This window comes from Epilithonimonas bovis DSM 19482, from assembly GCF_900108115.1.
Classification (GTDB): domain Bacteria; phylum Bacteroidota; class Bacteroidia; order Flavobacteriales; family Weeksellaceae; genus Epilithonimonas; species Epilithonimonas bovis.
Map to the genome: position 1 here is coordinate 1 of NZ_FTPU01000012.1, position 57671 is coordinate 57671.

Annotated in this window: 48 protein-coding genes and 1 pseudogene (1 of these 49 running past the window's edge); 19 read left to right on the plus strand and 30 right to left on the minus strand. The window is 38.1% G+C overall.

All coding sequences use genetic code 11. The annotated features are described in order from the left end of the window. Positions 1-245: pseudogene (locus B0B05_RS06620) on the minus strand (IS5/IS1182 family transposase); the annotation flags it as partial. Between the two features lie 131 nt (positions 246-376). On the opposite strand from B0B05_RS06620, the gene B0B05_RS06625 reads away from it, so the two are divergent. Beyond that, a complete protein-coding gene (locus B0B05_RS06625; RefSeq protein WP_076782879.1) occupies positions 377-1840 on the plus strand; it encodes a DUF5687 family protein in 1464 nt (487 codons plus the stop codon). A 149-nt stretch (positions 1841-1989) separates the two neighbouring features. After that, positions 1990-2700 carry an ABC transporter ATP-binding protein gene (locus B0B05_RS06630; RefSeq protein ID WP_076782880.1) on the plus strand — a complete coding sequence of 237 codons (711 nt, stop codon included), beginning with the start codon at positions 1990-1992 and terminating at the stop codon, positions 2698-2700. 80 nt (positions 2701-2780) lie between these two features. Here B0B05_RS06630 and B0B05_RS06635 read toward each other — a convergent pair whose 3' ends face one another. Together B0B05_RS06635 and B0B05_RS06640 are read right to left on the minus strand one after the other, a co-directional pair. Next, a complete protein-coding gene (locus B0B05_RS06635; protein WP_076782881.1) occupies positions 2781-4217 on the minus strand; it encodes a DUF5689 domain-containing protein in 1437 nt (478 codons plus the stop codon). Positions 4218-4234: 17 nt separating this feature from the next. Then, positions 4235-7117 carry a carboxypeptidase-like regulatory domain-containing protein gene (locus B0B05_RS06640; protein WP_076782882.1) on the minus strand — a complete coding sequence of 961 codons (2883 nt, stop codon included), beginning with the start codon at positions 7115-7117 and terminating at the stop codon, positions 4235-4237. Between the two features lie 223 nt (positions 7118-7340). Between B0B05_RS06640 and B0B05_RS06645 the strand changes: the two genes are divergently transcribed. Next, positions 7341-8540, plus strand: a complete 1200-nt coding sequence (locus tag B0B05_RS06645; protein WP_076782883.1) for an endonuclease/exonuclease/phosphatase family protein — start codon at positions 7341-7343, stop codon at positions 8538-8540. A 75-nt stretch (positions 8541-8615) separates the two neighbouring features. On the opposite strand, the gene htpG is transcribed toward B0B05_RS06645, so the two are convergent. The 3 genes from htpG to B0B05_RS06660 form a co-directional block, all read right to left on the minus strand. Next, positions 8616-10505, minus strand: coding sequence for a molecular chaperone HtpG (htpG, locus tag B0B05_RS06650; protein WP_076782884.1), 1890 nt, complete (start codon positions 10503-10505; stop codon positions 8616-8618). 403 nt (positions 10506-10908) lie between these two features. Beyond that, positions 10909-11433 carry a DsbA family protein gene (locus B0B05_RS06655; protein WP_076782885.1) on the minus strand — a complete coding sequence of 175 codons (525 nt, stop codon included), beginning with the start codon at positions 11431-11433 and terminating at the stop codon, positions 10909-10911. Next, positions 11430-11897: a redoxin domain-containing protein gene (locus B0B05_RS06660; protein ID WP_076782886.1), complete on the minus strand. Its 468-nt coding sequence runs from the start codon at positions 11895-11897 to the stop codon at positions 11430-11432. The genes B0B05_RS06655 and B0B05_RS06660 overlap by 4 nt, the downstream gene beginning before the upstream one ends. A gap of 110 nt (positions 11898-12007) precedes the next feature. On the opposite strand from B0B05_RS06660, the gene scpA reads away from it, so the two are divergent. After that, entirely contained in the window at positions 12008-14131 is a 2124-nt protein-coding gene (scpA, locus tag B0B05_RS06665) for a methylmalonyl-CoA mutase (protein ID WP_076782887.1), read from the plus strand. A gap of 3 nt (positions 14132-14134) precedes the next feature. Here the strand turns inward: scpA and B0B05_RS06670 are convergent, their stop codons facing one another. Beyond that, positions 14135-14440, minus strand: a complete 306-nt coding sequence (locus B0B05_RS06670; RefSeq protein ID WP_076782888.1) for a c-type cytochrome — start codon at positions 14438-14440, stop codon at positions 14135-14137. Positions 14441-14528: 88 nt separating this feature from the next. Between B0B05_RS06670 and meaB the strand changes: the two genes are divergently transcribed. Continuing rightward, a complete protein-coding gene (gene meaB / locus B0B05_RS06675; protein ID WP_076782889.1) occupies positions 14529-15515 on the plus strand; it encodes a methylmalonyl Co-A mutase-associated GTPase MeaB in 987 nt (328 codons plus the stop codon). Here the strand turns inward: meaB and B0B05_RS06680 are convergent, their stop codons facing one another. Beyond that, positions 15516-16028 carry a DUF4251 domain-containing protein gene (locus tag B0B05_RS06680; protein WP_076782890.1) on the minus strand — a complete coding sequence of 171 codons (513 nt, stop codon included), beginning with the start codon at positions 16026-16028 and terminating at the stop codon, positions 15516-15518. Between the two features lie 278 nt (positions 16029-16306). Here B0B05_RS06680 and B0B05_RS06685 point away from each other — a divergent pair, with 278 nt between their 5' ends. From B0B05_RS06685 to B0B05_RS06700, 4 genes are all read left to right on the plus strand, one after another. Next, positions 16307-17317, plus strand: coding sequence for a GNAT family N-acetyltransferase (locus B0B05_RS06685; RefSeq protein ID WP_084173897.1), 1011 nt, complete (start codon positions 16307-16309; stop codon positions 17315-17317). Then, the gene (locus B0B05_RS06690) at positions 17314-18414 is read left to right on the plus strand and encodes a DegT/DnrJ/EryC1/StrS family aminotransferase (RefSeq protein WP_076782891.1); all 1101 of its coding nucleotides are present in this window, start codon (positions 17314-17316) and stop codon (positions 18412-18414) included. Before B0B05_RS06685 ends, B0B05_RS06690 begins: the two co-directional genes overlap by 4 nt. Further along, entirely contained in the window at positions 18415-19851 is a 1437-nt protein-coding gene (locus tag B0B05_RS06695; RefSeq protein ID WP_076782892.1) for an oligosaccharide flippase family protein, read from the plus strand. It abuts the gene before it with no gap. Between the two features lie 153 nt (positions 19852-20004). Next, positions 20005-20388 (plus strand): sugar 3,4-ketoisomerase, encoded by a 384-nt coding sequence (locus B0B05_RS06700; protein WP_076782893.1) that lies wholly within the window; start codon positions 20005-20007, stop codon positions 20386-20388. On the opposite strand, the gene B0B05_RS06705 is transcribed toward B0B05_RS06700, so the two are convergent. Then, a complete protein-coding gene (locus B0B05_RS06705) occupies positions 20376-21272 on the minus strand; it encodes a glycosyltransferase (protein WP_076782894.1) in 897 nt (298 codons plus the stop codon). The two genes, B0B05_RS06700 and B0B05_RS06705, sit on opposite strands and share 13 nt — an antisense overlap. Before the next feature lies 1 nt (position 21273). Here B0B05_RS06705 and B0B05_RS06710 point away from each other — a divergent pair, with 1 nt between their 5' ends. After that, complete coding sequence (locus B0B05_RS06710; RefSeq protein WP_076782895.1) at positions 21274-22371, plus strand: glycosyltransferase; 1098 nt, start codon at positions 21274-21276, stop codon at positions 22369-22371. Here the strand turns inward: B0B05_RS06710 and B0B05_RS06715 are convergent. Next, entirely contained in the window at positions 22368-23306 is a 939-nt protein-coding gene (locus tag B0B05_RS06715) for a glycosyltransferase family 2 protein (protein ID WP_076782896.1), read from the minus strand. The genes B0B05_RS06710 and B0B05_RS06715 overlap by 4 nt on opposite strands. 90 nt (positions 23307-23396) lie before the next feature. Continuing rightward, on the minus strand, positions 23397-24362 hold the full coding sequence (locus B0B05_RS06720) for an EamA family transporter (RefSeq protein ID WP_076782958.1): 966 nt from the start codon (positions 24360-24362) through the stop codon (positions 23397-23399). Between the two features lie 252 nt (positions 24363-24614). Between B0B05_RS06720 and B0B05_RS06725 the strand changes: the two genes are divergently transcribed. Then, positions 24615-27140, plus strand: a complete 2526-nt coding sequence (locus B0B05_RS06725) for an ATP-dependent Clp protease ATP-binding subunit (RefSeq protein ID WP_076782897.1) — start codon at positions 24615-24617, stop codon at positions 27138-27140. 213 nt (positions 27141-27353) lie between these two features. On the opposite strand, the gene B0B05_RS06730 is transcribed toward B0B05_RS06725, so the two are convergent. Next, positions 27354-27881: a hypothetical protein gene (locus B0B05_RS06730; protein ID WP_245799233.1), complete on the minus strand. Its 528-nt coding sequence runs from the start codon at positions 27879-27881 to the stop codon at positions 27354-27356. Between the two features lie 110 nt (positions 27882-27991). On the opposite strand from B0B05_RS06730, the gene mnmA reads away from it, so the two are divergent. Both mnmA and B0B05_RS06740 read left to right on the plus strand, forming a co-directional pair. Beyond that, a complete protein-coding gene (gene mnmA, locus B0B05_RS06735) occupies positions 27992-29179 on the plus strand; it encodes a tRNA 2-thiouridine(34) synthase MnmA (RefSeq protein ID WP_076782899.1) in 1188 nt (395 codons plus the stop codon). Between the two features lie 393 nt (positions 29180-29572). Next, positions 29573-29881, plus strand: a complete 309-nt coding sequence (locus B0B05_RS06740) for a hypothetical protein (RefSeq protein WP_076782900.1) — start codon at positions 29573-29575, stop codon at positions 29879-29881. 44 nt (positions 29882-29925) lie between these two features. Here the strand turns inward: B0B05_RS06740 and B0B05_RS06745 are convergent, their stop codons facing one another. The 4 genes from B0B05_RS06745 to B0B05_RS06760 form a co-directional block, all read right to left on the minus strand. Beyond that, the gene (locus B0B05_RS06745) at positions 29926-30672 is read right to left on the minus strand and encodes a LytR/AlgR family response regulator transcription factor (RefSeq protein ID WP_084173899.1); all 747 of its coding nucleotides are present in this window, start codon (positions 30670-30672) and stop codon (positions 29926-29928) included. A gap of 71 nt (positions 30673-30743) precedes the next feature. Continuing rightward, positions 30744-31043, minus strand: coding sequence for a 2TM domain-containing protein (locus tag B0B05_RS06750; protein ID WP_076782901.1), 300 nt, complete (start codon positions 31041-31043; stop codon positions 30744-30746). Continuing rightward, the gene (locus B0B05_RS06755; RefSeq protein WP_143745963.1) at positions 31030-31329 is read right to left on the minus strand and encodes a 2TM domain-containing protein; all 300 of its coding nucleotides are present in this window, start codon (positions 31327-31329) and stop codon (positions 31030-31032) included. Before B0B05_RS06755 ends, B0B05_RS06750 begins: the two co-directional genes overlap by 14 nt. 17 nt (positions 31330-31346) lie before the next feature. Further along, positions 31347-32666: a 2TM domain-containing protein gene (locus B0B05_RS06760; RefSeq protein ID WP_076782903.1), complete on the minus strand. Its 1320-nt coding sequence runs from the start codon at positions 32664-32666 to the stop codon at positions 31347-31349. A gap of 160 nt (positions 32667-32826) precedes the next feature. Here B0B05_RS06760 and B0B05_RS06765 point away from each other — a divergent pair, with 160 nt between their 5' ends. From B0B05_RS06765 to menD, 3 genes are all read left to right on the plus strand, one after another. Continuing rightward, complete coding sequence (locus B0B05_RS06765) at positions 32827-33021, plus strand: hypothetical protein (protein ID WP_076782904.1); 195 nt, start codon at positions 32827-32829, stop codon at positions 33019-33021. Between the two features lie 281 nt (positions 33022-33302). Continuing rightward, entirely contained in the window at positions 33303-34343 is a 1041-nt protein-coding gene (locus tag B0B05_RS06770) for a PA0069 family radical SAM protein (RefSeq protein WP_076782905.1), read from the plus strand. 234 nt (positions 34344-34577) lie between these two features. Continuing rightward, positions 34578-36242 carry a 2-succinyl-5-enolpyruvyl-6-hydroxy-3-cyclohexene-1-carboxylic-acid synthase gene (menD, locus tag B0B05_RS06775; RefSeq protein ID WP_076782906.1) on the plus strand — a complete coding sequence of 555 codons (1665 nt, stop codon included), beginning with the start codon at positions 34578-34580 and terminating at the stop codon, positions 36240-36242. An 81-nt stretch (positions 36243-36323) separates the two neighbouring features. Here the strand turns inward: menD and B0B05_RS06780 are convergent, their stop codons facing one another. From B0B05_RS06780 to B0B05_RS06790, 3 genes are all read right to left on the minus strand, one after another. Further along, entirely contained in the window at positions 36324-36950 is a 627-nt protein-coding gene (locus B0B05_RS06780; RefSeq protein ID WP_076782907.1) for an aminotransferase class IV, read from the minus strand. Continuing rightward, the gene (locus tag B0B05_RS06785) at positions 36934-37878 is read right to left on the minus strand and encodes an aminodeoxychorismate synthase component I (protein ID WP_084173901.1); all 945 of its coding nucleotides are present in this window, start codon (positions 37876-37878) and stop codon (positions 36934-36936) included. Before B0B05_RS06785 ends, B0B05_RS06780 begins: the two co-directional genes overlap by 17 nt. Positions 37879-38050: 172 nt before the next feature. Further along, on the minus strand, positions 38051-40282 hold the full coding sequence (locus B0B05_RS06790; RefSeq protein WP_084173900.1) for a TonB-dependent receptor: 2232 nt from the start codon (positions 40280-40282) through the stop codon (positions 38051-38053). 165 nt (positions 40283-40447) lie between these two features. Between B0B05_RS06790 and B0B05_RS06795 the strand changes: the two genes are divergently transcribed. Further along, the gene (locus B0B05_RS06795) at positions 40448-40948 is read left to right on the plus strand and encodes a superoxide dismutase family protein (RefSeq protein WP_076782909.1); all 501 of its coding nucleotides are present in this window, start codon (positions 40448-40450) and stop codon (positions 40946-40948) included. A 67-nt stretch (positions 40949-41015) separates the two neighbouring features. On the opposite strand, the gene B0B05_RS06800 is transcribed toward B0B05_RS06795, so the two are convergent. From B0B05_RS06800 to rpiB, 5 genes are all read right to left on the minus strand, one after another. Then, the gene (locus tag B0B05_RS06800; RefSeq protein WP_076782910.1) at positions 41016-41384 is read right to left on the minus strand and encodes a YraN family protein; all 369 of its coding nucleotides are present in this window, start codon (positions 41382-41384) and stop codon (positions 41016-41018) included. Positions 41385-41403: 19 nt separating this feature from the next. Beyond that, the gene (locus tag B0B05_RS06805; RefSeq protein ID WP_076782911.1) at positions 41404-42333 is read right to left on the minus strand and encodes a S66 peptidase family protein; all 930 of its coding nucleotides are present in this window, start codon (positions 42331-42333) and stop codon (positions 41404-41406) included. 229 nt (positions 42334-42562) lie between these two features. Continuing rightward, positions 42563-43240 (minus strand): LysE family translocator, encoded by a 678-nt coding sequence (locus tag B0B05_RS06810; protein ID WP_076782912.1) that lies wholly within the window; start codon positions 43238-43240, stop codon positions 42563-42565. Positions 43241-43314: 74 nt separating this feature from the next. After that, entirely contained in the window at positions 43315-45465 is a 2151-nt protein-coding gene (gene rnr / locus B0B05_RS06815) for a ribonuclease R (protein ID WP_076782913.1), read from the minus strand. A gap of 230 nt (positions 45466-45695) precedes the next feature. Beyond that, positions 45696-46127: a ribose 5-phosphate isomerase B gene (gene rpiB, locus B0B05_RS06820; protein WP_076782914.1), complete on the minus strand. Its 432-nt coding sequence runs from the start codon at positions 46125-46127 to the stop codon at positions 45696-45698. Positions 46128-46796: 669 nt separating this feature from the next. Here rpiB and B0B05_RS06825 point away from each other — a divergent pair. Then, positions 46797-47987 (plus strand): phosphoglycerate kinase, encoded by a 1191-nt coding sequence (locus B0B05_RS06825; RefSeq protein ID WP_076782915.1) that lies wholly within the window; start codon positions 46797-46799, stop codon positions 47985-47987. A 219-nt stretch (positions 47988-48206) separates the two neighbouring features. Here the strand turns inward: B0B05_RS06825 and B0B05_RS06830 are convergent, their stop codons facing one another. From B0B05_RS06830 to B0B05_RS06855, 6 genes are all read right to left on the minus strand, one after another. After that, positions 48207-49028 (minus strand): class I SAM-dependent methyltransferase, encoded by an 822-nt coding sequence (locus B0B05_RS06830; RefSeq protein WP_076782916.1) that lies wholly within the window; start codon positions 49026-49028, stop codon positions 48207-48209. 83 nt (positions 49029-49111) lie between these two features. Further along, positions 49112-50974, minus strand: coding sequence for a tRNA uridine-5-carboxymethylaminomethyl(34) synthesis enzyme MnmG (gene mnmG, locus B0B05_RS06835; RefSeq protein WP_076782917.1), 1863 nt, complete (start codon positions 50972-50974; stop codon positions 49112-49114). Between the two features lie 53 nt (positions 50975-51027). Further along, entirely contained in the window at positions 51028-51450 is a 423-nt protein-coding gene (gene ybeY, locus B0B05_RS06840; RefSeq protein WP_076782918.1) for an rRNA maturation RNase YbeY, read from the minus strand. 4 nt (positions 51451-51454) lie between these two features. Beyond that, positions 51455-53611, minus strand: coding sequence for a patatin-like phospholipase family protein (locus B0B05_RS06845; RefSeq protein ID WP_076782919.1), 2157 nt, complete (start codon positions 53609-53611; stop codon positions 51455-51457). Between the two features lies 1 nt (position 53612). Continuing rightward, positions 53613-56057, minus strand: coding sequence for a bifunctional UDP-N-acetylmuramoyl-tripeptide:D-alanyl-D-alanine ligase/alanine racemase (locus B0B05_RS06850; protein ID WP_076782920.1), 2445 nt, complete (start codon positions 56055-56057; stop codon positions 53613-53615). A 14-nt stretch (positions 56058-56071) separates the two neighbouring features. Then, positions 56072-56671 (minus strand): thymidine kinase, encoded by a 600-nt coding sequence (locus B0B05_RS06855; RefSeq protein ID WP_076782921.1) that lies wholly within the window; start codon positions 56669-56671, stop codon positions 56072-56074. 236 nt (positions 56672-56907) lie between these two features. Between B0B05_RS06855 and B0B05_RS06860 the strand changes: the two genes are divergently transcribed. Further along, on the plus strand, positions 56908-57671 hold the 5' portion of the coding sequence (locus B0B05_RS06860; RefSeq protein WP_076782922.1) for a hypothetical protein. 355 nt of this gene lie beyond the right edge of the window; only the first 764 of its 1119 coding nucleotides appear in the window; its start codon is at positions 56908-56910; the stop codon falls past the right edge of the window.

Genomic DNA, 57671 nt, shown 5'->3' on the forward strand with positions numbered 1-57671 from the left:
ATCCAGGCTTTTTCCAACGTCTCATCGCCCAAATTATACAAATGTTTCAGTAGCAAACAACCCACCATAAACCGAATCGGATGGCTCGGATTGCCCACTTTGGAATACAAGGGCGAAAATTCTTTCTCAAAATAATTCCAATCTATTTTTTCTGAAAGTAGAACAAGTTCATGCTCGTGGTCAATAAAATCCACCAACATTGGGCGGAATAATTCTGGCTTCTTTTCTGGATTTTTCCCCAACATATTTGCAAAGTTTTAAAGCTCTAAGATACAAATTCTTGCAATAAAAAACAAGCTATTTTAAACCCAAAATACTAATAATCAGTAAATTATAGGTGGTTTAAGGAGGGACTATTTAAAATTAAACTTGACCCATGTTGCAACAATTTATAAAGTTAGAATTTAAAAGTTTTTTCCGGTCCAGCGCTTTGGCTGCTAATATGGTGGTAAAGATTTTCCAGATAATCGGCATACTTTATATGCTGGCGATGTTTGTATTTCTGGCTTTTGGCGCGTTTTATATCCCTAAAAAAGAATTGCATGCAGATCCCCTGCCTTTCATTAGCCAATACCTTGTCTACTGGTTAACTTTGGATCTCCTGGTAAGATACTTTTTCCAGCAGATGCCAACACAGAATATCAAACCTTTTCTCACGATGAATATCAGGAAAAGCACATTGGTCAATTATCTGATTGCCAAGACTCTCAGTTCCTTTTTTACTTGGGGCAATCTCTTTATTTATATCCCTTTTTTAGGTATTTTGTTATATAACGGCTATTCGGTACCCGGCAGTTTGTCCTGGGTTTTCGCACTCATTTTATTCAGCCTCTGCAACAATTTTATCAACATCCTTCTTAATGGTAAAGACTGGGTCGTATGGCTGATCGCCGGCCTTGTTGCCGCTGCTGCTGTGTTGGATTATTATAAGTTTATTTCTCTTTCGGCATTATCCGGTAAGGTTATGATGCTTTTTTATCATCATTGGTGGCTGATTGTTGTGCCTATGGGATTTGTAGTTACAGGTTTTGCCATTACCAAGAAATTCATCAAAAATAATTTCTACCTGGATCGTGGCCTGGAGATGAAAAAAGAAGTAGCAAAGACCGAAAATATCCGCTTCCTCAATAAGTACGGCGTGCTGGGAACCTTTATCAACAATGACGTCCGGATGATCAAACGGAGCAAAGCTGTACAATCGGTTGCCCTGGGAAGTTTTCTGTTTCTGTTCTATGGTTTATTAATGTTTAGTTCTCCCACTTACAGGACCTCTTATATGCAGTTTTTTATGGGTTTGTTTGTTACAGGTGGTTTTCTCTTTCTGTTTGGCCAGCGCGTGCCTTCGTTTGACAGCTCCTATTATCCACTGATGATGACCCGCAATGTACCATATAAAGAATACCTTAAGGCTAAATGGTGGCTTATTGTAAGTGCAGTGGGCCTCAGTATGATTTTGGCTTCAGTCTATGCTTTTGTGAGCTGGGAACTGTATCTTACATTTTTAGCAGCCGGGATCTATAATATTGGTGTCAATTCTCAGATCGTACTGCTGTCCGGGGCTTATAACAAAAACCCTGTTGATCTTAACTCCAGAAGCAAGGCGATGGGCAAGAAAAATAATTTCAGTTTTAGGAATATCCTGCTTATCCTGCCACAAATGGTTTTACCAATGGCAGTTTTTGGTATTTCCAAACAATTCTTAGGTACCACAGCAGCTGTTGCATCCCTCGCTGTATTGGGGATGGTTGGATTTCTTTTCCGAGAAAAATTCTTTGACTATATTGTTAAATTATACAAAAAAGAAAAATACTCTACTATAAAAGCTTTTAAAGGCAATTAAAAGAATGTAAGCTTATCAACTTTTGGTAAGTACAGAAAACAAAGAAATAAGCTTTGGTCATCACTTATCTGATGAACAATTTTCTTACGGCATACATCTAAAAATTCAGACACACTTTATTTAATATCTCACTCCTAATATCTTAATCAATGATCACAATCGATAATCTTTCTAAAGTCTACGAAAACAAAAAAGTGCTAGGAATTGAACATCTCGAATTCCAAAAAGGTCAAACTATTGGTTTGGTAGGTAACAATGGTGCCGGGAAAACTACATTATTCAGCTTGACTCTGGATCTGATAGAACCTACTACTGGCAATGTATCCATCGATAACGAAAAAGTGAATGTATCAGAAGGATGGAAAAACAAGGTGGGCGCATTCATCGATGAAAGTTTTTTGATCGGATACCTTACTCCGGAAGAATATTTCTATTTTCTTGGTGAATTACGTGGACTCACAAAAGCACAGGTGGATGAATTTGTGAAAAATTTTACCGACTTTTTTAATGGTGAAATCCTGAATGCTAAAAAATACATCCGAGATCTGTCTAAAGGAAACATGAAGAAAGTAGGGATTGTAGGTGCGTTGATAGGAACGCCTCCCATCATCATCCTTGACGAGCCTTTTGCCAATCTGGATCCATCGACGCAAATAAAACTGAAAAATCTAGTAAGGGAGTGGTCGCAAAAATCAGAATCTACATTTTTGATTTCGAGCCATGATCTTGCCCATACCACCGAGGTCTGTGACAGAATTGTGGTGATCAACAAAGGTACATTGGTAAAAGATATCCAGACATCGCCGGAAACACTTCGTGATCTTGAAGCCTTTTTTGCGGATCAGGTGTTTACGCAGTAAGTAAAAAAACTTGACTCAGGTACAAATAAAAAAACTCCCGCCGACGGCGGGAGTTTTTGTGATATATTATAAATTACTGCTTACTCAATTGTGATATTATCAATCTGAAGATCATATACCGCAGAACTACCCACTTTGAGTGCAAAAACAGTTTTACCTTCTGCCACATTGATGTCAGGTAAATCAGATAGTGTGAGTTCTACCAACTTCCAATTCCCACCTGTATCAATAGAGCCAGTATATTGGTTAAGTTGCCCATCAAAAGAGCCTAAAATTGCACCATTAGTAAACGTACCCAAGTTAAATGAATAGTATTTAGAATTGTCTGAGGCCTTGTAAACATTAAAAGAGAGTGATTTTCCAGTAGCTTTACCCTTGATATAAAAAGTAATTCTTTTTGGTGTTGCAGGCAATCCACCTGTAGCAAAACTTGTGAAAACATAGTCATTACCAGTAGGCGTTCCTTTGATCTGTAAAGAGTTTGTCCCGTTATAACCAAGACCTACACCTTGCGTGGCATAAGATTTCAGCCCAAAGCTATTAAGGCTGCCAAGGAAATTATTCCAGTTTTCAAAATCAGACCCGTTAAATAATTTGACTGCAGAAGCAGAAGGATTTTCTGGTACCCCAGGGACAAATCTTGGATTTTTGAAATTAATATCATTCAGTCCTCTGATAATCATTTGCCAGTTTGCATTATACTTGCTAACTACAAATGTAAGGTCACCGCTCTCTTTAGGTAACAAGGTGGCACCAAATGTAGAGTACCCAGAACTTCTTAGTATGGTTGAGTTGTTATTTTTGTCCACAATAGAACGGTCTGTATCCTGACCTACTCCTGCAATATAGTCAATAAATGTTTTTTGTGTAGGAGTAACCAGTGATTCATTAAACTGAACACCAGCTACTTTTACCAATGTATTAAGATATTTTGTATCCAATGCTTTGCTGAGGTTAGGAAGAACAGTCGGTACAAGCGTAGCAACATCCAATCTGTTGTTACCATTACAAACACCAGAAAGGTATCTGTTCAGTAAAACGCTTGGTATTCTTCCAATAGCGTATGTATTATCTACAGAACCAAGCTTAAGCGTTCCTCTGTCCCAACCCAAAACAAGCCCGTTAGCTTTGATACGAATATGTGCTCCTACAGGGAAATCTGCATAGTTAGAGGATTTGTCCACTTCCATCTGCATCCCAATTGTTGGGTTTTCTTTCTTATCCTGAAAAGAAATTGTTTTAAAGAAATTACCATTTTCATCTGAAGAAACGATGTAACCATCAAAAATTACAGCAGATCCACTGGCAGGGATTTTATAAGTTGTCCCAGAATATGATCCTGATTCTGGCGCAGGAGCCAATGCAGCAAAATCTGCCATTGATATTGTGGCTGCGTCAAACTTATTGGTACAAAGAATCTCCGGAGTGCTCCAGTCATCTTCTTTGACACACGAGCTGAATGATGTCATTACAATCGCAGACATCAATGTCGTTTTTAAAATGTTATTTATTTTCATTGTTAGTTATTTATTAGTTAGAATCTTACTTGAAGGTTTACAAAATAGGAACGGCCCTGAGTGTACCAATATTTAGGAGCAAACAGTGTTGTAGATCTGTCATAATCTTCTCCGAAAGAATCGTACTTACCGTTACGTGTCTGTTCAAAACCTCCTGTGATATATCTGGTGTTGTCGAGGATATTATTAACACTTGCAGAGATAAGTAGATAATATTTACCTAATATCCAGGATTTCCCTACATTGGCGTTGAAGAAAAATGCTGATGGTAATTTATTGGGCTCTAGCAACTGTCTTAGACGAGCTTCATCCAAATCTGCATAAGGTGTATGGGATTGGCCATTTTGGACAAAAGACTCTGACCTTAGCAATGCCGACGGGTCAAGATAATTATTATCCAGATAGTTCCAGTTACCACCTATCCACCAATATTTTGGAGAACTGTATCTCAAACCTGCAGAAAAAGCAGTTTGTGGCGTTCCTCCCTGTTTGTAATTTTTGATGTATGCTTTCCCAAACTCTGTATAAGAAAGACCATTAGAGAACACACCAATATTATCTGACGCGAAATATACGTTAGGATTATTTCTGTAAGTATATTGCCCATAACTGGCTGCACCCTGGAAGGATAATGTTGGTAATATTTTTACATCTACACCCAACTCTGCACCCATATTTCTTTTCTCCAGATTAGACATAATCTGTGTTACAAATGCACTTTGTACATATTGCCCCCCCGTATTGCTGTCGTTGTCTCCTGCCGCACCGCTATCTTCTATCTGTATACCGTCCGCGAAAAAGCGCTGTACATTGGTCTCATTCTGTGTATCTACTAAAAAGACAGAAGCTCTGATCTTATAAAGCGGAGAATTAATAACATAGCTCAAGTCATTGGCATTAACTAAAGTGTTTTTTAGCTTAGGCGCTATAGAAGCATTAAGTCTTGGATTGATGAAAATATCGTCTAAGAATGGTGCCTGGGAAAAGAAGCTACCGTTATAGATCAAGAAATTTCTACCGTTGATCCTGTAAAGAACCTGACCTTTGATACCATAGTTCCAGAAATTCTGGTCAGCACTTTTTCCGAAAGAATCTGCATACAGATAATGTTTGAATAAACCTTCTCTACTTGATGAGGAATAACCTACCATACCGGATACAAAAACATCAAAAGCACCTGTGGAAAACTTGTAACCCGGATTCACTTTTATTTCTTGTCTTCTGAAGATATAGTTATATCCAATCCTGTCTCCTACATATTTTGCAACATTAGCTTCGCCCTCGTTAAGTAATGCAGACGTTCCTGGATTGTTGGTCGCAGCAAATGGATCTTTGTTCCATGCAAAGTCTGCCCCAAGAAGATCTTTTACTTCCCTGTAAAGTTCTGATCTATAATTCTGATAAGATACATTCAACAAAAACCTGGATGTATCTGTAAAATTATAAGTATAATGGGTTGAAGCATTCCAGATTTTATCATCACTTACGTCATTCACCTGATAGTATAATGCTCTTCTTCCTGTTACACCATATCCTGTTACAGGTGTCTGGGAAAGGTTTTTTGCATAAAGTCTGTCCCAATTGATCTGCGTAGTTTCGGGATCTGCATTTTGCCATAATTGAGTAGAAGTCGCAATGGCCTGAACAGCCGTAATAAGGTTGCCAGGATTATTAGGATCCGCAACCAAAGCACTTGGATTTAAAGAAGCATAGTAGCTAGGCAGGTTTCTGTAATAAGTTGGATTGGGATTGGGAACACCCTGCCAATCAAGACGGGATCCTTTTTCTTTACCAAATTGATAAGATACTGAAGTCCAGAGATTGGATCTTTTATTAATTTTCCAAAAATCCTGTAATTGGAAAATTGGCTGGAAACTTGTCTTTACACGCTCACTTCTTTTTTCCCCATTTTGCCAGCCCCAGTACGAGTTATAATGTACGTCTCTAAGGTCAAAAACCTCCTGAGTGTTAGGACTTGCAGTAGATCTTCTGGATGGTGAAGCGAATGCATTAAACGTGATCGAGTGATTATTATTGAATTTTTTCTCAACACCAAGGTAAGTACCGTATGCATCGTAGAAAGTCCCCTCCTGAATACCTTCTTCTGCCCATCGCTTTGCTCCCATTACGGTAAAAGCCCAACCTTTTTTGGACATTCCAGAAGTATATCTCAACGAAACTCTTTGGCGGTAATTCCTATTGGTAATAGAATATGTAGCTTGAAAACCTTTTCTGTAATCGCTGGCTTTTGTATTTTTGTAAATAACGCCTGTAGCACCACCAAAAGCATATTCTGAAGGAGCATGGTTAGATGCAATCTCGGGATATCTCACAATCTCGTTAAGGCCTCCCCAGTTAGAAAAATCCACATTCCCATTATCCGATTTTACCATAGAAACACCATTGAGCATATTTTCGGATGTTCTGCCGTCAATACCTCTTGGTCTGAACCAGTAGAAACCAAGATCATAACTGGCTACTCTGTTAAAAACGTCTTGAGAAGACTGCAAAAGTCCAACTGTAGATGTTTGACCGCTGCCCTCATCATCTCCATTGTCAAGAATTGCTAATCCTTGCTCTGCCCCCGTTAAAGCCGGATATAGGGTTACAACCCCCAAGTCTTTTCTTTTCTCTGTAGTTATATCAAATTCTAAAGTTTTTGGCTCAAAATTTGGTTTGGTTACTACAATCTGATAGTGGCCGGATTTCAGATCTACAAATTGGAAATAGCCAATTTTGTCTGCCGTCACATCATTACCTTCTCCTTTTAGGTCTACTTGTGCTTTCTCAACAGGTTTTCCGTCGGCATCTTTTAGATATGCAAAAACAGTTGTCTGTGCATAGTAAAATGTTGCGGGAAGCATTGTAAACAAGGAGATTAATGATAATTTTTTAATCATAAATCAATTAGGTTTTGTTTGCTCTTTTTTTCTAATATACAGTGCGTTATACACGGATCGCAAATGTAATAATTTTTTACTAATTAGAACTTTTTAACATTTTATTTTTACTTTAACACAATATCAATTTTGAGAAATACAATCCTGTTTTTTATAAAAAACTAAAAGTTTTGTTTTGCATCAGTATAAAAAAATTTACTTTTGTAACCTTACCTAATTTATTATGAAAAACAGTTTTAGCTTAATAGCATTATTAAGCATTTCTTTATTTTTTGCACAGCAGAAGCGACAGGTACGTGCCGCCACTGTTGGTTTTCTTAATGTTGAAAACCTTTGGGATACCGTGCGTTCTGCAGATTATATAGATGGCACCAAGGATGTCAATAACCCGGCTTTCCACAGAAGTGTCCCTCTTGATTCTATCAAATATCTGGAAGTTACAGATAAAGATTACAAAGGACCGTGGAATGATGAGGCTCTTAAAGGCAAAAAAGTGGTGAGATTACAAAGCGGCTCTGAGGAATTTACACCTAAAAGTGCTAAAAACTATACTTACAAAATATACAAGCAAAAACTGGAGAATGAGGCTAAAGTTATCTCAGAACTTGGGCGTGCCTATACCGGGACAGCACCCGCAGTCGTAGGCCTTATTGAAGTAGAAAACCGCCAGGTGATAGAAGACCTGGTAAAAGAACCTTCAATTGCCAAATATGACTATGGTGTGGTACATTACAATTCTTATGATTACAGAGGGATAGACGTTGCATTTATTTATCAGAAAAGAAGGTTTACTCCGTCAAAATCATGGAAAAAGGAGGTAAAGGTTTTTGGTGACAACGGCAACAGAGAATACACCAGGGACATTGTTGTACTGACAGGTTTTCTGGATAATGAGAAAGTGGCTTTTTTCCTTAACCACTGGCCATCAAGAAGAGGTGGCGAGGCAGCATCTCTCCCAAAACGTAATGCGGCGGCGGCAATATTGAAGCAACAGATGGATAGTGTAAAGGCATTGGATCCATCTACAAAACTCTTTGCCATGGGTGACTTCAACGATGATCCGGTAAGCTCAAGCCTTAAGAATTACCTAAAAGCAGTAGGTAACCCAAAAGATCTTAATGAAGAAAATCATTATCTTAACCTAATGTACCCGCTGTACAAAAAGGGTGTGGCTTCATTGGCTTATCAGGATGCACCAAACTTATTTGATCAGATCATTGTATCAGCCAATCTATATTCGCCAAACAATCAGCTGAGAAAAGATTATACGGTCTACAAAGCTGAGATCTATGCGCCATCTTATCTTGTATCAAAAGAAGGCAATTATAAAGGTTATCCTTTCCGGTCCTGGAGTGGCGACACCTTCACTGGTGGCTATTCGGATCACTTCCCGGCTTTTGTCGTCTTGCAGAAAGAACCTTAATTTTTTGATTTAATTAAAAATAAAATAAGCCGTCTCAATATTGGGACGGCTTATTTATTTTTATTAATCTAAGTTTTATTTCAAACTCTCAAAACTACGTTTGATAAAATCGGTCAGTTCTTTTCCTTTAAGCAAATTTTGGGATAGTTTTGCGAGATCCAAAGCCTGATTCACCAAAGCTTTTTTCTCATCGTCATTATCTTTCTTCAATAATTCTCCAGCAAAATCTGAGTTAGCATTCACAACAAGATTGTACATCTCAGGGAAACCGCCCATTGCGAACATTCCGCCGCCGCCTGTCGCCTGCATATCTTTCATTCTTCGGATAAACTCAGGCTGAGTCAGTGTAAACGGCGCATCTGTAGAATCCAGATCTTCCAGCTGAACCGTGAATTTCTGATCGTTTACAGATTCTTCGATCTCTTTTTTCAAAGTTTCTTTATCTGCATCAGTCAGTTTTGAGATCTTAGGCTCATCTTTTTTGATCAGATTATTGATGTGATCAGCATCTACCCTTACAAACGTTACGTTTTCTTTGGAACCTTCCAGTTTCTGAATCAGGTGCGGAACGATTGGCGAATCCAGCAACAAGACTTCGTAACCTTTCCCTTTGGCAGACTGGATATAGCTGTCCTGCTCATTAGCATCAGACGCATAAAGTACAACCGTTTTACCATCTTTATCCGTTTGGTTTGGTTTGATTTTATCAATCAGTTCATTCCAGAGGTAATAATGGTTGTCTGTGGTAGGGTATAGTGCAAATTTGTCAGATTTCTCATAGAATTTCTCTTCGGAAATCATTCCGTATTCGATCACGATTTTGATGTCATTCCATTTTTTCTCATAATCTTCACGGTTTTCATTGATGAGAGAAACCATCTTGTCCGCCACTTTTTTGGTGATGTAAGAAGAGATTTTCTTCACAGCGCCATCAGCCTGCAGGTAAGAACGCGAAACGTTCAACGGGATGTCCGGAGAATCGATCACACCTCTCAGCAACATTAGGAAATCCGGCACAATACCTTTTACCTCATCCGTTACAAAAACCTGATTCTGATACAGTTGGATTTTATCTTTCTCAATGTTTAGGTTATTGCCCAATTTCGGGAAGAACAGGATACCAGTCAGGTTAAAAGGATAATCCACATTCAGATGGATATGGAACAAAGGCTCCTCAAACTGCATTGGGTACAGCTCGTGGTAGAATTTTATATAATCTTCCTTAGTCAGATCGCTTGGCGCAATCGTCCACGCCGGGTTGGGATTATTTATGATATTATCGATCTCAACCTCCTCCGGTTTTGTACCTTCTGCAGCGCCTTCCGGCAAAGGCAACTGCTCTTTTTTGGTCCCGAATTTAATTGGGATTTGGTTGAATTTGTTATACTTTGTCAGAAGCTCACGGATTTTGAATTCTTCCAAAAACTCGGTAGAATCTTCTGCAATATGAAGGATAATCTCTGTCCCTCTTTCAGATTTTTCTGCATCTTCCAGCGTATATTCCGGGCTTCCGTCACAGATCCAACGCACGGCTTTTGCATCATCTTTATAAGATTTAGTCAAGATTTCCACTTTTTCTGCCACCATAAAAGCCGAATAAAATCCGAGACCAAAATGCCCGATAATGCCGGAATCTTTAGCCGAATCTTTATATTTTTCCAAAAACTCTTCCGCACCGGAAAATGCGACTTGGTTGATATATTTTTCAACCTCTTCGCCGGTCATCCCAATTCCCTGATCTTTGATAGTGAGCGTTTTCGCATCTTTATCAATTTTCACCTCGATGATTGGGTTGCCATATTCCACCTTTGCTTCACCTATCGTGGTGAGGTGTTTCAGTTTGGTTGTCGCATCTGTCGCGTTAGAAATCAGCTCACGAAGAAAAATCTCGTGGTCGCTGTAAAGAAACTTTTTAATCAGCGGGAAAATATTCTCCACCGATACATTAATACTTCCTGTTGCCATATTATATTTTTTTTGTTTTATTAAAATTCTGGATTACAACCATTTATCATTCATTGACAATCAATTATAATCGGGGCGGCTGCCAAAAACCGAAGCTTTCCCCAAGCTATTTTGTCACCGGGCTGTTCGTTGCAATCTTTTGCTTTTCTGAACATTTTCATTCTCAACAACGCGTAAAATCTAAAAAAGCAAAAGGATTTCCACTACCATCTCTGCCGCGTGTTTTGACATCTACACACCATTTCTCAAAAAAAATACCAGTCAGCAAATAATGACAAATTGTCGCTCTCAAATAATTTTTTTTTCATTGGTTATCTCTTACCATTCTGCCACAAACAAATAGCGCTCCTGCGGAGCGCCACATATGTATTATCTATAATTTAAAAAGATTTGGAAACGATCTCTATATAAACTGTTCTATAACGGCTTTCAGAAAATCCTCGCTCCAGTCTTCGTTATATTTTTCCTCACCAATGTAGAAAGATGGTGTACCGTTTACGCCGCTTCTCAATCCGCTTTCTATATCGTTTTCAACTTTCTTGCGGATATCGTTACTTTGCAGATCTTCCAGAAATTGCTGTACATCCAGCCCTAGCTTTTCAGCGTAATATTCCAGAGCTTCCTGATCCAGCCGGTCTTGGTTTTCGTACAGAACATCGTGCATTTCCCAGAATTTGTCTTGCTTACCGGCCGCTTCTGCTGCCAACGCTGCCGAAAAAGCATCAGGATGTGCATCCTGCAAAGGAAAGTTCCTGAAAACAAACAGCAGGTCTTCTCCAAAATGCCGTTGCAGGTTTTTGACGATCGGATATGCCTCGCCACAGCTGGGACATTGATAATCGCCATATTCTGTTAAAATCACTTTTGCCTTCTCCGGATTTCCCTGAAAGTGATCCTGCTCATTAACTGGTGGTCGTAGTTTACTCATTTTTTGTCGTTTTTAAGTTGATCCAGTGCATCCAAAACACCATCTACACCAGGATTGACGCCCACTGGTGAAAGATAGTTCCATACGATTTTGCCTTCTTCGTCTATCAGATAAATTGATCTTTTGCAGAGACCGTTTTCTTCATCATAAGATTCGTAAAGTCGGGCAACCTTTCCTTTGGGTTCAAAATCTGCAAGCAAAGGAAAATGATAATGGTGCTGCTCAGAAAAAGCGGTGTGGCTCCATTTGCTGTCCACAGAAATACCGACGACCTGTGCATTGTATTTTTCAAAAAGTTTTGCCGCTTCGTTATAGATGGTGAGTTCATCACTGCAAACGGGGCTCCAGTCCGCAGGATAAAAAACGAGGACTACTTTTTTGCCTTTCAGCTCGCTGAGCTTCAGCTTTTGATCCGGCGTGGCATACAATTCAAAGTCCGGGGCAACTGTTCCAGGGTTTAACATAATTTTATTTTTTAGAGACTAAAGTTATGAACTTATATCAAGTTTTGTGACATCTTTATTCTGCTAAGTTTAAAAAATTATTAACTTTAGCTGCCACAACCCATTATAAGATGCGCCATAAAATATTAAACCAAAATCCTGATTTTCAAAATATTGAATTCAATTCCGCTTCGAAAAACTATTATTTTGAAAAAGATGGTTTGGGATTAAAATCAAAATACACCAGCAAAGATGTGAATAAGAGCCTGTGTGAGACCTCTGCCGGAATTACGCCTTATTTACGTGGCCCTTACTCTACGATGTATGTCCAAAAACCCTGGACAATCCGTCAGTATGCCGGGTTTTCTACAGCAGAAGAATCCAATGCTTTTTACAGAAGAAACCTGGCTGCGGGACAAAAAGGGCTTTCGGTAGCATTTGATTTGGCTACGCACCGAGGCTATGATTCGGATCATCCACGAGTTGTGGGTGATGTTGGGAAAGCCGGTGTTGCCATCGATTCTGTTGAGGATATGAAGATTTTATTTGATCAAATTCCTTTGGATGAGATTTCAGTTTCGATGACGATGAACGGCGCCGTTTTACCGATCTTATCGTTCTATATTGTCGCTGCGGAAGAGCAAGGCGTTTCTCAGGATAAACTGTCCGGAACGATTCAGAATGACATTTTGAAAGAGTTTATGGTGCGCAATACCTACATCTATCCGCCAACACCGTCAATGAAAATCATTGCCGATATATTTGAATATACTTCTAAAAATATTCCGAAATTCAACTCTATTTCCATTTCCGGCTATCATATGCAGGAAGCTGGCGCAACGCCGGTTCTGGAAATGGCTTATACTTTAGCCGATGGTTTGGAATATGTAAGAACAGGAATCAAAGCCGGAATGAATATTGATGATTTTGCACCACGATTATCCTTTTTCTGGGCTATCGGAATGAACCATTTTATGGAAATTGCCAAAATGCGTGCTGCAAGATATATTTGGGCCAATCTTTTGACACAATTCAATCCTCAGAATCAAAAATCTTTAGCTTTAAGAACGCATTCTCAAACTTCCGGCTGGAGCTTGACAGAGCAGGAGCCTTTCAATAATATTACCAGAACAGCTATTGAAGCATTGTCCTCTGCTTTGGGTGGAACACAGTCGCTTCACACCAATGCTTTAGACGAAGCAATTGCATTGCCAACCGATTACTCAGCGAAAATCGCCAGAAATACGCAAATCATTCTGCAACAGGAAAGCGGAATTTGTAATGTGGTAGATCCTATGGGTGGAAGTTTTCTGGTAGAATCATTAACTCAGCAGATGATTGATGAAGCAATGAAATACATCGATGAGGTCGAAAAAGAAGGCGGAATGACCAAAGCCATCGAAGCCGGAATCCCGAAAATGAGAATTGAAGAAGCGTCGGCAATCAAACAGGCTAAAATTGACAGCGGAGAAGAGTTTATCATCGGAGTTAATTCCTTCAGATCCAATCTTAAACAAACCGACATTGATATCCTCGACATCGATAATACGGAAGTCCGCAGAAAACAAATCGAAAGATTAGACTCGATTAAGTCAAATCGTAATGCAGAATCTGTTGAAGAAATTTTAAATAAAATCCGCGAAACCGCGAAAACTGGCAACGGAAACCTTCTGGAACTTTGCATAGAAGCAGCAAGAAGGCGAGTAACTTTGGGCGAAATGAGCGATGCGATGGAAGAAAGTTTCGGACGTTACAAAGCCAATATCAGAACCATATCAGGAGTTTACGCTATGAATGCAGGAAAAAACGAATACTTTGAAAAAGCAGTTTCACTAAGTCAGAAATTTGAAGACGAAGAAGGCAGAAGACCAAGAATAATGGTGGCAAAAATGGGACAAGACGGTCACGATAGAGGCGCAAAAGTAGTGGCAACAGCATTTGCAGATATGGGATTTGATGTCGATGTTGCTCCGCTCTTCCAAACGCCGGAAGAAGTGGCCAAGCAAGCTGTGGAAAATGACATTCACATTTTAGGCGTTTCGTCTTTGGCTGCTGGTCACAAAACACTCGTTCCGCAAGTGGTGGAAGAACTTAAAAAACTCGGAGCAGAAGATATCACTATTGTTGTTGGTGGCGTTATTCCGCAACAGGATTATGAATTTTTATATGCTAATGGCGCCGATTTTATTTTCGGTCCTGGAACCAATTTGCCAAAATGTGCTGTGGAGATTTTGGAGAAATTTTTAGAGAATTAATTATTATTTCTTCGCATTAGCATTCACGTAAGCCAAAAGCCAATTGGTTTCTTCTGCTGTCAACTTTGCCTTTGGAGCCATGGCATCTATAATTGGTTTCCATTCTGTGGCAGTATGATCTGATGGCGAAGGCAAAGCGTGGCATCTGCCGCATCTTTGGGTGAAAAGTTCTCCTCCATTTTTAACAGCATCTGTAGTTGCAGCAACGCCAGCTGTTTGAGGCGTAACAGGTGTTGACGGTGTAGATTGTGTTTTGCACGAATAGATGATTGCACCAATTAAACAGAGGCTGTATATGTATTTTTTCATTATTTTTGGATTTGGTTTTACCAAAAATAGTCAATTTGAGGACAGGTAAAACCAGCCCAATCTAATTTGTAATTATTCCAAATTCCCAATGGCAAAGCAAATAGACTTGCAGGACTATATCAACGGCATCAAATCCTCGGATAAAAGGATGTTGGGTAAAGCCATCACGCTTATCGAGAGCAAAAAGCCCGAACACCGGGAAATGGCAGACTTATTACTCAAAGAAGTTTTACCATTCACAGGAAAATCGATAAGAATTGGGATCACGGGAGTTCCGGGTGCGGGAAAATCAACTTTTATAGAAAGCTTTGGAAAGTTTGCGATTGCTCAAGGAAAAAAAGTAGCCGTTTTGGCGATTGATCCAAGTTCGTCCATCAACAAAGGAAGTATTCTTGGCGATAAAACCCGGATGGAAGAATTGGCGAAAGACCCGAATGCGTTTATCCGTCCTAGTCCAAGTTCTGGATTTCTCGGTGGCATTGCGAATACCACTTTCGAAAGTCTTTTGATTTGTGAAGCCGCTGGTTTTGATTATATTTTGATAGAAACCGTTGGTGTTGGGCAAAGTGAAACTTTAGTCAATGATATCACGGACGTTTTTCTTTTTCTGAAAGTCATCGGAACTGGCGACGAATTGCAAGGTATCAAACGCGGCATTATGGAAATGGCAGATCTGATTTTCATTAATAAAGTGAACTCCGAGAATCTTTCGAAAGCTAAAATGACGAAAACTGAACTCTCGAGAGCTTTACAATTTATCACACCTAGAGAGAAAAACTGGAAAATTCCCGTGATTCTTGGTTCGGCTTTGGAAAAAACCGGTTTAATAGAGATTTTTGATAAAATTGACGATTATATCGCGCTGAAAAACAAGAACGGGACTTTTCTCGAAACCAGAAAAAATCAGGCTCAGAAACGATTTGAATTTTGGGTAAGTGAATACATTCTCGAAAAAGCAAAGAATAACCATCATTTGGAAAACTCTTTTCTGGCGCATAAAAAAAAGGCTTCGGAACTGTTGTCTAATCCAAGTTCCGAAGCCAGTGAATTTGTAAATAAGTTATTCGGAAACTGATTAATCAACCGAGATATTACCATCAAAACTGATAGGCTGCCTGTCATTGGAATTGATTGACAGAAAAGCACTTCCGTTTTTGAAAATCTCAAGATTGAAGACAAAATTCGCTTTTTGATCATTCGGTGTAATGATCAAAAGAGTGTTCCCTTTTTTGGTCGTTGAGGGTTTTACGGTAAAATCTTTGGACTCAAACCTCAATCCACCATTGGTAGCATCGCCCGGATTTGCTGTATAAGCTCTTCCAAAGTAAGGCAGGTAAACACTTAACAAATCTTTTTTGAGATTGAATCCGTAGCCAGGATCCAACCTCAGCATCCGGCTGGCCATTGCGCCCGGCATGGCATTCATCACACCAATGACATCACCACTTGTTGGATAGGCATTGGTCGCATTAAAATTAAATTCTTTTCTGGCTATTGCGGAAGACAGCGCAGCAGGCTCTACATAAACCTGTGAACTACAGCTCAGCATACACAGGGACACAACTAGTATTATAAGATATTTTTTCATATGAAAATTTTTTAGTGTTTTATGGTCAAATGCACTCGCATCATCTTTATTGCTTTTTTATCCTTTTTAATATTTTTAACCGGAATTCAATGATTGGATCAATTAGGTTTCCAAATCATGATTTCATAATTTAGATTTTATATATCAAAAAACATGCAATCTGTTGATTAGATATTTTATAGCGGCAAAAGTTAACAATTTTTGCGGAAAATTGATCGTCTTAAATGTATTTTTAAAAGAAAACCTCAATATTAATCAATACTATATTAATTGTATATTTGTTTCCTCAGAAAATTTTTGCAGAGATCATGATGGATGCTATTGAAATCCGGAGTTATAAAGATGAGGATTTTGACAAGTGGAATAACTTTGTCTCCACGGCCAAAAACGGAACTTTTCTTTTCCGGAGAGACTTTATGGATTATCACAAAGACCGGTTTGATGATTTTTCGCTACTGATTTATAATAATTCGCAGCTTGTTGCAATATTGCCCGGACATCTAAAGAATAATGAATTTCATTCTCACCAGGGGCTGACCTATGGCGGAATTATCGCTAAGCAGGATTTGCGAATGACTGTTTTTTTTGATGTTGTTTCCGAAGTTCTTAGATTTCTTAGCCAAAAAGAAATTCCTTTTTTCTACTGGAAAGAAATCCCTTATTTTTATACCCAGTTCCCCAGTGATGAGTGGAAGTATCTGATGTTTATAACTAATGCAGAATTATACCGCAGAGATCTATGTTCGGTAGTCGATTTGAAGCGAGATTATTATACCTCAAAATCTGTTGTCCGATATGTAAAATCCAGTGAAAAATCAGGGATTTATTACAAAAAATGTGATCTTTGGAAAGAATTCTGGAAAGAGATTCTTGAGCCGGAATTGCTGCTCAATCATAATACTTCGCCAGTGCATTCTCTGAAAGAAATTATGGCTCTTAAATCGAAATTTGAAAATAATATTCATTTATATGGTGTCTTTTCCGATGATAAGATGCTAGGCGGAACGGTAATCTTTACGGATAAAAATGTGGCTCATGCCCAATATATATGTGTAAAAACCGAATATAAAGATAAAAAAGCATTGAATTTTTTGTTTCATAAACTTCTAAGTGAAGAATTCATAAATTATGACTACTTTGATTTTGGAATTTCTAATGAAGATAATGGTAGGAAACTCAACAAAGGACTACTGTTTTGGAAAGAAGGCTTCGGAGCACGAGGTGTATCTCAGGATTTTTATAAAATCTCAACTCACAATTACAACCTCATAGAACAGATGTATGTATGATACCATATCTTGATTTAAAAAAAATTAACGAACCTTATGAGGAAATCGTTCTTGCCAAGACAAAAAAAATGCTTGACAGCGGATGGTACATTCTTGGGAAGGAAGTAGACCATTTTGAGAAAAATTTTGCAAAATACTGCGGAACAAACTATGCCGTGGGAGTTGGCAACGGGTTAGACGCCCTCATTCTCATATTCCGCGCCTATATAGAATTGGGCAGGCTAAAAAAAGGAGACCAGATATTAGTCTCGGCCAACACCTATATTGCCAGCGTTCTGGCCATCATTTTGGCCGGATTAGAACCTAAACTGGTTGATACCAATCTGGATAATTATAATCTGGACCTAGATGTTATAAAAAAAGCAACAGAGCTAAGAACAAAAGGTATTTTGGCCGTTCACCTCTATGGGCAAATTACCGACGGCACCGCCATAAGGCAGTTTGCTGATGACAACGGATTACTATTGATAGAAGATGCAGCACAGGCTCACGGCTCGGTAGAAAATGATGTAAAAGCAGGAGCAATTGGCCATGCAGCAGGATTCAGCTTTTATCCGGGGAAAAATCTTGGCTGCCTGGGCGACGGTGGTGCCGTGACTACCAGTGATGCTGATTTGGCAGAATGTATCCGGGCACTGCGAAATTATGGTTCTGAGAAAAAATATTATAATATCTACAAGGGCATCAACTCCAGGTTAGACGAGATCCAAGCCTCTGTTCTCGATGAAAAGTTAAAAAACCTGGATGCTGATAACAATAAAAGGAGGAATATTGCCAGGAGATTCATCAATGAAATCAACAATGATAACGTTGCACTCCCTTATTGGGATGGTTCAGATAATCATAATTTCCACATTTTTGCGGTGAGGATAAGGGAAAGAGAAGCATTTCAGGCTTATCTTTCGAAAAATAAAATCCAAACCTTGATTCATTATCCCGTTGCGGTACATCAGCAGCAATGTATGAAGGAGTTTGCCAATCTACAGTTACCTGTTACCGACAAAATTCATAATGAAGTATTGAGTTTACCATGCAATCAGGCCATGACTGATCAGGAGGTCCAATATATAATCGATACTATTAACAGTTATAAATAAGTGAGCAATAAGCGGCAAAAAATCATCAAAACCATGACGGCATTTGGTGGTGTACAATTTATTAATCTGGTTACAGGCGTTTTCAGATCCAAGGTTGCTGCTATATGGTTAGGGTCTCAGGGTGTTGGTTTTTTGGGATTATTGCTTACTACTTTTAATCTTATTGTAGGGACTCTCAACCTTGGGCTGCCAACCAGTGTTGTGAAACATCTGTCTGCCTCTTCCATACAATTGTTACCCAAACGAATAAAGATTGTAAAAATACTGGCTGTAATCATTGGTATGATCAGTGCGGCACTTTGTTTCTGCTTTGCGGCTCAGCTTTCGCTGATAACTTTTGAAACTGATGATTTTACCTGGGCTTTCCGATTGTTAGCAATTTCGGTGTTTTTTAAGCAGTTTTCCACTATCTATTCCAGTATCCTTAGGAGCACTGGCCGATTAAAACAACTTGCGAATGCTAATATTATAGCTAGCATTATCGGAATTTTTTTTACCGTTCCGTTATATTATTATTTTCAGCTGCGTGGTATTGTTTATAACCTGATTACATTAGGCTTTGTAGAAGCTATCATATTTTACATTTATTTTAAAAGACTCAAGATAAATAATGAAAAAGTGAACAAAACTGAGTTTTTGTCACAATCCAAAAAAATGGCTGGAGACGGCTTTTTTTATAACCTTAGCAGTTTTACAGAGTTGTTAGCTGCTTACGTTCTTCAGATGTTTATAAGTAATTATGGAGGGCTAAAAATCTTGGGACAGTATATCGCTGGTTATACGATACTTAATTCCTATGTTGCTCTTATTTTTACCGTTATGAGTATTGATTATTTTCCTCGGCTATCAAAAAATAATACTCAAAACAACTTATTGAGTGAGGAAGTGAATCATCAGCTTTATATTGGAATCATTATTTTGTTTCCAATCTTATTACTGATGCTTCTTTTTTCCCATATTTTTATTATACTGATTTATACAAAGGAATTTATGGCGGCAGAAGTGTATCTGCAGATTGCGATGATGGGTATTTTTTTTAAGTTATTTTCATGGACGGTGAGCTTTGTCCTTTTAGCAAAAGGCAGTCGCAGGCTAATCATACAGAATTCTATTATCTATAATATTATTTTTCTTTTCTGTCATATTTTCGGCTATTTAGCTGACGGATTAAGAGGTTTGGCAATAGGCTATACGATCTATTTTTTAATTTATCTTTTAGGAAATTACTGGCAGGCCAATCAACTTTTTAGTGTTAAAATAGAATCAAAAAATATTAAAACCTACATAGCATGTTGTGTGATTATAATGCTATGTATCTTTATTAATTTCACGATTACAGACTCTCTGCTGAAAAAAATAATCATCTCAATGATTACAATTATAGCTTCTGCCTGGTCGTTGAGACGTCTTAATCATATTTTTAAGTGGATAAAATAAACCAATATTGTAAAAAAGCTGTCAGTTAGCTGGTAAAAAAACTTTTTGAAAACTGTATAAATTCTTATATTGCACAGCAACAAACTGGAACCCGAAAGTAATAAAATGTAGGAAGCTCTCAGAGAAAGCAACACGTATTTGTAATAAATAATTATGATAATCAATCTACCAAAAATAGAGGATCCTAGAGGTAATCTCTCTGTTATAGAAAATGAAACGATCCCTTTTCCTATAAAAAGAGTATACTACCTATATGATGTTCCTAGTGGGACAGAAAGAGGCGGCCATGCACATAAAGAGCAGGAAGCATTTATCATAGCAGTTTCAGGAAGTTTTGATGTTATTTTAAATGATGGTCAACAAAAACGAGTTTATACGCTCAATATGCCAAACCAAGGCCTTTATGTTCCTAAAATGACATGGCGTGAGTTGAAAAATTTTTCATCCGGTGCAGTTTGCCTCGTGATTTCTCCCGCAGTATATGATGAGGAAGATTATATCCGTGATTATGAAGAGTTTATAAGTTATCTAAAATAGATTTTCGCTCTGCAATACATTTCCAAAAAAGAAAACTCCAACAGATCTTTCCAGTTTCTGGACCTGTAGCATTGAGCCATACTATAGTGTATTCTTTTTAAAAGCGATCTGTTTTCGGATCGGGAATTTCTTCGGATAGCCTGCTTTAAAACAATACGTAGTGAGATATTGATCCTTTCCGCAAAATCATTTTTTTTATGAAACTGGCTACCTAGGGAATTGGTAAGCTCCCTTTTTTCGACTAAAAATTTATCCAAAAAAGCAATCTTATATTCGTATGAGAGCCTTAACCAGTAGTCCAGATCTTCAAAAACCAGGCGCTCATCATAACCTTTCAGAATATCAAACTGGTATCTTCTCATCATTGCTGAAACCGAACACATGCACAACCCCCCAGCCAAAAGGCTTTTATAGGTGGTTTTGAAAAGATTTCTGTCCAATACTTTTTTATCCTCATCCACAGGGAAATACTGGTACTTAAAATTACCTTTCTCATCAATAACCGTAGCATTGCCGAAAATAAGTCCTACGTCCTGTGGTTGCGTCATAAAAAAACCCACCTGATTTTTGACGCAATCAGGAAGAAGCCTGTCATCACCTGACAGATCGATTAGAAAATCGCCCGAAGAAACAGCAAAAGCCTGATTAAAAGCTTTATTATGACTTGTTGCCTTTTCCAGATCTATGTAAATCACCGAAGGATGAAGCTTTATAAAATCAGCAATCGTTTTGCCTGAATCGTCAGAACTGCCATTATTAATAACTATAAGTTCTATATTTGTGTAAGATTGATTAACGACAGAGTAAAGTGCTTCTGTGATATAAGCAGCGTGATTGTAGCAATTGCAGATAACCGTTACCAGAGGTAAATTTTCAGCAGACATTATGATAAAAAACAAAAGTAGAGAAAAAAAACTTAAAATTGCTTTGGTTGGTTATACATTGTCATCGGGCGGCCTGGAACGTGTTATATCCAACATGTCGCACCTGTTCCACGACATGGGCTATGATGTTCACCTCTATATTCTTCGGTCTGAGATTGATTATTCATATGCCGGCGAATTGCATCAATATAATATAGATAAATACCATGGATTTGAGAAACTTAAACAATATCTGAAAATCCGCAAATCACTTATAGAAAATCAGTTTGATTATATCATAGATCAGCGGTACCGGATTAATGCCTTTTCCGAACTATTCTGGCAGCGCTTCATTTATAAAGATCAAAATGTCATTAATTACATACACAGTTCTTTTTTAACACATTACTTGTTTCCACAACCGCTGATTAACCAATTGATTTTCAACAGCAGGCCGTTTTTCTGCGTATCCAAAGGCATTGAAAAAATGGTGAATTCGCAGTTTCCAAAACTTAAAACCAAAACAGTTTATAATCCCATCTCTGTAGAATTGGATGATACTGCAATTTCTGAAAATCACTTTATACTCGCCATCACAAGAATGGACAAAAGCAATGTAAAACAGGTTGATACTCTTCTGGAATGTTATTCCGAAAGTAATTTAGCCACAAAAGGTTATCAACTTGTAATTATAGGCTCTGGCGAACGTTTGGAAGAGATGCTGCAATATGCAGTGCAGCTCGGGATTGAGAACAACGTTATATTCAAAGGCTTTATGGTTAATCCTTACAACTACCTTAAGAATGCCTATTTTACGGTGTTAACAAGCAAATACGAAGGCTTGCCAACTGTTTTGGCAGAATCATTGCTGGCTGGTACCCCTGTCATTTCATTTGATTGTGAAACTGGTCCAAGAGAAATTATCATTGACGGAGAAAATGGCTTGTTAGTTGAAAATCAGAATAAAAAAGCGCTGATTATGGCTATGGACAGACTGGCGAATGATGAATCGCTTTATCAAAAACTGAAAGGAAACAGCCTGACATCGGTTAAACAATTCTCCAGATCTGTGATTGAGCAGGAATGGCAACTTTTTTTCGAAAATAGATCAGGTGATTAATGATAGACACTGAAGTCTATTCCGTACCTTTTCAAATAGCGTTTTACAAAAAGAAAAAACCTTAGGATGGATGGCGGCGCTGCCAAAAGCAGGTCAACTTTCTTACTGCGGTTATGGGCATCTACTTTTTTCAAATAATAATTTTTGCGTTCATTATTACCACTAATATGAAAATGAAGCGCATACTCTATCCTGTAAATATCAAGAAATTTTTTCAGGCTGGGATTTTTTTTCTCCTCAATATCAAACTTGTCTAAGTCCGGCAGTGTCTTTTGCCCAATTTTTGTTTTTGAAAGGCTGCGATTGTCTGGTAAATAATTATAAATCATAGTAATACCCTTACAGATTGCCACCGGGTACTTCACTACAATCCTAATCCAATAGTCCAAGTCCTGGCCACTGGAAATATTAACATCAAAACCGCCAATATCAAGAAAAACTTTTTTGTCTATTGCTACCGCGGAGGTAAGAGCTACACGGTTGACATAGCTACTTTTAAAAAAGTCTTCTACATAACCCTGATAGTCCTCCGGTAAATCAGGCAGCCGGCATTCGGAAAAGTGGTCGTTACCAATTTTTGTTTTGTATCGGCTGCAATACATCCCGGCATTAGGAAAATTGACAATTGTCTGGTAAAGACTTTCCAGATAATCAGGCATCCACTCATCATCCGCATCCAGAAAGCAGAAGTAATTACCAAGGGCTACACTCATCCCTTTATTCCTTGCGGCTGATACACCCTGATTTTGCTGGCAAAAGATCCTGATCCTATCATCCGTAAATTGCTGAGCTTTTTCAAGGCTGTCATCCGTAGAGCCATCATTCACAATAATAATTTCGAAATTATCAAAAGACTGTTGCAGGACATCTTCCATGGTCTGGATGATGAAATCGGATTTGTTATACAACGGAATTATGACACTGAAAAAGGGCATTTTTATAAGTTATTATTGATGAACATTCAGAGATACAGTTTTTAAAATTAGTTAAAATCTTAATTACAAATCTACTGAACATTGTATAAATTAATGCAGACTTCTATTTTTGATTGTAATATTCATCAGAACAATCGCCATTAATATTAAGAAAATACCCAACCACTGTATCAAAAGCACTTCTTCGCCTAATAAGACATGAGCCATCGTTACAGAAACAGGCAGCTCCAGCGATGAGATAATACTACCCAAACCTAAGCCTGCTTTAGGAAAACCGAGGTTAAACAAAATGGGAGGAAGTATGGTTCCAAATAGCGCAAGTACAAAACCATAGGACCAAAAAATGGAAAAGTCAAACGCTTTTATGGGCGCTGTAGATTCGGCATAATTCTGATAAATTTCTCTCAGACTTTCAAAGGAAAAAGGGCCAATCTGAGTAAAGAACGAAAAAAGGAAAACTACAGCTGACCCGCCTGTAACCATGATGATACTTTTTCTGAGAACCGGCAGGTTGGTCCCAATCCTGTTAGATGTAAACATTGTTATCGTAAATGAACACGCAGCTGCCAGGCCCCACAACAGGCCGCGCCAGTCTAGATCTATTTCCATATTGATAATGTTGGTGGCCAGCAATGTTCCGATAATTACTATACAAACAGCTATCACTTTTCTTAACTGAGGAAATGTTCTCGTAAGGACACTTTCTAAAACTACACTCAACCACACAGACTGCATGAGGAGTACAATTGCAATAGAAACATTAATGTACTGCACCGAGATATAGTAGAAAAGGCTTGTACAGCCCAAAGATGTTCCGGCGAGCAGGAGTTGTTTAATCTGTTTCCTGTCTGGCATTTCCAGTTTTTTCTGAGATGTGGAAGTTTGGATCACATTCAGGATCAATAATCCCAAAAACCCTATAACAAACTGGGAAACTGTAACTTCCGACGTTGTATAACCATCTTTATAGGACAACTTTACAAAAGTTGCTAACATCCCATATATCGCAGATCCCAGACCTACAAACAGAACACCTTTTAATATATTTTTATCCATTTTTCTAATGAGCAGCCAACAATCGCCTGCTGTATTATAAATATTATCCTCATATTTTATTGACGCCCGGCTGATCTCAGCCATCTAGAAATTTGAGGATTGCAAACCTAAACATTTTCAGATAAAAAAAAAGTCAGTCATAAAGTCAGTCTTTTTTGGTTGGCAATCATTTTGCACCAGAATTTTTAAATTTTACAATTAATTATTGTAGGATTGTTCATAAAAAACATAACTTAGTGAATATTTTTAATTATGGATTATAAATTTTCAGACGGTTTGAACCGCGTGTTCAAGCAAAGCAAGAATGAAGCAAGGCGTTTGCAGAGCGAGTTTCTGAATACAGAGCACTTCCTATTAGGAATTATCAAGACTGAAAATTCCGCGAAAGAAATCCTTGAAAACCTTAACGCAGATCTTACCCAGATAAAAAGGAAAATTGAGACCCTAAGTGCGGTTAATACCAATCCTTTTACTGCCAATATGGGCAGCATATCTTTTACAAAAATGGCTGATCAGGCTGTCAAAAGATCAGAATTAGAATGCCGACAATATCAGTCTGCCGATATCAATACCGTGCACCTTTTACTCGGCATATTATACAAGCAGGAGGATCCTTCTTCCAACATCCTGCAGGCTTATGACGTAGATTATGATGCGGTGCAGAAGGAATACAGGAAAATGCTCAAAAATACAGATCAGCTGCCGCAAAACAGCGCGTATGATGATGACGAAGAAAAAGAAGAACCTTACAGCCAAATGAGAAAACCGGCTGGCAACCTTGGTTCTCAAAAAAGCAAAACACCTACGCTGGACAATTTTGGCCGTGACCTGACTGCACTTGCCAGGGATGGTAAGCTGGATCCTGTTATCGGCCGTGAGAAAGAGATTGAGAGAGTTTCTCAGATCTTATCAAGAAGGAAGAAAAACAATCCGCTTCTGATTGGTGAGCCTGGTGTTGGTAAATCTGCCATTGCAGAAGGCCTTGCTTTGAGAATCCAGCAGAAAAAGGTGTCCCGGGTTCTTTATGGCAAACGGGTCATAACACTGGATTTAGCGAGTCTGGTTGCCGGAACCAAATACCGTGGGCAGTTCGAAGAAAGGATGAAAGCAATCATGACAGAGCTGGAAAAAAACCGGGATGTCATCCTTTTCATTGATGAATTACACACCATTGTTGGTGCAGGAAGCTCTACAGGAAGCCTGGATGCTTCTAATATGTTCAAACCCGCACTTGCAAGAGGAGAGATCCAATGCATCGGAGCAACGACTCTCGACGAATACCGTCAGTACATCGAGAAAGATGGCGCGTTGGAAAGAAGATTCCAAAAGGTAATGGTTGAGCCAACTACGATAGAAGAAACAAAGCAGATCCTTCATCAGATCAAGGATAAATACGAAGACCACCACAACGTTCATTATTCTGACGAAGCCATTAACGCCTGTGTGAACCTTACTGCAAGATATATCACAGATCGGTTCCTGCCGGACAAAGCAATTGATGCGATGGACGAGGCCGGATCCAGAGTGTATATCAAGAATATGAAAGTGCCTACAGAAATCATCGATCACGAAAAAAGGATCGAGGAAGTGAAGGATCTTAAACAGAAAGCAGTGAAAGCTCAGGATTACCTGGAAGCCAGAAAACTGAAAGATGAAGAAGAACGCCTCCAGATTGAGCTTAACCTTGCTCAGGAGCAGTGGGACAAGGATGTGAAGGAGAAAAAAGAAGAAGTCATCGAAGAAAATGTGGCAGAAGTAGTTTCTATGATGAGTGGTGTTCCTGTAACCAAAGTAGGTAAAAATGAGTTGGACAAACTGGCTCAGATGGATGACAAACTCAACGGAAAAGTAATCGGCCAGGAAGATGCTGTTAAGAAGGTGGTGAAAGCCATACAAAGAAACAGAGCCGGGCTCAAAGATCCTAACCGACCAATTGGGACGTTTATATTCCTTGGGACAACTGGTGTAGGTAAAACGGAACTAGCCAAAGTAATGGCCCGCGAATTATTTGATTCCGACGAAGCATTGATCCGAATTGATATGAGCGAGTATATGGAGAAATTTGCCGTATCGAGATTAGTTGGTGCGCCTCCGGGATATGTTGGGTACGAAGAAGGCGGACAGTTGACAGAAGCGGTAAGAAGAAAACCTTACGCTGTTGTACTTCTGGACGAGATCGAAAAAGCGCATCCTGATGTCTTCAACATCTTATTACAGATTTTGGATGAAGGCCACGTTACCGATTCCTTAGGAAGAAAAATCGATTTTAGAAATACAATCATCATCCTAACATCTAACATCGGAACCAGAGACCTCAAAGACTTTGGTGATGGTGTAGGATTTGGTACCAATGCTAAGAAAACCAATACCGATGCAAGAGCAAGAGCCACGATAGAAAGTGCGCTTAAAAAAGCATTTGCACCAGAGTTCCTCAACAGGATTGATGATATCATCATCTTCAATTCTTTGGAACAGAACGACATCAGAAGAATTATCGATCTGGAATTGGGCAAACTTTACAGCAGATTAGAAAAACTGGGCTATCAGGTTGAATTAACCGATGAGGCCAAAGATTTTATCGCAGAAAAAGGCTGGGACAAAGACTTTGGTGCAAGACCGCTTAAAAGGGCTGTCCAAAAATACATCGAGGACTTGTTAGCAGAAATGTTGGTAAACAAACAGTTCAGTGAAGGCCAAAAGGTTGTTTTGAAACTCAATGAAGCCAAAGACGGCCTGGAGGGCGAGACCCAAAAAGAAATAAAGGAAAGTGTAAAATAACTTCCGTTCAATAATAAAAAAGCCACTTCAGTAATTTGAAGTGGCTTTTTTATTTCTAGAAATCAGGTGATAATTTAAAATAGGACTTCTATTGTATTCAGATTCTCGCAGTGAATCTGCCTAATCTGTAAAATCAGTGAGAGAAATTATTTTATTACTAACTGGGTTTTTAATATCAGAGATTAAAAAGAAAATTCCAAATACCTATAAATTTTACAATCCTACCACAAAACCTACACTCGGGACAAAACCACTGCTGAAAATACTGCTCCTCTCCTTCCACAGGACGTTATACATGACCCCAAATTGTATAAAAGCATTGTTACCAATACTTTGCATATAACCGCCGCCAAGATAGAGCGCTGTCTCGTCTTTATCAAATTTATATCCCGTATATTTTTCTTCGGAATTAATAAAATACTGCTGAAGATTGGCTCCCAAAAAGAACGACCGGGCAAAATAATAATTAACAAATGGCCCAACCCCGAACATTGTCGATTTATAATAATTAGATGTTTGCCAGGATACATTGCCTATTATCCCACCTTCCAGCTGATCTGTAATCTTATATCCAACCCTGGGAGAAACCTGCAGATTAAAATAACTGTCGCTGCCAAATCCCAAGCCTAAGCCTCCACCAAAAGTCCACCGGTTGTTTTGTGTGCCAGAGTTGACGGCAACTTGTGAAAAACCTAAAATACTTATCACTAAAAACAGGAAACTAACTAATTTTTTCATCATATCGATTTTTTCAATGTTTAAAATTATGGTTTTTTTGCGAAAGTTTTAATTGTATTTTTGCATTCTCAAACTAAGGGCTCCCGTGAAGAGTTCCGTAAAATTGAAACATAATGAAAATAGTAGTTGGCCTCTCCGGAGGCGTAGATTCCAGCGTAACGGCTTATCTCCTGCAACAGCAGGGCCACGAGGTTATCGGTCTTTTTATGCGTAACTGGAACGATGCTTCGGTAACTTTGGAGGACGAATGTCCGTGGATCGAAGACAGTAATGATGCGCTTCTCGTCGCACAAAAATTAGGCATCCCTTATCAGGTTATTGATATGAGCGAGCTTTACAAAGAGCGCATCGTAGATTATATGTTTGATGAATATCAGAAGGGGAGAACGCCCAATCCCGATGTTCTCTGCAACAGGGAAGTAAAATTTGATGTCTTTATGAAAACGGCGTTGTCGCTTGGTGCTGAGAAAGTGGCAACCGGGCATTATGCCAGAGTAGAGTCGACTTTTGACAACAATGGAAAAGAGATTTTCCACCTTTTGGCAGGAAAAGACAATAATAAAGACCAATCCTATTTCCTTTGCCAACTCAGTCAGGATCAGCTTTCCAAAGCGTTGTTTCCGATCGGGGAATTAACGAAACCAGAAGTGCGGGAAATTGCGAAAGAACAAGGCCTGGTGACGGCTGACAAAAAAGATTCTCAAGGTCTTTGCTTCATCGGGAAAGTGAGTTTACCCACTTTTCTACAACAACAATTGGTTCCAAGAGAAGGCGAAATTGTAGAAATATTCAATGATTTTGCTGAATATGCTAAACCTCAGCCCAAATTCAATTCAAAACAAGAAGAGTTGGAATATCTGTCTGCAAAAATCGATTATAAAAAGGAGGACGGAAAAGTCATCGGGAAACACCAGGGTGCACAGTTTTTCACCATTGGGCAAAGCAAAGGTTTGGGAATAGGAGGCCACAAAGAGAGTTGCTTTATCATCTCCCGAGAGATGGAAAACAACATCATCTTTGTTGGTGAAGGCAGAAACTTCCCGGGACTCTTCCGCAAAGCTTTGAAAATAGATAATGCCGAAGTGCATTGGGTAAGAGAAGATCTGAGGTTGAAAAACGGCGAATCTATGAATGTTCTGGCAAGAATCCGTTACCGCCAGGCTTTGGAAAAAGCGACCATTTATCAATATGAAGAAGGATTCTATATGGAATTTGATAATCCTCAATCAGCGATTGCCGAAGGACAATTTGCCGCGTGGTATCTGGATGATGAATTAATTGGTAGTGGTGTGATTGCCTAGACAATTAGTCGAATCACAAATAAAAATAATTGACCTTTCAGAGATTCTGAAAGGTTTTTTTTATTCATTAAACTGAAAATTCTTCGACTCCGCTCAGGATGACATTGCCAATATTATTTTCTATTCATAGTTAAGCTAGGCAGATTCGAAGCCTCAGATTATAAAATAATGATCAATAATTTCATTAAAAATTAAAAAACCTTGTTCATCTATATATTTCAATTTTTCGTCGACAAATATCTGTCATTCTTCTATAACTTAATATTAATGGCACTTTCAGGCACAGGTATTGAACATACTAAGCAAGAACGCTAATTAAGATTAGCAGTTAAAATAAAGATTATGAAATCGTAAGATTGCATATGACCTTTAAACCAAATAAAAATTTTGCATATGAAAAAGTCAGTTTTAGCAGCAAGTTTATTGATTGCATTCGCTGCTGGTGCACAACAAGGAAGAAATGATATGAGGAACGTAAAAGTTGAAACGCATCAACCTCAAAAAGATTTTGCAGGAATAAGATTGACACCAGACCAGCAAAGAAGATTGGATGCCCTCTCAAGAGAACGATTGACCGAAAGAGAATATCAGGCAAAAATCAGAAAAATACTGAACAAGCAACAATACGAGAATTATATGGCCTGCCAACACAAAGACTGGAAAAAAGACAGAGACTTTGCAATGAATGGCCCTAGAAGATAAATCAAATTTCTCATGAAACGCTCGGATTACCGGGCGTTTTTTATTTAATTCCCTGCCAGCCAATCTTTAAAATCTTTCACTCTATCCCGGCTTACTGTAATCTCTTCATCTGGCTGATATTCCAGATCTACTTTGTAAACTGGCGACGTATGAATGTTTTTGATATAATCGGAACTGATAATAAACTGTCTGTTAACCCGGAAAAATTTTGTTTCGTCCAAAACTTCTACTAATTCGTCTAAAGTGAAGTCTGTCGGAAAATTGCGCTCTTTGGTCTGCAGATACACAATTTTATTTTCGCTGTAGAAACAACTGACATCATTGATGGAAACCACTTTGAGATTATAGCCAATTTTCACCAAAATCCTGGATAGCGTTGCTTTTTCTTTCTTAACTATTTGTCTGATTTCCTGCGAATTAACACTTCCTTCTTCCGGCAGGAAAGATTTGAATTTTTCAATCGCTTTTGCCAGATCTTCTTCTTCAATGGGTTTCAAAAGATAATCAATACTGTTTAGTTTGAAGGCTTTTAGTGTGTACTGATCAAAAGCGGTTGTGTAGATGATAAAAGCCTTGGTAGAAACTTGATCAAAAATATCAAACGATAAACCATCACCCAAAACAATATCTGAAAAAATCAGTTGTGGATGTTCATTTTCCTTAAACCAGTCTACTGCTTCTTCCACAGAATTAAGGCTTGTAACAACTTCTAAATCAGAAAACAAGCTCAATAATTTTTGCAACCTTCTGACTGCCGGTTTTTCGTCTTCGATGATGATCGTTCTTATCATTTTTTTTTAAAACATTTTTTAATTAAGCCCCATAGGCACAATAGAAAAATTATTGGACTATGTTTTTAAAGTCATTTATACTTTTCTGTCAGTTCTTTTATTTTCCTGTCTTCCCAATCTTTTCCTAAAAAATAACCTGGGCAGAAAACGCCTGCAGCATGCGCTGCCAATCCAATTCCCCAGAAAAATGGTGTTGCCCAGATTTCCCAGCTCCAGAAGCTGTGCTCTGCACGAATCTCGCTCCAATTGGCAAAAATAAGAAATAGATTGACTAAAATATAGATGGTTAAATGGGTATAAAAACCTTTTAGCTGCTTTACTTTCCTTACCGCCTCCAAGTAACGGATATCATTTTCGTTATAAGTTTCCATGGTTTTGCTTTTTGATTTCTTTATTAATCATATCATTCTCCCAATCAGTATTGAAAAAAAACAATTTAATCCCTCTAATGGCGAGAATCAATCCCCAGATGATAAAAACCCAGGAAATGTGCATCTGACCCAGATTCTCCGGAAAACCTTGCCTGAAGAACTTGATCCCATAAACGATTGCAAATACAATTGCAAATACAAGGATGCCTGTATAGAATTTTTTGATTCTTTTGACCCTTTCCACGGCCAATTCGTAACGTTGGTTTTCTGTATTAATATTTTCCATTGTGATCGCTTTAAAAATTATTTTTGATTGTTCATGATCTCCCTGATCTTTTTCTCTTCCCAATTTTTACCGATGGCAAAAGTGTTCATCGCATGGGCTGCCAATCCAATTCCCCAGCCTAACATTGGCCAGTAAAACCAAAGCTCCTTGGGAGAAGTAATCAGATTGATAATGATTAAAAATGGAATAACGATGCAGTAGGAGATCAGGTTTCCGTAGAAACCTTTCAGTTCTTTTACTCTTTTTACCGCTCTTTCGTAAGCGATATTTTCTGTTGGCTGTGGGGTGTAAGTTGTCATTGTTTGAGTATATTTTTCTATTAATATTGGGATTTTTACTTTGAAAGATGCTTCTGATTTTTCTATAAAAACATTTTCTTTGGTAAGAAGGGCATAACGCTGGACGATGTTGGCCAAACCAATACCGGCGCTCTCTTTGAGTTGCTCTCTGTGCTGAAGGTTGTTTTCGATACAAAGAAATTTGCCTTCGGTAAAGATTCTGATATTAAGCGGTTTATTTGACGTTGCGAAGTTATGTTTGATGCAGTTTTCCAGTAATAACTGTAAAGAAAGCGGGACTACAAATCTTTGCAAATCATCTGTATTGATATCGAAAATGAAATTAACACTGTCTTCGAACCTGGTTTTCAGCAGATTGCAGTAAATTTCAGCAAATTCTACCTCATCTTCCACATGCACCATTTCTTTATCTTTCTGCTCGAGAACATAACGGTAAATTTTTGACATCGAGGTCGTGAATTTCTGTGCCTGCTCGGGATTTTCGTCAATCAAAGCGGTTAAGACATTCAGGGAATTAAAAAGAAAATGTGGATCCAACTGATTCTTGAGCGATTCGAACTGGGCGTTGGCAGATTTGGCAATCAGTTTTTGCTCCACCACTTCTTTTTTGGTATTCTTTTTCAGCTCTTCCATAAAGCCTTTTGCATGGAGAAAAGCCGAGATCATCAGCGCAAAATTGATCATAAACCAATTCGCAAAATTGTATCTTCCGGAAAAGAATTGCGTACTGTCCGCCGCGCCCTGTATCAATACAAAATTGATATAATTGAACAGGTAAACCAAAATAACATTCAGGATAACCGTCAAAACGATACCAAGAATCGTACGCCGTTTTGTTTGGTCAACCCAGGAAAAACGCTTATTAAGATAATCGTTAAGAACGCCGTTGCTTATTCCCATTCCAAAAGAGTACATGGCCGAAATCAAAAAATTATAGACAAAACCTTCAAAATTCTTTTGATCAGAAAAAAATAAAAAGAAAAATAAACTGGATCCCAGCGTTATCCAAAGTAATGTGATGAGTGATTTTCTTTCCATTTCTTAATTTCTTGGTTCAAAATTATTCTAATAGAAGAAGTTAAGCAATTATTACTGACCGAACGGTAAAAAAATCCGACTGAATGGTAGAAATATTAAGATGCCCTTAAGAAAAAAAGGAACACTATTTGCTTTTGAGAGCCTGTAATAACTAATTTTTATGAAGAGAAATTTTGAAATACTGTTCGCAGGATTATTCGGGACCGTTGCTGTTCTGAGTGTTATCGCTACAAGGAAATATTTTAAAAATAAATCTTACAACAGCGAATACTCGGATCATCATCTTCTTTTCGGTAATTCTTCCAAAACTTACGCGGCTCCCGGAGATGGTGTAGAATTAGACGCATTTTTATAGAGTTTAACATTCAATATCAATATATTTTAAGGTTCCGGTTCTCAAAAAGCCGGAATTTTTTTGTGGAAAACTTTCGAAAATTTTAAGACAGATTTTATTTTCCAAATGATACTTTTGGAACAGTAATTCCAGTCAATTTTATCGCAAATCAAAGATTCGATGAAGTCAAAGGTGGAAATTTTTTTTCTTTATTAACTTCTTTAAGACGCAAAAATTTGCGACCTACAGGGACCAATTAACAACTTTTCCTTTTATGTTTTTGTGATAATTTTTATCAACTTATGTCAGATTTAATACCAAAAGGGCAAGGCGCCCAGCGTAATGTGACCAACCGATTCGATAGATATACCTTCGAACCGGAAGATTACGAATTGGATAAAATCAAGACTCAGGTGACAGAAGTTTTTCCGAAAACAATTATCAACATCGTTAAAAGCCCGGATCTTATGATGGATTACTCTATGAATCCCTATCAGGGCTGCGAACACGGCTGTTCCTACTGTTTTGCGCGGCCAACCCACGAATTTTGGGGTTACAGCGCAGGCGTCGATTTTGAAAGAAAACTGATGGTCAAAAAAAACGCGCCGGAACTCCTGGAAAAAACCTTTCAAAAAAAATCGTATGTGCCCAAGCCCATCATGCTATCCGGCAATACAGACTGTTATCAGCCAATAGAACGTCAATTTGAGATTACGCGGAAACTGCTTCAGATTTGTCTGGATTACCGGCATCCGGTTTCCATTATTACAAAAAACGCTTTGATTCTGAGAGATTTGGATATTCTTGAAAAAATGGCAGAAAAAAACCTGATTTCGGTATCGATGAGTATTCCGACCCTGAATGAAGATTTGAGACGCGTAATGGAACCAAGAACTTCGACAGCAAAAAACAAATTGAAGGCGATCGAAGTTTTATCTTCCCACCATATCCCGGTAAATGTGATGATTGCCCCTGTGATCCCCGCTTTGACAAGCGATGAAAGCCTCGGTATTATGAAGTCTGTCTCCGAAGCTGGCGCCAGAAGCTGCGGCTACACTTTGGTAAGGCTAAATGACACGGTTGAGCCTGTTTTTGTACAGTGGCTTGAGGCGCATTTCCCCGACAGAAAAGACAAAGTCCTGAATCTCATCCGCTCTATGCGAGGCGGGAATCTGGGAGAGAAACGTTTTTTCCAGCGATATCAGGGCGAAGGCAATATTGCAGAAATGATTCATAAAACCTTTGAGATTGGGAAGAAAAAATTCTTTGCCGGCAAAGAAAGGGCTCAACTTACAACAGAACATTTTACCGGAAGCAGAACGCAACAATTACGGTTATTTTAAAGTCAAATTTTTCTCTTCAATCTAACAAATATTATTTGCTAATCAGCATAATCAGTGATAAAACCGTTGTATTCTTTTGAAATGTTTTGATTAGCTTTGCGTATTAAAAACCACGAAGACACAGAAGATTTTAGAAAGTTTTTTGAAGTACAAATAGTATTTGAGCTTATCATTTTCTGTTAGAAAACTCTAATCTTTTTTTATGTGGTTGTAAAATTTATTTAGTTTTCCCCAATGAAGCAATTTTCCGCAAAACGCAGCATACAGATTCTCGCCCATATCCTTGAACAATATGGCATCGATAAAATCATTATTTCCCCGGGCTCCAGGAATGCGCCTTTGGCCATTCATTTTTCGGAGATTGATGCGTTCCAGTGTTACAGTATCGTAGATGAGAGGTCTGCTGCATTTGTAGGATTAGGGATTTCCAAATCCATCAGAAAACCTGTCGCCATTACCTGTACAAGCGGTTCTGCTGCGGCCAATTATTATCCAGCAATTGTTGAGGCTTTTTACCAGAACATCCCTCTTTTGGTCCTTACCGCAGACAGGCCATCGGACTATGTTGATATTTTTGACGGTCAGACGATCCGTCAAAAAAATATTTTCCAGCAGCATTCCTATGGTGATTTTGAATTGCTGGAAGATGATAAAGACGGCGCGGATGATTACAACTTTGACACTATCAAAAAAGCGGTTGAACTTTGCTTTGAGAAAAGTGGCCCTGTACACATCAATATTCCTTTAGCAGAACCTTTATACAATCTGGTAGAAGAATTGCCGGTGATGCCCGCTGTGGAAAAAACCATCAAAAAGGATAATTATGAGCTGCCTTCCAGCCTGATTGCTGATTGGCATACATCCAAAAGGATTATGATTCTTGCAGGCACGCTGTTGCCCAATCCTGAGCTGGAAACCCAGCTTTCCCAATTGGTGAAAAATCATACGGTAGTGGTGTTGACCGAAATGAATTCTAACCTGCAGCACGAGAAATTTTTTGCTCATATAGACCGTTATATCACCGATTTCTCTGAGGAAGATTACCATACTTACGCTCCCGATTTACTGATAACCATTGGCCAAAATGTGGTGTCCAAAAGAGTGAAGCAATTCCTGAGAAAAGCCAAACCAAAGCAGCATTGGCATGTTGATCCTTACTGGCAGCCGGATACCTATTATGCCCTTAGCCAAAAGATCGAGACCAAGCCAGAAGTTTTCTTCGCCCAGTTACTGAATTCTATCAACCTAGAGCCGCGGCCTTACTTCAACCTTTGGGATATTCTTAAGGATAAAAAGGATGCAAAACATGAGGAATTCCTAAACAGGGCTCCATTTTCGGATTTTTATGTTTTCAAGATCCTGTCAGAAAACATCCCCGAAAAATATAAAATCCATTTTTCCAACAGTTCGGCAATCCGATATGCGCAATTGTTTGATTATCAAAAATTTGATATTTTCTGCAACCGCGGGACCAGTGGGATTGATGGCTGTACTTCTACGGCCATGGGATTTGCGATGATGGAGGATGACCCCACCATCCTGATTACCGGTGATCTCTCTTTTTTCTATGATATCAATGGCCTGTGGAACAAATACATCCCGCCTTATACCAGAATAGTGATTTTTAACAATGGCGAAGGCAATATTTTCCGTATTATCCCGGGACCAAGTGGTACTAATGCGCTGGATGAGTTTATTGCAACGGAACACCATAAAAACGCTGAGCTGTTGGCCAAAAATTTTGGCTTTGATTATATCCGTGTAGAAGATGAACTTTCTCTGGATCGTGTTTTGCCTAATTTTTACAAGCCAGACTCAAAACCCAAAATCCTTGAGGTTATGACTGGCGAATGTAATAATGCAGATGTCCTGAAACAGTATTTTGAAGCATTGAAATAGCACTTTAAAACGTTTAGGACTCTACTTAGCAATTCTAAACGTTTTATATTGTAATGTCATTAGAAAGAGCCATTCAATTAATCAAAACTCCAAATCCGTTTCTTCCTTTGGCAGATTAATGATTTTCTCAATGGGATAGATAAACATGTCATCAAAATCATTGAGGGCATTGATGAGCTGAAAATGGCTAAATTCCTTGATATTATCAAGGCTGATGTCAGCTTCTTTTATTTTCTTTTTAGCTAGAAGATGCTGGCGCATCACACCATTTAGAAGGTAATTCTTGGGTGTATACCACTTTTTGTCTTTTAGAAAAAGCAGGTTGGAAAATGATGTATCAGTGACTTGGTTTTCTCTAATAATGATAATCTCATCAGCCAAGCTTTTTGATTTAAGATTTTGAAACACAGTACGATCCGCATATTTAAACTGATAATCCAAATCATTGTTAACAACGAGCTCAAAACTTTCAAACTCCATAAAAGCATAAGGAAAAATCTGAGTTTTACAGTTATTATCCAGATCATACTCTATCCGGAATTTAAAAAGCCCATCCTCATCATGTTCCAAAGACAGGTATAGGCTCCTGATATCAATAGTGCACGCTTTCCCAAAATAGGAAAATGTGTCATTCATGCGCTTCTGATGCATCTCAGCCAAAAAAAGCTTCTGATCTTCTACTTTGATACTTTCAATAAATCGGGACATAGATTTTGTTTTTCAATTCCTCATACTCGCTTATTAGATCACTCTTGTGGGTAATGCCCCCGCCGCTTTTGAAATAGAGTTTGTGCCCCCTTTTTTCTATAAAGCGTATCATAACGCAGGAATCCAGATTTTGGCCGTCAAAATAGCCTGCAATCCCTGTGTAAAAACCTCTTTGATAGTTCTCTGCCTGCCGGATTATTTCTAATGTTTTGGCCTTCGGAGCTCCTAAAATAGAGCCAGCCGGTAATAATTTCTTAAGAACCGTTCCAATTTTTGGCCTGAATTCTGGTTTGATCTCTCCTTCTATCTCAGAACTCATTGCCAGCAGGTTTTTCTGCTGAGAGCGGATGTAATCAATACGATGGAAATCCTTCACTTTTACATCATCTGCCACCATACTAAGGTCATTTCGCAAAAGATCAACCACCGTGTAATGCTCTGCAAGTTCTTTAGGATTACTTTTCAGGACATTCTCTGCATCATCCTTACTAGCATCAATGGTGCCCTTCATAGGATGGGTAAAGATATGATTATCATTAATTTCCACAAAAGTCTCCGGGGAGAAAAATACAAATTCATCCGGAACCATCACCTTATATTTAGCTTTTGAAAACCTGAAAATTTGCCCGAGATCAAGGCTTGTCTGCAGTTCGGATTCCATCGTGTAATTAGCAAGGTAGGAATTACCTTTCATCAGATTGTCTTTAACAAAATCAAATCCTTTCTGATAAGTATGGATGTCCTGAGGAATGCTTTGCCAACTAAAATCCGGGATTGGAGCTGGCTGATAATCAACATTTTTGATCCGAGGAAAGTCGATCAATATCTTTTGATTTTCAATATCGCTCCGACTGTAAATTCGGACCTCATCCATCAAAAAACTGATCAGAAAAAAGAAAGCTTCTTTTTGACCAGAGAGTTTGTCCATTTGTTGAAATCCTGGATGCTGAGACATACAGCAAAAATAGATAAAAGAGCGATTGGTTATCGATATTAACAAGATTTAATAAACAAAATTGTAAAGCGATTAATCATCGCCAGTCGCCGAGGAAAACTGTTTCCAGGTAGAGTCCATTTAATTATGCATTTACTTTTATCTGTTAAAGATTATTATTAATGGCATCATTGGTTTTATCAACTCCGAAACTGACAAAAACACCTACAAAAACAAATGTATTTACCGGTGGTACTAGCGCGCTTCTCAAGTGGCCGTCTGCCGAATAATTGTAGCCATATATGTTTTTGTTTCCGAGGATATTATTGACACTCAATACAAAAACCGTAGATGCTTTTGAGTCTTTTTTGCCGATACCCGGCAGATAATTGACACTGAAATTGAGAGCATTGTAATCTCTGAGTTTCCCCTCATGACGAACAAAATTGCCATCATTAGCTGTTGCTATATCATAATATGGGCGACCTTTAGAATAAGTGTATGAGAGATTGAACCCTGTTTTCCAATCCATAACGAATTTTTTCATCACAGCATTCAGAGTATGTTTTGAGGCAAAATTAGGTGTTAGACTAAAAGGATAGTTTAAGAAATCTCTTCTGGTATCCAAATATGAATAAGTCAGCCAGTAATCGATTGATCTAATGGTTCTTGTATCCCGCCAGAACAGTTCTAATCCTTTTGCATAACCAGCACCAGCATTAGAGTCCGCCACCTGATAATACTGGTTGTTGGCAGAAGCTGAAGCGCCGGGTAATGTTTTGGTTTTTATCAACCTGTCGTAATTTTTATAGAATGCTTCAAACCGTAGTTGCCGTCCGTTCTTATTTTTCTGAATCTGGAACACATAATGATCAGCTCTCTGAAAATCGAAATTTTTACTGTAAAGATATTGGCTTTCCGGGTTCTGATAAAAGATCCCGTACGCAAAAGACGCTGTAAAACCGTTGGAAATCCTATATGCCAATGCTGCCCTCGGTGCCATATTCCACCGTTCCAGGAATGAGGAGTGCTCTGCCCTAGCACCCAGTTTTGCAGTAAGGTTATTTGTAAAAATAAGATCAGTCTCTGCGAAAACAGCTGTGTTTAGATTTTTATAATCCCTATCAAAATGACCAAATTGCCTATTTTCGTCTGCGTTATTTAATTCAAAACCGGCCCGCACGATGCTTCGTTTGTTCAGCTTCCTTTCTGCAACCGCTTTGGCATTGATATAATTAGATCTGGTGTTTATTGGCATTTTTGAAATCTCATTATTATCAATAATTGTTCTGATATCCAGATTATTAACATTGTAGGTGTAAGATCCGCCCAAATTGATCAGGTATTTCCCCAATTTTTCTCTGTATGACAGGTTATGATACATATTTCGGCCAGTAAGATCAACCTGATTAATAGCATCTTCTGTATCAAGACTTTCTGAGTTAACCCGCATTTTATTTTCATCTATACTCCCATAATATTTGATGAAACCGCCTTTTTTTGTTTTAATCCGGAAGTTTCCGTCAAATCCGTAACCCTGCGGGAATTTATCAAAATCTGTGTTGAAACTGAACAATTTCCCCATCAGCCCCAAATTAGAATATGCTCCGGAAAAGCCCCAGGATGCCGTCTTTTCCTGATTGAGTTTTTGATAATTGGCACTTAGAAAAATCGGAGAAACACCGAAATCAAACGATGTTGTCTCTGGCAAATCCACACTTTCCAAAATCAAAACTGAAGACAGCGCCTGCCCATAGAGCGCAGAATAACCGCCCGTGGAAAAAATATTGCCTTTAAAAAGCGAAGTATTAAAACGGTCTCTGCCTGCAATCCCCGGAACCGAGTTGGTAAAGTAATTATTGACCATATTACCATCCATAAAGATTTTGGTTTCGGCGCCGGTACCGCCTCTCACAAAAAGGCCTTCGCTCTCTCCCACTTTCTGCACGCCCGGCAAGAAACCTAATGTAGACGTGATCTGTGCGTTGGCTCCGGCAGTGGTATAGATATCTATAGGTGTCAGTAATGTGGTCGCACGTTTTTTATCGCTGGCTTCTATGCTTCCGGCAGAGATTACCACCGCATTGATTTCGCAAATCTGTTCCTTCATGGTGGTATTAATTGTTATGTTTGTACCATCGATCTTAACAGGCATGCTGACCTCATCATAATTTTTCCCAGAAAAAACCAAAATCTGATCGCCCGTTTCCGATGACGGGAAAGAATAAATACCGTTGGCATCTGTAGTTGCACCATCATAGGTATCTTTGAGAGTTACACTGATATCCTTAACCGGTTTATTTTTATAGGTTACTTTCCCTGAAATGATAGTTTGAGTAAAGGCATTTAAACTAATAATGAGCAGTAATAAAGTGTAAAGTTTGCTTCCAGTATTCATCGTTTTTTAAATTTGAAAACAAATATATTCCGGACAAATAAGCTATAAAATAATTGTTGACTGAATGGTAATAATCTGTGACCGAACAGTAGATGTTCCACGTAAAACAATTAAGAAGATATTGGCTCTAAATTTGCTACATCGCATGTAACAAATAAACAACTCATGAAAAATTTAATACTTATTGCATTAGCAGGCCTTTCTTTGGCCTCATGCAAAACTGTTTCTAAAAACTATATCATACGACCAAAATCCCATACAGAGACTCAAGGGACAGCAAAATTCACTCAAAAAAAAGGAACTGTTGAGATGGATCTCAGTGTTTTTAACCTGACGCCTGGCCTCCATGCGGTACATATCCACGAATTTGGAGACTGTAGTGCTACTGATGCATCTTCTGCAGGCGGGCACTGGAATCCTGAAAAAGATATGCACGGCAAATGGGATTCTGCCCACTTCCACATGGGTGATATAGGTAATCTGCAGGCAGATAAAAAAGGGGAAGCAAGACTTGTATTTTCTACGGATAAATGGTGCCTGGGATGTGATGACCCTTCAAAAAATATCATCGGAAAAGCGGTTGTTATCCACTCCGGCGTAGATGATTTCCATACACAACCTACTGGTAATGCCGGCGGCAGAGTGGGATGTGTTGAGATAAAGTAAATTAGACGATTCTGATAATAGACAGACAATATTATCAGCAGGTTTATAATCTATTCTCCTTAAGAGGTTATATTTCAAAACTTTGGAAAGCATCAGTGATATGATGGATTTCCAAAGTTTTTTGTTTATTAGGAAGTACTGATATTATATCAAAACGTACTTCTTTCTCAATATTATTTTCTTCTAAATAATAACTGGCAGCAGAGATTAACAGTCTGATTTTCTTCTTGTTAACTGCTTCCTGAGGCTCCAGAAAAGTATCTGTATTTCTGGCCTTGACTTCTACAATGATAATTTGATTGTCAAACTCTGCGATAATATCAACTTCGGCCTTCAGATAACGGAAATTACGAGCCAAAATCTTATATTGATTTCTTACTAAAAAATCAACTGCCAAATCTTCTGCAATTTTTCCAAAGTCGTTATGTTCAGCCATTTTATTATTGGTTAATGATTTAAAACTTGATTTCCACCTTATCAGAAACTTTGATTTTAACTTCTGCGCCAATAATCAAAGGTCTGTTATCATAAATGTGCCCGTTTGGAAAGGCGAAAACTGTAGGAAAATTATATTGGGCAACACGTTCCGTAATCAGTTGATAGGCAAATGGATCGTAAGGCTCTTCGTAAGCCTTATTGTCAGCTTCTTTACCCATATTGGTCATTCCACCGACTATCAGTCCCTTTATTTTTTTGAAAACACCAGCCAACTCAAGGCTCATCAGCATCCTGTCCAAAGCGTAAAAATTCTCCCCAATTTCTTCTATAAAAAGAATTGTATCTTTAAAATCAAATGAATAAGGCGTTCCTAAAAGTGCATACAAAAGTGCCAAATTACCTCCTACCAAAACGCCGAAAGCCTCTCCTACTCTATTGTTCTTATCCGATGCAATTTCATAATTGAGCTGTTTGCCCTTTAAAATATCGAAAATCAATTCGTAGCTCTTTTCCGATACGCCCAGGCTTGAGGTTTTTACACTTTGCCCATGGATAGACGCAAAACCTTTTTTAAAGAGAAAACTTTGTAAAACTGTCACGTCAGAATAACCAATCAGCCATTTGGGCTGCTTTTTAAATTGATTAAGATCGATGTGCTGAAGCAATTGCTGACAGCCATATCCGCCTCTTGAGGTCCAGATTGCAGCAATATCTTTATCATTTAGGGCCCAATTAAGATCATCCAGGCGTTGTTTCTCTGTTCCGGCGTAAGAATACCCGTTCTGATAATTAGCGTACAAATTATCGCCTAATACAGGCTCATACCCTTTTTCTTTGATTAATTCTAAAGTTGTTTCCAATTGCGCGGCTACCACAGAGCCAGCCGGCGAGATAATGGCTATTTTGTCGCCACTTTTAAGTGAATTGGGGAAAGTCATATTTTGCATCTGTGTTTGATTATGTCGCAATGCAAAGTTCGCAAAGATTTTTCTTATTAAAGAAACTATTTTACCCTGAAGCTGCGCCCCGACTTATCTCAACTTATTGTTTATTTAATTTGAATCGATGAACCACTCCGTTAGGTTTGAGTGGACTCTTCAAGAGCCTCAGACTGACAAAGCGGGAACCCTTTGACAAGCTCAGGATAAATTACAGGCGGATAAAGGCGCCCAAATCTTACTTGATCTTTGGTTGTTGTTTTTCGGCTCTTTCCAGCTTTTCCTCGAAACTGTTAAACTTTTTGAAGCTTTGCAGGAAGATAAATATGCTGAAAAGAACGAGTATGCAACCCACACCTGTTCTTATTTTATTGGCTACTCTCTGGTTGAGTTTGTCATGAAACTGTTTTGCCAAAAGAATCTTTGAAAGATCTATTAACAGATAGGTGCCAATCACAATGCCTATGTATAAAACAAAATCCTGTGGCAGCGGGTACGCATTCCTTACAGAAACGACTGTTACCAGCCAAAACAGGACTACACCAATATTAAGCAGGTTGAGCAAAAAACCATTGAGGTAAGTCTTGAAATAGTTTTGATTGATTAACCTTTCTTCGCCGTCCATATGCATTTTGGTCTTGGAAATCAGCATATAAAGTGCATAAATAAAAATCAGGAAAGCCGAAATCTTATAGAAACCGGGATGTTTATCGATCAGGCTTACAAGATCGGCACTGGCATAATAGCTGACGACAATGCAGAGAATATCAGCAGAAACCACGCCCAAGTCCAAAGCAATGGCATGGCGCGGTCCGCGGGAAAAACTGGTTTCTATCAGCAGGAAAAATATGGGGCCTATAAAGACCAGGCTTAGCATAATTCCCAGACCGACAGCGTATAAAATAAGTTCGAGCATTATTGTTTTTTGTAAAAAGTATAATGTTTGAGAAAGGCAAAAGTACATTTTCCTTTTAACATGAGAGAATTATACTAGTCAACAATCCTAAAATCCAACTGTTTTGCGATAAGATTAGCTTTTACGACCTTGATTTTGACCTCATCTCCCAGCTGGAACGTTCTGCCGGTTTTTGCCCCAACAATAGCATAATTTTTTGCATCCAGATTATAAGAATCATCTACCAGATCGCGAAGCTTAATCATGCCTTCTGCCCCATTCTCAGGAATCTCAACCCAAAAACCATATTCTGCAACACCGGAGATGACACCAGTAAAAAACTCGCCAATATGTTTCTCCATAAACTTCACCTGCATAAACTTGATCGAATCCCGCTCAGCATCTGCAGCCAGGCGTTCCATCGCAGAACAGTGTTTGGCCTTCTCTTCTACTTCTTCTCTGTTTGGCGACTTGCCACCATCCAGATAGTGTTGTAATAATCGGTGGGCAATCAAATCCGGGTAGCGGCGTATAGGTGATGTAAAGTGGGAATAGTAATCAAATCCAAGCCCATAATGCCCGATAGGGTCAGTAGAATAAATGGCTTTACTCATACTGCGCATAGCCAGGGTCTCGATCATATTCTCTTCGCCTTTCCCTTTGACATCAGTCAATAACTGATTAAGAGATTCGGCGACTTTTTTGCTGTTGGCCAAGTCCATTTTATATCCGAATGTATGCACAAATTCCTGAAGTGACTTTAATTTAGCAGGATCCGGATCATCATGGATCCGATAGATAAAGGTATTGCCGGTAGGTTCTTTTCTCTTGTTAAGAGATACAAATTCTGACACTTTTTTGTTGGCGAGGAGCATAAATTCTTCTATCAAATGGTTAGAATCTTTGCTGACTTTAAAATAAACGCCAATTGGATTATGATCTTCATCAAGATTAAATCTTACTTCGCTCCTGTCAAAGGTTATCGCACCATTTCTGATCCGCTCTGACCGAAGAATCTTTGCCAATTGATCCAGCTGAAGAATTTCGCGGGTCAGGTCACCTTCTTTGGTTTCTATCCTTTCCTGTGCTTCTTCGTAACTGAATCTCCTGTCTGAATGGATCACTGTCCTGCCAAACCACTGTTTATGGATCTTAGCATTATCATCCAGCTCAAAAACGGCAGAAAATGTGAGTTTATCCTCGTTTGGTCGCAAAGAGCAGACATCATTACTTAAAACTTCGGGCAACATAGGAACCACTCTATCTACAAGATAAACCGAAGTTGCCCTTGCATAAGCTTCATCATCCAGGATTGTTCCCGGTTTTACGTAATGCGATACATCCGCAATGTGAACGCCAATCTGCCAGTGTCCGTTTTCCAACTGTTGGATAGATAAAGCATCATCAAAATCTTTGGCATCTTTTGGATCAATCGTGAAGGTGCATATATCACGCATATCCCAGCGTTTTGCCACTTCGTCCGCATGAATACTTCTGTCTATCTTATCCGCATCGTGTTCTACTTCCGGAGGGAAACTGTATGGCAAGCCATATTCGGCAAGGATAGAATGGATCTCGGTTTCGTGCTCGCCCGGTGCTCCAAGGACTTCGATAATTTCACCTTCCGGATTCTTGCTCCCCGGCCGCCATTCTTTCATTTTAACAATGACTTTATCCCCGTCCTGGGCATTATTGAAATGGTTTTTCGAAATAAACATATCGGTGTTCATTGACTTTTTATCAAAAACGACAAAGCCGAAATCTTTATGTTCGATTTTCTGGAAAATCCCAACAAAAGTGTCTTTTGCGCGTTCCAGGACTTCAACCACAGAACCTTCCAGTTTTTTTCCTTTAAAATTATAGGTTACCAACAACACTTTATCGCCCTGCAGAGCATCCTTTACATTTTTCTGATGCACAAAAATATCATCATCAATACCTTCTACATCCACGTAAGCATTACCAGACTGATTAAAATCGATAATACCGGTTAATGTTCCTTCTATATTAAGATTGATAATATATTTGCCTTTTTCTGTTTCTTTGATTTTCTGATTGGCCAACAGCCTGTGAAGCGCCTGTATTACAAGCTCTCTCTGCCTTGGGTTTTTATAGTCTATACCATCTGCAATCTGTTTATAATTATAGATCTTGGATGTTTTCTCATTCATAAAACGAAGAATTTTTCTCCCGAGATCCAGAAGTTTCTGTTCGTTTTTATGACTTGTATGTTTATTGTTTTTCATATAAATTCTTTGTTAATGTTGCATCTCAGTGAAAACAACTTCTGTAAAATGTTAAATTTGAATAAAGATAAAATAAATAGGGGAGTTGTGGAAACCTTCGGTTAATTTTTGGTTTCCTGAGAAAGAACTTTCTCTGTGAAATGCGGTGCAAAGATACAATTTTATTAATAAGCTCAAATTTTCACCTAATTTCAAATAAAAAGAACTTACAAATTGTAAGTTCTTTTTATCTAGCAAAAGGCTATTTTGTCAACTCTGTTCTGATGTCTTCCGCCTTCAAAACTGGTGGTAAGAAATTGCTCAACGATCTCAATTGCCAGTTCTTTTGCAATAAACCTAGCAGGCAAAGCAATCATATTAGCATCGTTGTGTTGTCTTGCCAAAGCAGCAATCTCCGGCATCCAACACAATGCACATCTTATTTTCTGATGTTTGTTGGCCGTGATAGAAACACCTTCGCCACTGCCGCAAATGAGGATTCCGAATTCATTTTCGCCGTTTTCTACAGAACTGGCAGCCGGATGTACAAAATCAGGATAATCTACGGAATCGGTAGAGTAGGTGCCAAAATCCTTTATTTCGTATTGTTTTTCCAGGTGTTTTTTTAAGATTTCTTTGTATTCGTAACCGGCATGATCCGCGGCAATTGCAATCTTTAGCATTTTATCTTTTTTTATTTATTTATTTCAGCATAAAATTAACACATATTTTATAAACGGACACATTATATTGTAATATAATTAAAGCAGATAAATTATAATAACTCACTATCAATCAATAATATCAAAATCTCTCACCTAAAATTTTTTATTCATCTGTTAAAGATTGACAATATATTGTTAAATAGTGTTAGAAAACCTGTGGATAACTTTGGCGAAATAAAGCTTTTAGGAAACCTCTAAATTTTGTAATGCACTTTTTTCTAATTGGATTTAACAGAAATTTCGAAAAACTTTTATCGCACATTCTACGGTTTTATCCGCATCAATGTTTTAAATATTAGTAAGGAATATAATTTATACACATTTGTTGATAACATTGATAAATATTTAATTTACAATAACTTAATACTGTTAGCAACCTAACAGTTATTATCCAATTGATGTGGTAAAATATTATCTTTCTTTTTTTCCGCAAACTAGCCTCTACAACAATATACTACAATCTTATTTTTTTAATTAAAAGAAAAAAAGATGTTTATGATTGTAAAATAAGTTTGTGGATTTTTTTTGAGAATAAAATTTTTGAAAGGCGGGAATTAAGTTTAAATTTGTGAAACAATGTAAGCAGAATAAAAAGCTGTCTCTTGTCAATTTTAAAATAATATTTGAATGAAAACAATAAAGGATTTCGACTTTAAAAACAAAAAAGCTCTTGTAAGGGTAGACTTCAACGTGCCTCAGGACGAGAATCTCAATGTTACAGATAACACAAGAATCACCGCGGTGAAACCTACTGTAGATAAAATCTTAAAAGATGGCGGCTCTGTAATTCTTATGACCCACCTGGGAAGACCAAAAGGTGAAGTAAGTGATAAGTTTTCCCTTAAGCATATTCTGGGTGAAGTTTCCAAGGTTCTGGGGCAGGATGTCAAGTTTGTAGATGATTGTGTAGGAGAGAAGGCTGAAGAAGCGGCTAGAGAACTCAAACCCGGAGAAATTTTGTTGTTGGAGAATCTTCGTTTTCATCCAGAAGAAGAGAAGGGTGATGAGAATTTTGCTAAACAGTTAGCCAAATTAGGCGATGCCTACGTGAATGATGCTTTTGGGACCGCACACAGAGCTCATGCGTCCACAGCCGTAATTGCCCAGTTTTTTCCTTCTACTAAATTTTTCGGTTTACTGATGGAGAAGGAATTAATCGCCATTGATAAAGTTCTAAAATCTGGTGAAAAACCAGTTACAGCAATACTTGGTGGTTCTAAGGTTTCTACAAAAATTACGATTATAGAAAATATTCTTCCGGCAATCGATAACCTGATTATTGGTGGCGGAATGTCATTTACTTTTATTAAAGCACTTGGCGGTAAAATCGGAAAATCTATAGTAGAAGACGATAAGCTAACGCTTGCGCTGGAGATTCTTGAAAAAGCAAAAGAGCATAAGGTGGAAGTTTATTTACCGACAGATGTAGTGATTGCTGATGATTTTAATAATGAAGCAGAGCGCAAAATTGCTGATATTACCGAAATTCCGGAAGAATGGCAAGGTTTGGACGCTGGCCCTAAGTCTAGAGAAATCTTCAACGATGTGTTGCTGAATTCTAAAACTATATTGTGGAATGGCCCAATCGGCGTTTTCGAAATGCCAAATTTTGCTGCCGGGACTAAGGCCTTGGGCGACAGCATTGCAGAAGCTACGAAGTTAGGAGCTTTCTCACTTGTTGGAGGTGGCGACAGTGTTGCATTTGTAAAGCAGTTTGGTTATTCTGATAAAGTGAGCTATGTCTCTACCGGAGGAGGCGCAATGCTGGAAAGTCTGGAAGGATTAGAACTTCCGGGCGTTGCTGCAATTAATAAATAAGAATTAATTTTCTGATAAATAATAAAAACCGACAAATCTTGTCGGTTTTTATTTTGCCTATACTTGGCTGATTATAAAAATATTTTTTCTAAGCGATTCTCAGCGATTGTATTTGAAACTTTTGAAAATCCCTAATATTTATAAATTTTGAGTTTATTAACAAATTTTGCACAAAATGCATAAAAATCGGCTTTCATAAATAGGTCAAAAATCGATTTTCTATTTTTTTTCGATAATGTATATCAAACTGGAAAATTCGGAGTTAAAAAGAGCTTTTATGTTAGAAATCGATCCGTGAATGACTGCTTTTAACCAAAAAAGAGGTGATTTTTTATATTTTTCACTCAGCATTGAGATATAGAAGGAGTCGAGTAGGAGAGGTTTGATTTTTCTTAATTTCCAATCTGGATTTTTTGAAATCAGGTTTTCCATGCCGTTTTTTGAAAAATGCCAGATGTGTCTTGGTACATCATATGCAGCCCAAAATTCTTTGTAATGTTTTGCATCGTGTGATGTTGGATTAGGAACTGCAATAATCAGCAATCCTTTTTCTTTTAATTTATCATGAAAAATTGTGAGCATTTCTGTTTGGTTTTCGATATGTTCAAAAACATGCCAAAGCGTGATTGCATCCAAACTTCCATTTTCAATTGATTTAATATCATCAACAATTTTAGTTTTTTCTGTCTTTTTGATTGCTGCATTTCTGGCATCAAAATTAGGTTCAAACCCAAAAGTATGAAAATCGTTTTCTATATATTTTACAAATTCTCCTGCACCGCAACCATAATCCAAAACATTAGCACCTTTTTTAACTCTGTCAACAAGAATATTTTTTTTGTATTGAAGATTAAAAGACTGTAAGAATTTATAAATTTTTTCTTTTAAACTCCCCGAATCTTGGTGGTGCGAAATATAATTTTCACTCTCATAATATTTGGAAAGATTAGAAGGAACCGGATCCGTTTTGAAAACTCCTTTTGTTTCTGTTTCTTTTATTTCAAATATCTCCTGAGTTAGAAAATGGTCTTTAATTTTCATAAGGTATTGTGTACATTATTATGCACAATGTTCTCCATAATTTTCACATTGTACTTGATATGTTCCACGTGGAACATTAATGATTATCTTCCTAAATAAACCAGTAATACATTGATATCTGCGGGTGAAACACCACTGATTCTACCTGCCTGAGCAATGGTTTTTGGTTGTATTTTAGTCATTTTTTGCTTAGCTTCTGTGGAAAGGGAAGATATTTTTGTGTAATCAAAATCTTCAGGAATTCTGATGGTTTCTAATCTGTTGAGTTTAGCAACATTTTCCTTTTCTTTCTCTATATAACCTTTGTATTTGATATTGATTTCTGCCTGTTCTCTTACTTCATTATCATATACAGAAGTGATTTCTTTTATAGTTTCTATCGCTTCTAATTTTTCCAGGGTCATATTAGGCCTTGTTAAGATTTGAGCAGCTCTGTAAGCCTGATCAACAGGAGAGGAGTCGATTGATTCTAGAATTGGATTGATACTTCCAGGTTTAAGTGAAGTCTCCTTAAGATACATTTCTAACTGTTCGCTTTTGGCTATTTTTTCTTCAACTTTTCTGAGTCTGTCTTCTTTTGCTAAACCCAGATGATAAGATTTTTCTGTTAATCTGATATCGGCATTATCCTGTCGTAAAAGCAGTCTGTATTCTGCTCTGGAAGTGAACATCCTGTAGGGTTCTTCGGTACCTTTTGTTATTAAGTCATCGATTAAAACCCCGATATAAGCTTCATCACGATTGAGGATGAATTCCCCCTTATCGTGCACTTTGTTATGTGCATTAATTCCGGCAATTAAACCTTGTCCTGCTGCTTCTTCGTAGCCGGTTGTCCCGTTGATTTGACCCGCAAAATAGAGGTTTTCAACCAGTTTTGTCTCTAAGGTATGGTTCAGTTGGGTAGGAGGGAAGTAATCGTATTCTATGGCATAGCCAGGGCGGAATACCTTTACGTTTTCAAAACCTGGGATATGTTTCATTGCCTTGATTTGGATGTCTTCTGGAAGGGAAGAACTGAAACCGTTGACATAGATCTCTACAGTTCTCCATCCTTCCGGTTCTACGAATAACTGATGTCTATTTCTCTCTGCAAATCGGTTGATTTTATCTTCTATACTAGGACAATATCTTGGCCCTGTACTTTGTATTGTGCCATTGAACATAGGGCTTCTGTCAAAACCAGAACGCAGGATATCGTGAACCGTTTCATTGGTGTAAACAATCTGGCAGCTTAATTGTTTGTTTAATTTTGGAGTATCTAAGTAACTGAATTTCTGCGGATTTTCATCACCTTTTTGCTCTTCCATTTTGGAATAATCAAGGCTTCTTCCGTCTACGCGGGGTGGTGTTCCTGTCTTCATCCTTCCGGCTTCAAAGCCTAGTGAAACCAATTGTTCTGTAATGCCAAAAGCTCTGGGTTCACCCATTCTCCCGCCACCTAATTGCTTGTCACCTACGTGAATCAGGCCATTAAGAAAAGTACCGTTGGTAAGTACTACAGATTTTGATTTGATTTTGATGCCTAAGGATGTTATAACACCAACGACTTTATTGTTTTCTACAATAAGGCTCTTTACCATATCCTGGAAAAAGTCAAGGTTTGGTGTATTTTCTAAGGCCAAGCGCCATTCTTCCGCAAACAGCATCCTGTCATTTTGTGTTCTCGGAGACCACATTGCAGGCCCTTTGGAAAGATTGAGCATTTTGAATTGAATTGCGGATTTATCTGCCACAATACCAGAGTAACCGCCCATAGCGTCGATTTCTCTTACAATTTGCCCTTTCGCAATACCACCCATAGCCGGATTACAGCTCATTTGACCGATGGTTTGCATATTCATTGTAACAAGGAGCGTTTTAGAGCCTAAGTTGGCAGCGGCAGCGGCAGCTTCGCAACCTGCATGCCCTGCACCAACTACAATTACGTCGTATATTTCTGAAATCATTTTCTTAAAATTTCACAAATGTTCCACGTGGAACATTTGCCATAGATTGTATATTACATCTGAAAATCGGAGAATTTTGCTAAATAGAATTCTTCCTTCTCACGCATTTCTCTTGCATCTGCCTCGGATTTATCTTTGTATCCGCACAGGTGAAGTACACCATGGGCCAGAACCCGCCTGAATTCTCTCTCAAAATCCTGAGAAAGCAAATCAGCATTTTCTAAAATGCGCGGCAAAGATACGAAAATATCTCCCGAGATTGTTTTGCCCTTTACATAATCAAATGTGATAACATCTGTATAGTAATCGTGATCCAAGTAATCCTGATTAACTTTTAATAAATAGTCATCATCGCAAAAAATATAACTGATATCACCGGGTTTTTTATCCTCAGTAATAATGAGATTTTCTAACCAGGCTGTAATGTCAGGATGGATGTTCCGTGTGTCTATATTTTCGAAAAAGTAATTAATCATCTTATTAAAACCAGTGTCCTAAAACAACACTGAAAATGCCTTTATGTTTGTTAAGTGAATGACTGAAGTTAAGTTTTATCTGCCCAAAAGGGGATTTGTAACCTGCGGTAATGCCAAGTGAACTGTAATTAAGGCCGACAGCATCTTCAAATTTTATTGAGCTGAAAAGATTGGCTATGCTGAAATTACCCGTTATAAAATAGTTTTTGTTAAATCTAAACTGAAAATCATTGGAAGCTAAGAAGACATTATTATCATTCAGTGATCCGAACTGATAACCCATAAAACTTTTGAAATTGCCGAGTGGTTGCTCAAAAATCCCTCCGATCCTGTATTGGTAAAACGTAGGGGAAATGTCACCGATTGTGATACCACCATACAGATTAAGGCGGTATGTGAAAAGCTTGGATACATAGAAGTTCATACGGATGTCAGCTTTTACTAACACAGGTTTTTTATCCAAATCTGCATTAAAAGGATCTATAATTTTACCTTCAGCATTCAGATAAAAACCTTTTGTAGGAAAATATTTATCATCTTGGTTATCGCTTTTTACAAAAACGTAAGGATTCAGGAATTTATCTACATGTACATCTGTACCATTTTTATCGCTTTCAAAATAATCATGACTCAATCCACCACCTATAGCAAATTTTTCTTTCCACACAGATTGTATAAATGCTTCGTTCCTGAGCCATTTCCAGGACTCTGTAATGTTGTTATCCGTATTTTTTATATCTAAGGTCATCCCGGAAGAATAAAGACCAAATCCGGGGATATAGCCGTTATCAATAAAATAATTAAAATAATACCGTGGAGAGTCACCAATTACTACATCCAGTGATAAATTAGAGTTCCGGAAAAGTAGCCTTTTTGCGGAGTAGTTAAGTAATAATCCTGTTTTGAAGATCTCATCATAATGCAGTCCAAATTTTAGAAAATGCCGGGTGTCATCTTCGGTAACATAAAGCTTCAGATAATAGCTGTTGTGATCCTGTACAATATCGTAATTGATGAATTTATAATTATTGGTTGCATATAATTTATCAATCATCTTGTTAACGCTGCCATAAGTTTGCATAGAAGGTAACATCAAGCCCATCTTTCCGCGGATGTAATTAGATCCGTAGATTTTACCATTTTCAACTACAAGACTGTCGATTTTGTAAACATTAGAGTAGATGGGGTTGATGGCAGACCTCAATCGTTCAAACTTTCTTTTGGGTAATTCTTTAAGAATATCAGCATATTTTGCTGCTTCCACATAGCCACTGTCCAGGATACTTCGCTTATTATCATAGCTGGTGGCTGTCATACCGGTAAGGTTAGGTTTTATATTGATATCGGTATATCGGTATTGATTGATTGTTTCTTTTTTAATTCCAAAATCAATAATCTGATTCATGATGGCAATGACGCTGTTGAGATTATTGCGGTTGGCTAAGGGCTGATTGAGATCTACACCAATAACGATGTCTATACCTTTATCCTTTAACGGTTTGGACGGGTAGTTGACTGTCATGGCACCGTCTACATAGATACTGTCTCCAATTTTTACAGGCTCCAGCAGCGACGGGAAAGCAGAACTGGCCATTATCGAAGAAACGAGGTCACCTTTTTCAAAAATCTGCATATGCCCGCTTTCCAAATTGGTGGCAACACACAAAAATGGGATTGGAAGTTTGGAAAAATCATCAATATTAGAGACATTTTTCAACAGTTCTTTTAGCAGATACACATTCCGTTGGCCGGTACTAATGGAGGAGGGCAGCGTTATCCTGCCATCTTTTAGCGGAACTGTAAAAAGATACTTATCTACATTTTTATTAAAAAAAGAAGTCTCTTGGCGTGTTTTGGGATCGGTGATTAGCGAGTAAAAATCAGTTTCCATCACAATCTTTTCTATATCCTTGCCTGTATAACCGGCCGCATACAAGCCGCCTACAATAGCACCCATGCTGGTTCCTGATATATAATCTACTTTTACACCTAACGAATCCAAAACCTTCAAAACACCAACATGGGTAAATCCTTTGGCACCTCCACCGGACAAAGACAAGCCTATCTTGGGGTTTTTCGGTATCACGAGATTTTGCTTAACCTGTCCAAAAACGGTTAGGGAAAGTAAAAAACTGAAGGCGAAAAGAAGATTTTTGGTCATATTAGTTTTTTATGTAGATTCTTTTAACTCTGGGAGATATTGACGTCAGCACTTCATATACTATTGTATTACAATATTTTGCAAATTCTTCTAAGGTAGGTTTTTCATTGAAAACATTCACAGGATCGCCTTCTTTTGCATGGGTATTATTAACGTCAATCATCATCATATCCATACAAATGCTGCCAACAATTGGGCACAATTGGTCATCTATTCCCACTTTTCCTACCATATTCCCGATAGAACGAGGGATACCGTCAGCATAACCAACCGGGATCGTCGCAATCTTAACGTTGTGGTCAGGCTTGTACCGTCTGCTGTATCCTACAGATTCGCCGGCTTTTACTTCTGATATTTGAGAAATAACAGTCTTGAAACTTACCGAATTCTGCAGTTGTGCTTTTATATGCCTGTCGGGATTTTCGCCAATCATACCGATACCAATTCTTACCATATCATATTGATAATCAGTGTAATTAGTTATGCCGGAAGAGTTGAGGATATGTCGTATCGGTTTGTAGCCGAGTTTACTGATAAGATAGCTTGAATTCTTATCATAAACATGGAGTTGCTGCATGGTATAATCCTTTTCTTCCGGCATATCTGCAGATGATAAATGACTGAAAATACTCTGAACTTTTACATTCATCGTATTCAATTGATCAATTAATTCATCCAGTTCAAAATCTTTAAAACCAAGACGGTGCATCCCTGTTTCTAATTTGATATGAATAGGGTATTTCTGCTGATTGCCTGATCGGATCAATTGTTCATTGAACAGTTCCAATACTCTAATGCTGTAGATCTCGGGCTCCAGTTTGTACTCAATAATGCTGTCATAACTGTGCTGTTCCGGATTCATAACAATGATGGGTGTTGTAATGCCTTTTTTTCTCAATTCTACGCCTTCATCAGCAAATGCTACTCCCAAATAATCGATATGATGTAATTGTAGAAACTCGGAAATCTCATAACTTCCCAGACCGTAAGCATTCGCTTTTACCATGGCCATCATTTTGGTTTCCGGTTTAAGCAGCGATTTATGGAAATTAATATTATGCAAGATGGCATTCAGGTTAATTTCAAGAACAGTATCATGCTTTCTGAGCTCAAGCAGTTCCTTGATTTTTTCTACTTCAAATTTTCTGGCGCCTTTCAGCAAAATAATCTGGTTTTCGAGGATATCTACAGCATTACTTTCGATAAACTGGTCTGTTGTAGTAAAAGTTATAGTTTCTGCATCAAAGAGATCCTGGAAGGCACTGATGTTATCACCAATCAGAAAAATTTTATCAAACTTCTGCTCATTAACCAAATCCGCAACTTCTGTATAAAGTTCCTTTGCATTATGGCTGGAATCGATAAAGTCTGTAAGAATCAGCGATTTTTTTGGTTTGTTATATTCAGCAATGAATTGAAAAGCGATTTTTAACGAATCGAGATCCAGGTTATAAGAATCGTTGATAATCAGATTGTTTCTTACACCTTCTATACTTTCCAGGCGCATTTCTACAGCACGCAGGGCATCGATTTTTTCTTTGATCTGATCGTTCGAGAACATCAACTCTTTTAAAATCCCAATTAGTGCGAGAGCATTAGTGAGTGTGGCTTCGTCCCTTTGATAAATTGGAAGAGAAAATTCTTCATCAAAATACTTGATTCTGATGTCCTGCTTACGGTCGCTGATATCAGAAATTATCCGGATATCATTAATATCAGATAAACCGTAAGAGATTAATTTTTTACTTGAATAGAGCTTATTAATCTGATTGCCTGTCAATAGATTATCTCCATTGTAAAAAACAACTTCTGAATGTTTAAAAAGCTTCAGTTTTTCGTCAATTAGCTGTTCTTCCGACTGAAAATTGGCCGCGTGGGCAGAACCAATATGCGTAAGCAGGCCGATCCTGGGATGGAACACATCTTCCTGTTTATCCATCTCGCCGGGTTTGGAAATCCCTACTTCAAAGATGCCCAATTCATGCTTTTTATCAATCTGTAAAAGGGATAAAGGCAAACCAATTTGGGAATTAAAACTTTTTGGGCTCTTAACCGTAACAAACTCATTGGATAGACATTGGTAGAGCCATTCCTTCAGGATTGTTTTTCCGTTACTGCCTGTTATTCCTATCGAATTAATATCAGAATGCTCAAAATGATATTTGGCAAGCGTCTGCAAAAACTCAACAGAATTTTCTGTAATAATTTGAGTGACAGAAGTATTATCAATTTGATGTTCCGTAATGATGGTTGTAATTCCTTTTTCTATAGCGTTATCAATATACTTCTGGCCGGAGTTTTTTTTGGTACTTATTGCGAGAAATGCTGTATTTTTTGTAGAGTAAATCGTTCTGCTGTCAAAAGCAATATTCCTGATTTTGACCTCTCCGTTACCAACAATTCTTGAGTTGGTAATTTGTGCAATTTCTTTAGCTGCGTAATTCATTGAATGATAATAAATTAACTTATTGATTTATTGTTTTTATTAAGGACTTCATCTACAAAAACCCGTCGGCTCACCGCATCGTAAGCTTCGGTTTCGCCTAATTCCACCAACTCTTTTCCTGCAGAAGTCCGCATAGAGTAGTTGGCCAGGTTGCCAGTCCTTTTGCAAATAGCGTGTACTTTGGTAACATATTCTGCCGTTGCCATCAGGTTAGGCATCGGTCCAAATGGACGGCCTAAAAAATCCATATCCAACCCTGCAATAATAACCCTGACACCATTGTTGGCCAACTGATTAGCAACATCTACAATACTGTCATCAAAAAACTGTGCCTCATCGATAGCCACCACATCGCAGTCCGATCCCAGCAAAAGAATTTCGGAAGGGCTCTCAACAGCAGTACTCCTTATTTTGGTCTGGTTATGAGAAACCACATCGTCATCAGAATAGCGCGTATCCACTTTTGGTTTAAAGATTTCTACGTTTTGTCCGGCCATCTCGGCACGTCTCAACCTGCGGATAAGCTCTTCTGTCTTACCCGAAAACATAGATCCGCAGATCACCTCCATCCATCCGCTTTGCTTGGAATGATTAATTGTATTTTCTAAAAACATTATTTTAGCAAAAAAATAGGTTTAATAATTCTAACGATACATTTTCTGTCAGTTATTTTCCTCTAATTAAGAGAACAGTCTGCTGGCTACCGGAAAAAGATGTGGTTTTACGATCAAATGACGGAATGTATAATTAAAAAATTGATATAAAAATAATCGTTGTAAAGCTTTTTGAGAGCAAAATTGTTCTTAATTTTATAAGCATCAAATTTAAGTAAAAATTAATAAGATTTATTATGCAAAATCTGCAAGATGTAAGCGAAAATATTTTTGTTGACATCAAAAATATTTTATCAGAATTATCGGCTTGTGACACGCCTGAGCAATTCCTGGCGCAGGAAGATCTGATCAATAATATGTATCAGAGATTTTCTTATCTCAAAATTGCTAAGGAAAAAGGTCTGTTGCCAAGCGCCGAAATTAGCGCATATGATATTGACAACCAGGAAGTAAATATCAATTCTGATATTGTTGAAGTCCATCAATATGATGAGGCTGATAAGCTGGCTGAGATTATTGTTGAGGATACTGTGTCAGAAGATATTTTTGCCAATGTAAAAGAAGTAGAAGAGGTCAGCTCTTTCTCAGAAATTGATGAGCAGGAAGCAATACCCACTGTTGAAAATGAAGCTGTAACCCCAGATTCTCAAGATTTCTCTGACAATGATTCTGATCCTGATCAAATGGAAATTATCTCAGCAACGGAAACGGCACAAGATAATCCATTGGAACATGGCTCAGAAAAATTAGAGCCAATGCAGGACAGCCAATTTTCTTTTGCCATGGAGAAGGATGAGCCAGTGCATGAGGTTATCACAAAAGACTATGAAACCAGCATTGCAGAAAAAGAACAGAAACTGCGGGAACTGGAAGAAAACAGGAAAAAGGCGATGAGCCAGTCTGCTGAGCACTCAGAGGAAAAGCCTGCAAAAGAGGATAGCTCACTTTCAGAAACGGAAGATCAGCAGGAGAAAAAGTTCCGTCTGGCACATATCAAAGG

Excerpts from the sequence above, each read along its gene's own strand:
- B0B05_RS06850 (WP_076782920.1), bottom strand. The coding sequence starts at position 56,057 with ATGAATTACGCAGCTAAAGAAATTGCACAAATTACCAACTCAAGAATT.
- B0B05_RS06780 (WP_076782907.1), bottom strand. The coding sequence starts at position 36,950 with ATGTCCCGATTTATTGAAAGTATCAAAGTAGAAGATCAGAAGCTTTTT.
- scpA (WP_076782887.1), top strand. The coding sequence starts at position 12,008 with ATGCGCCATAAAATATTAAACCAAAATCCTGATTTTCAAAATATTGAA.
- mnmA (WP_076782899.1), top strand. The coding sequence starts at position 27,992 with ATGAAAATAGTAGTTGGCCTCTCCGGAGGCGTAGATTCCAGCGTAACG.
- B0B05_RS06770 (WP_076782905.1), top strand. The coding sequence starts at position 33,303 with ATGTCAGATTTAATACCAAAAGGGCAAGGCGCCCAGCGTAATGTGACC.
- B0B05_RS06700 (WP_076782893.1), top strand. The coding sequence starts at position 20,005 with ATGATAATCAATCTACCAAAAATAGAGGATCCTAGAGGTAATCTCTCT.
- B0B05_RS06705 (WP_076782894.1), bottom strand. The coding sequence starts at position 21,272 with ATGTCTGCTGAAAATTTACCTCTGGTAACGGTTATCTGCAATTGCTAC.
- B0B05_RS06790 (WP_084173900.1), bottom strand. The coding sequence starts at position 40,282 with ATGAATACTGGAAGCAAACTTTACACTTTATTACTGCTCATTATTAGT.
- B0B05_RS06710 (WP_076782895.1), top strand. The coding sequence starts at position 21,274 with ATGATAAAAAACAAAAGTAGAGAAAAAAAACTTAAAATTGCTTTGGTT.
- B0B05_RS06825 (WP_076782915.1), top strand. The coding sequence starts at position 46,797 with ATGAAAACAATAAAGGATTTCGACTTTAAAAACAAAAAAGCTCTTGTA.
- B0B05_RS06720 (WP_076782958.1), bottom strand. The coding sequence starts at position 24,362 with ATGGATAAAAATATATTAAAAGGTGTTCTGTTTGTAGGTCTGGGATCT.
- B0B05_RS06640 (WP_076782882.1), bottom strand. The coding sequence starts at position 7,117 with ATGATTAAAAAATTATCATTAATCTCCTTGTTTACAATGCTTCCCGCA.
- B0B05_RS06730 (WP_245799233.1), bottom strand. The coding sequence starts at position 27,881 with ATGATGAAAAAATTAGTTAGTTTCCTGTTTTTAGTGATAAGTATTTTA.
- B0B05_RS06670 (WP_076782888.1), bottom strand. The coding sequence starts at position 14,440 with ATGAAAAAATACATATACAGCCTCTGTTTAATTGGTGCAATCATCTAT.
- B0B05_RS06830 (WP_076782916.1), bottom strand. The coding sequence starts at position 49,028 with ATGAAAATTAAAGACCATTTTCTAACTCAGGAGATATTTGAAATAAAA.
- B0B05_RS06760 (WP_076782903.1), bottom strand. The coding sequence starts at position 32,666 with ATGGAAAGAAAATCACTCATCACATTACTTTGGATAACGCTGGGATCC.
- B0B05_RS06625 (WP_076782879.1), top strand. The coding sequence starts at position 377 with ATGTTGCAACAATTTATAAAGTTAGAATTTAAAAGTTTTTTCCGGTCC.
- B0B05_RS06725 (WP_076782897.1), top strand. The coding sequence starts at position 24,615 with ATGGATTATAAATTTTCAGACGGTTTGAACCGCGTGTTCAAGCAAAGC.
- B0B05_RS06805 (WP_076782911.1), bottom strand. The coding sequence starts at position 42,333 with ATGCAAAATATGACTTTCCCCAATTCACTTAAAAGTGGCGACAAAATA.
- B0B05_RS06740 (WP_076782900.1), top strand. The coding sequence starts at position 29,573 with ATGAAAAAGTCAGTTTTAGCAGCAAGTTTATTGATTGCATTCGCTGCT.
- B0B05_RS06660 (WP_076782886.1), bottom strand. The coding sequence starts at position 11,897 with ATGTTAAACCCTGGAACAGTTGCCCCGGACTTTGAATTGTATGCCACG.
- mnmG (WP_076782917.1), bottom strand. The coding sequence starts at position 50,974 with ATGATTTCAGAAATATACGACGTAATTGTAGTTGGTGCAGGGCATGCA.
- B0B05_RS06845 (WP_076782919.1), bottom strand. The coding sequence starts at position 53,611 with ATGACCAAAAATCTTCTTTTCGCCTTCAGTTTTTTACTTTCCCTAACC.
- menD (WP_076782906.1), top strand. The coding sequence starts at position 34,578 with ATGAAGCAATTTTCCGCAAAACGCAGCATACAGATTCTCGCCCATATC.
- B0B05_RS06750 (WP_076782901.1), bottom strand. The coding sequence starts at position 31,043 with ATGGAAACTTATAACGAAAATGATATCCGTTACTTGGAGGCGGTAAGG.
- B0B05_RS06795 (WP_076782909.1), top strand. The coding sequence starts at position 40,448 with ATGAAAAATTTAATACTTATTGCATTAGCAGGCCTTTCTTTGGCCTCA.
- B0B05_RS06680 (WP_076782890.1), bottom strand. The coding sequence starts at position 16,028 with ATGAAAAAATATCTTATAATACTAGTTGTGTCCCTGTGTATGCTGAGC.
- B0B05_RS06755 (WP_143745963.1), bottom strand. The coding sequence starts at position 31,329 with ATGGAAAATATTAATACAGAAAACCAACGTTACGAATTGGCCGTGGAA.
- B0B05_RS06745 (WP_084173899.1), bottom strand. The coding sequence starts at position 30,672 with ATGATAAGAACGATCATCATCGAAGACGAAAAACCGGCAGTCAGAAGG.
- B0B05_RS06630 (WP_076782880.1), top strand. The coding sequence starts at position 1,990 with ATGATCACAATCGATAATCTTTCTAAAGTCTACGAAAACAAAAAAGTG.
- B0B05_RS06645 (WP_076782883.1), top strand. The coding sequence starts at position 7,341 with ATGAAAAACAGTTTTAGCTTAATAGCATTATTAAGCATTTCTTTATTT.
- B0B05_RS06765 (WP_076782904.1), top strand. The coding sequence starts at position 32,827 with ATGAAGAGAAATTTTGAAATACTGTTCGCAGGATTATTCGGGACCGTT.
- B0B05_RS06855 (WP_076782921.1), bottom strand. The coding sequence starts at position 56,671 with ATGTTTTTAGAAAATACAATTAATCATTCCAAGCAAAGCGGATGGATG.
- ybeY (WP_076782918.1), bottom strand. The coding sequence starts at position 51,450 with ATGATTAATTACTTTTTCGAAAATATAGACACACGGAACATCCATCCT.
- B0B05_RS06690 (WP_076782891.1), top strand. The coding sequence starts at position 17,314 with ATGATACCATATCTTGATTTAAAAAAAATTAACGAACCTTATGAGGAA.
- rnr (WP_076782913.1), bottom strand. The coding sequence starts at position 45,465 with ATGAAAAACAATAAACATACAAGTCATAAAAACGAACAGAAACTTCTG.
- meaB (WP_076782889.1), top strand. The coding sequence starts at position 14,529 with ATGGCAAAGCAAATAGACTTGCAGGACTATATCAACGGCATCAAATCC.
- B0B05_RS06800 (WP_076782910.1), bottom strand. The coding sequence starts at position 41,384 with ATGGCTGAACATAACGACTTTGGAAAAATTGCAGAAGATTTGGCAGTT.
- htpG (WP_076782884.1), bottom strand. The coding sequence starts at position 10,505 with ATGGCAACAGGAAGTATTAATGTATCGGTGGAGAATATTTTCCCGCTG.
- B0B05_RS06715 (WP_076782896.1), bottom strand. The coding sequence starts at position 23,306 with ATGCCCTTTTTCAGTGTCATAATTCCGTTGTATAACAAATCCGATTTC.
- B0B05_RS06655 (WP_076782885.1), bottom strand. The coding sequence starts at position 11,433 with ATGAGTAAACTACGACCACCAGTTAATGAGCAGGATCACTTTCAGGGA.
- rpiB (WP_076782914.1), bottom strand. The coding sequence starts at position 46,127 with ATGCTAAAGATTGCAATTGCCGCGGATCATGCCGGTTACGAATACAAA.
- B0B05_RS06635 (WP_076782881.1), bottom strand. The coding sequence starts at position 4,217 with ATGAAAATAAATAACATTTTAAAAACGACATTGATGTCTGCGATTGTA.
- B0B05_RS06810 (WP_076782912.1), bottom strand. The coding sequence starts at position 43,240 with ATGCTCGAACTTATTTTATACGCTGTCGGTCTGGGAATTATGCTAAGC.
- B0B05_RS06785 (WP_084173901.1), bottom strand. The coding sequence starts at position 37,878 with ATGGACAAACTCTCTGGTCAAAAAGAAGCTTTCTTTTTTCTGATCAGT.